The organism is Hyalangium sp. (genome assembly GCF_045802625.1).
Taxonomy (GTDB): Bacteria; Myxococcota; Myxococcia; order Myxococcales; family Myxococcaceae; genus Hyalangium.
Genome location: NZ_JBJMQP010000098.1, coordinates 1 through 42,467, shown reverse-complemented (window position 1 = coordinate 42,467; position 42,467 = coordinate 1). Strand labels below are relative to the sequence as shown.

At 68.7% G+C, this 42,467-nt stretch carries 42 protein-coding genes and 1 pseudogene; 20 read left to right on the top strand and 23 right to left on the bottom strand.

What is annotated here, in order from left to right:
• Positions 1–259: pseudogene (locus tag ACJ8AT_RS18420) on the top strand (hypothetical protein); the annotation flags it as partial.
• The gene (locus tag ACJ8AT_RS18415; protein ID WP_407739066.1) at positions 256–678 is read left to right on the top strand and encodes an SgcJ/EcaC family oxidoreductase; all 423 of its coding nucleotides are present in this window, start codon (positions 256–258) and stop codon (positions 676–678) included. The pseudogene ACJ8AT_RS18420 and the gene ACJ8AT_RS18415, both read left to right, overlap by 4 nt.
• 15 nt (positions 679–693) lie before the next feature.
• Here the strand turns inward: ACJ8AT_RS18415 and ACJ8AT_RS18410 are convergent, their stop codons facing one another.
• The 7 genes from ACJ8AT_RS18410 to ACJ8AT_RS18380 all read right to left on the bottom strand — a co-directional run bounded on the left by ACJ8AT_RS18410 (position 694) and on the right by ACJ8AT_RS18380 (position 6,801).
• Positions 694–1,149 (bottom strand): hypothetical protein, encoded by a 456-nt coding sequence (locus ACJ8AT_RS18410; protein WP_407739065.1) that lies wholly within the window; start codon positions 1,147–1,149, stop codon positions 694–696.
• Between the two features lie 2 nt (positions 1,150–1,151).
• Positions 1,152–1,811 (bottom strand): anti-sigma factor family protein, encoded by a 660-nt coding sequence (locus tag ACJ8AT_RS18405; RefSeq protein WP_407739064.1) that lies wholly within the window; start codon positions 1,809–1,811, stop codon positions 1,152–1,154.
• Positions 1,812–1,879: 68 nt separating this feature from the next.
• The gene (locus tag ACJ8AT_RS18400; RefSeq protein ID WP_407739063.1) at positions 1,880–2,497 is read right to left on the bottom strand and encodes an RNA polymerase sigma factor; all 618 of its coding nucleotides are present in this window, start codon (positions 2,495–2,497) and stop codon (positions 1,880–1,882) included.
• A gap of 73 nt (positions 2,498–2,570) precedes the next feature.
• Entirely contained in the window at positions 2,571–4,241 is a 1,671-nt protein-coding gene (locus tag ACJ8AT_RS18395) for a hypothetical protein (RefSeq protein ID WP_407739062.1), read from the bottom strand.
• A 258-nt stretch (positions 4,242–4,499) separates the two neighbouring features.
• Positions 4,500–5,126, bottom strand: coding sequence for a hypothetical protein (locus ACJ8AT_RS18390; protein WP_407739061.1), 627 nt, complete (start codon positions 5,124–5,126; stop codon positions 4,500–4,502).
• A 6-nt stretch (positions 5,127–5,132) separates the two neighbouring features.
• Entirely contained in the window at positions 5,133–6,047 is a 915-nt protein-coding gene (gene hemF, locus ACJ8AT_RS18385) for an oxygen-dependent coproporphyrinogen oxidase (RefSeq protein ID WP_407739060.1), read from the bottom strand.
• Between the two features lies 1 nt (position 6,048).
• Positions 6,049–6,801 carry a hypothetical protein gene (locus tag ACJ8AT_RS18380; protein WP_407739059.1) on the bottom strand — a complete coding sequence of 251 codons (753 nt, stop codon included), beginning with the start codon at positions 6,799–6,801 and terminating at the stop codon, positions 6,049–6,051.
• Between the two features lie 238 nt (positions 6,802–7,039).
• Between ACJ8AT_RS18380 and ACJ8AT_RS18375 the strand changes: the two genes are divergently transcribed.
• On the top strand, positions 7,040–7,606 hold the full coding sequence (locus ACJ8AT_RS18375) for a hypothetical protein (protein ID WP_407739058.1): 567 nt from the start codon (positions 7,040–7,042) through the stop codon (positions 7,604–7,606).
• Positions 7,607–7,613: 7 nt separating this feature from the next.
• Here ACJ8AT_RS18375 and ACJ8AT_RS18370 read toward each other — a convergent pair whose 3' ends face one another.
• Entirely contained in the window at positions 7,614–8,156 is a 543-nt protein-coding gene (locus ACJ8AT_RS18370) for a DUF2378 family protein (RefSeq protein WP_407739057.1), read from the bottom strand.
• A 155-nt stretch (positions 8,157–8,311) separates the two neighbouring features.
• Between ACJ8AT_RS18370 and ACJ8AT_RS18365 the strand changes: the two genes are divergently transcribed.
• The 4 genes from ACJ8AT_RS18365 to ACJ8AT_RS18350 all read left to right on the top strand — a co-directional run bounded on the left by ACJ8AT_RS18365 (position 8,312) and on the right by ACJ8AT_RS18350 (position 13,619).
• Positions 8,312–9,133 carry an alpha/beta hydrolase gene (locus tag ACJ8AT_RS18365; protein ID WP_407739068.1) on the top strand — a complete coding sequence of 274 codons (822 nt, stop codon included), beginning with the start codon at positions 8,312–8,314 and terminating at the stop codon, positions 9,131–9,133.
• Between the two features lie 61 nt (positions 9,134–9,194).
• Entirely contained in the window at positions 9,195–9,899 is a 705-nt protein-coding gene (locus tag ACJ8AT_RS18360) for an ABC transporter ATP-binding protein (RefSeq protein WP_407739056.1), read from the top strand.
• A complete protein-coding gene (locus ACJ8AT_RS18355) occupies positions 9,896–12,433 on the top strand; it encodes an FtsX-like permease family protein (protein WP_407739055.1) in 2,538 nt (845 codons plus the stop codon). The genes ACJ8AT_RS18360 and ACJ8AT_RS18355 overlap by 4 nt, the downstream gene beginning before the upstream one ends.
• A gap of 4 nt (positions 12,434–12,437) precedes the next feature.
• Positions 12,438–13,619: a lipocalin-like domain-containing protein gene (locus ACJ8AT_RS18350; RefSeq protein ID WP_407739054.1), complete on the top strand. Its 1,182-nt coding sequence runs from the start codon at positions 12,438–12,440 to the stop codon at positions 13,617–13,619.
• 8 nt (positions 13,620–13,627) lie between these two features.
• Here the strand turns inward: ACJ8AT_RS18350 and ACJ8AT_RS18345 are convergent, their stop codons facing one another.
• Genes ACJ8AT_RS18345 through ACJ8AT_RS18335 form a run of 3 tightly spaced genes read right to left on the bottom strand, consistent with a single transcriptional unit; the run spans position 13,628 to position 19,266 of the window.
• Complete coding sequence (locus ACJ8AT_RS18345) at positions 13,628–16,102, bottom strand: serine/threonine protein kinase (RefSeq protein WP_407739053.1); 2,475 nt, start codon at positions 16,100–16,102, stop codon at positions 13,628–13,630.
• Between the two features lie 42 nt (positions 16,103–16,144).
• Entirely contained in the window at positions 16,145–18,706 is a 2,562-nt protein-coding gene (locus ACJ8AT_RS18340; RefSeq protein ID WP_407739052.1) for a protein kinase domain-containing protein, read from the bottom strand.
• Positions 18,707–18,735: 29 nt separating this feature from the next.
• Entirely contained in the window at positions 18,736–19,266 is a 531-nt protein-coding gene (locus ACJ8AT_RS18335; protein WP_407739051.1) for an FHA domain-containing protein, read from the bottom strand.
• Positions 19,267–19,361: 95 nt separating this feature from the next.
• On the opposite strand from ACJ8AT_RS18335, the gene glpK reads away from it, so the two are divergent.
• The 5 genes from glpK to ACJ8AT_RS18310 all read left to right on the top strand — a co-directional run bounded on the left by glpK (position 19,362) and on the right by ACJ8AT_RS18310 (position 25,369).
• On the top strand, positions 19,362–20,846 hold the full coding sequence (glpK, locus tag ACJ8AT_RS18330) for a glycerol kinase GlpK (protein ID WP_407739050.1): 1,485 nt from the start codon (positions 19,362–19,364) through the stop codon (positions 20,844–20,846).
• Positions 20,847–20,911: 65 nt separating this feature from the next.
• Positions 20,912–22,234, top strand: a complete 1,323-nt coding sequence (locus ACJ8AT_RS18325; protein ID WP_407739049.1) for a hypothetical protein — start codon at positions 20,912–20,914, stop codon at positions 22,232–22,234.
• 54 nt (positions 22,235–22,288) lie between these two features.
• Positions 22,289–22,597, top strand: a complete 309-nt coding sequence (locus ACJ8AT_RS18320; RefSeq protein ID WP_407739048.1) for a 4a-hydroxytetrahydrobiopterin dehydratase — start codon at positions 22,289–22,291, stop codon at positions 22,595–22,597.
• Positions 22,598–22,617: 20 nt separating this feature from the next.
• Positions 22,618–23,853 carry a hypothetical protein gene (locus tag ACJ8AT_RS18315; protein WP_407739047.1) on the top strand — a complete coding sequence of 412 codons (1,236 nt, stop codon included), beginning with the start codon at positions 22,618–22,620 and terminating at the stop codon, positions 23,851–23,853.
• 70 nt (positions 23,854–23,923) lie between these two features.
• A complete protein-coding gene (locus ACJ8AT_RS18310; protein WP_407739067.1) occupies positions 23,924–25,369 on the top strand; it encodes a serine/threonine protein kinase in 1,446 nt (481 codons plus the stop codon).
• Positions 25,370–25,579: 210 nt separating this feature from the next.
• Here the strand turns inward: ACJ8AT_RS18310 and ACJ8AT_RS18305 are convergent, their stop codons facing one another.
• Positions 25,580–26,569 carry an Rpn family recombination-promoting nuclease/putative transposase gene (locus ACJ8AT_RS18305; RefSeq protein WP_407739046.1) on the bottom strand — a complete coding sequence of 330 codons (990 nt, stop codon included), beginning with the start codon at positions 26,567–26,569 and terminating at the stop codon, positions 25,580–25,582.
• Between the two features lie 193 nt (positions 26,570–26,762).
• Between ACJ8AT_RS18305 and ACJ8AT_RS18300 the strand changes: the two genes are divergently transcribed.
• A complete protein-coding gene (locus ACJ8AT_RS18300; protein WP_407739045.1) occupies positions 26,763–27,086 on the top strand; it encodes a hypothetical protein in 324 nt (107 codons plus the stop codon).
• 239 nt (positions 27,087–27,325) lie between these two features.
• Here ACJ8AT_RS18300 and ACJ8AT_RS18295 read toward each other — a convergent pair whose 3' ends face one another.
• A complete protein-coding gene (locus ACJ8AT_RS18295; RefSeq protein WP_407739044.1) occupies positions 27,326–27,886 on the bottom strand; it encodes a hypothetical protein in 561 nt (186 codons plus the stop codon).
• A 395-nt stretch (positions 27,887–28,281) separates the two neighbouring features.
• Between ACJ8AT_RS18295 and ACJ8AT_RS18290 the strand changes: the two genes are divergently transcribed.
• Positions 28,282–28,512, top strand: a complete 231-nt coding sequence (locus tag ACJ8AT_RS18290; RefSeq protein ID WP_407739043.1) for a hypothetical protein — start codon at positions 28,282–28,284, stop codon at positions 28,510–28,512.
• Between the two features lie 220 nt (positions 28,513–28,732).
• Here ACJ8AT_RS18290 and ACJ8AT_RS18285 read toward each other — a convergent pair whose 3' ends face one another.
• The gene (locus ACJ8AT_RS18285; RefSeq protein ID WP_407739042.1) at positions 28,733–29,041 is read right to left on the bottom strand and encodes a helix-turn-helix transcriptional regulator; all 309 of its coding nucleotides are present in this window, start codon (positions 29,039–29,041) and stop codon (positions 28,733–28,735) included.
• A 131-nt stretch (positions 29,042–29,172) separates the two neighbouring features.
• On the opposite strand from ACJ8AT_RS18285, the gene ACJ8AT_RS18280 reads away from it, so the two are divergent.
• The gene (locus ACJ8AT_RS18280; protein WP_407739041.1) at positions 29,173–29,700 is read left to right on the top strand and encodes a hypothetical protein; all 528 of its coding nucleotides are present in this window, start codon (positions 29,173–29,175) and stop codon (positions 29,698–29,700) included.
• 78 nt (positions 29,701–29,778) lie between these two features.
• Here ACJ8AT_RS18280 and ACJ8AT_RS18275 read toward each other — a convergent pair whose 3' ends face one another.
• A complete protein-coding gene (locus ACJ8AT_RS18275; RefSeq protein ID WP_407739040.1) occupies positions 29,779–31,395 on the bottom strand; it encodes a recombinase family protein in 1,617 nt (538 codons plus the stop codon).
• An 85-nt stretch (positions 31,396–31,480) separates the two neighbouring features.
• Between ACJ8AT_RS18275 and ACJ8AT_RS18270 the strand changes: the two genes are divergently transcribed.
• Positions 31,481–32,173, top strand: coding sequence for a hypothetical protein (locus ACJ8AT_RS18270; RefSeq protein ID WP_407739039.1), 693 nt, complete (start codon positions 31,481–31,483; stop codon positions 32,171–32,173).
• A 28-nt stretch (positions 32,174–32,201) separates the two neighbouring features.
• Here the strand turns inward: ACJ8AT_RS18270 and dapE are convergent, their stop codons facing one another.
• From dapE to ACJ8AT_RS18235, 7 genes are all read right to left on the bottom strand, one after another.
• Positions 32,202–33,278, bottom strand: coding sequence for a succinyl-diaminopimelate desuccinylase (gene dapE, locus ACJ8AT_RS18265; protein WP_407739038.1), 1,077 nt, complete (start codon positions 33,276–33,278; stop codon positions 32,202–32,204).
• 107 nt (positions 33,279–33,385) lie between these two features.
• A complete protein-coding gene (locus tag ACJ8AT_RS18260) occupies positions 33,386–34,018 on the bottom strand; it encodes a cupin domain-containing protein (protein ID WP_407739037.1) in 633 nt (210 codons plus the stop codon).
• 65 nt (positions 34,019–34,083) lie between these two features.
• Positions 34,084–34,911 carry a 2,3,4,5-tetrahydropyridine-2,6-dicarboxylate N-succinyltransferase gene (locus ACJ8AT_RS18255; protein ID WP_407739036.1) on the bottom strand — a complete coding sequence of 276 codons (828 nt, stop codon included), beginning with the start codon at positions 34,909–34,911 and terminating at the stop codon, positions 34,084–34,086.
• Between the two features lie 50 nt (positions 34,912–34,961).
• Complete coding sequence (locus ACJ8AT_RS18250; protein ID WP_407739035.1) at positions 34,962–35,276, bottom strand: PRC-barrel domain containing protein; 315 nt, start codon at positions 35,274–35,276, stop codon at positions 34,962–34,964.
• An 80-nt stretch (positions 35,277–35,356) separates the two neighbouring features.
• The gene (locus ACJ8AT_RS18245) at positions 35,357–36,103 is read right to left on the bottom strand and encodes a hypothetical protein (protein WP_407739034.1); all 747 of its coding nucleotides are present in this window, start codon (positions 36,101–36,103) and stop codon (positions 35,357–35,359) included.
• A gap of 56 nt (positions 36,104–36,159) precedes the next feature.
• Complete coding sequence (locus ACJ8AT_RS18240; protein ID WP_407739033.1) at positions 36,160–36,396, bottom strand: SelT/SelW/SelH family protein; 237 nt, start codon at positions 36,394–36,396, stop codon at positions 36,160–36,162.
• A gap of 149 nt (positions 36,397–36,545) precedes the next feature.
• The gene (locus ACJ8AT_RS18235) at positions 36,546–36,941 is read right to left on the bottom strand and encodes a hypothetical protein (RefSeq protein WP_407739032.1); all 396 of its coding nucleotides are present in this window, start codon (positions 36,939–36,941) and stop codon (positions 36,546–36,548) included.
• Positions 36,942–37,025: 84 nt separating this feature from the next.
• Between ACJ8AT_RS18235 and ACJ8AT_RS18230 the strand changes: the two genes are divergently transcribed.
• From ACJ8AT_RS18230 to ACJ8AT_RS18215, 4 genes are all read left to right on the top strand, one after another.
• Positions 37,026–38,483: a pyridoxal phosphate-dependent decarboxylase family protein gene (locus ACJ8AT_RS18230; protein ID WP_407739031.1), complete on the top strand. Its 1,458-nt coding sequence runs from the start codon at positions 37,026–37,028 to the stop codon at positions 38,481–38,483.
• Between the two features lie 82 nt (positions 38,484–38,565).
• The gene (locus ACJ8AT_RS18225; protein WP_407739030.1) at positions 38,566–39,285 is read left to right on the top strand and encodes a glycosyltransferase family 2 protein; all 720 of its coding nucleotides are present in this window, start codon (positions 38,566–38,568) and stop codon (positions 39,283–39,285) included.
• A 172-nt stretch (positions 39,286–39,457) separates the two neighbouring features.
• On the top strand, positions 39,458–40,060 hold the full coding sequence (locus ACJ8AT_RS18220) for a putative ABC transporter permease (RefSeq protein ID WP_407739029.1): 603 nt from the start codon (positions 39,458–39,460) through the stop codon (positions 40,058–40,060).
• A 157-nt stretch (positions 40,061–40,217) separates the two neighbouring features.
• Positions 40,218–41,252, top strand: a complete 1,035-nt coding sequence (locus tag ACJ8AT_RS18215) for a rod shape-determining protein (protein WP_044198859.1) — start codon at positions 40,218–40,220, stop codon at positions 41,250–41,252.
• A gap of 6 nt (positions 41,253–41,258) precedes the next feature.
• Here the strand turns inward: ACJ8AT_RS18215 and ACJ8AT_RS18210 are convergent.
• Positions 41,259–42,467 (bottom strand): tetratricopeptide repeat protein (locus ACJ8AT_RS18210; protein WP_407739028.1); only part of this gene is annotated, 1,209 nt, incomplete at its 5' end.

Here is a 42,467-nt window from a genome sequence, read left to right as displayed (position 1 = left end):
CCTCACCATCCCCATGCCGCCGCGGCTCGTGGACGAGGCCATCGCGCTGGTGGATCGGGCGTACGCCGCCTTCGACTCGATGTTCCAAGGCCTGCGAGACGAGCTGGCGCTGCGCCGCGAGAAGACGGAGGGGCCCAAGCGCACGGAGCCGCCCGCCGCGGTGCTGGCCGCGTCTTCTCCCGCGAGCGCGCAGGAGCCGCGGCATGAGAGCCCGCCGGACAAGACGGAGAATCCCTGGGGCGAGGCCGCCCCCCTGTGACGCCGAGCCCGGCGGAGGAAACCGGCGAGCGCCGCGAGCTCGAGGCCTTCCTGGACAGCTTCATCGCCGCGTGGAACCGCCATGACGCGGCGGCCATGGCGGCACACTGGGTGCCGGAAGGGGACCTGCTCAACACCCGGGGGCACCATGCGCGGGGCCGGACCGAGGTGGAGCACCTGCTGGCCAGCGAGCACTCGGGACCGCTGCGAGACACCCACACGAAGATGGTGCTGATGAGCCTGCGCGCGCTGACGCCCGGAATGGTGTTCGCGGACGCGCGGATGACCGTGGAGAGCGTGCGCCTGGCGGATGGCCAGACGCAGCCGGTGCCCATGCAGGTGGCCTTCGTCGCGGTGCGGCGCCCCGAGGGTTGGCGCTACCTGGCGGTGCGGCCCTACGCCTTCATCGGCGGCTTCTGAGGCGCGCGGCCGGGCTCACTTCGGAGGCGGGGAGAGCACGAGGATCAGCTCCCCGCCCACGTGCTTGCCGGCCTTCTGGTAGACGGAGCCCTGGCGGCCCAGCTCCACGTCCACGCCGGACTGCTGGGGGATGTCCACGCGCACCGTGGCGATGCCCTCCTTGAGGCCCAGCAGCTTCAGCGAGGCGTTCACGCCGTTGGGCAGCCGCACCTCGGTGGGCTTGGCCGCGCTCACCTCGAGCGTCTCCAGCTGCAGCCGCTTGAAGGAGGTGAAGCTGAAGTTCTGCTTGCGGAACGTCTCCTTCATCTGCGCCAGCTCGGGCGGATCCACGGTGTCACCCTTGTTGGAGGCCAGCACCACCTCCACCTGGATCTTCACCGTCTGCTCCTGCGCCTGGGCCGCCAGGGGCGAGAGCACCACCCCCACCGAGAGCAGCGCCAGCACCGCCGCCTTGTGCGTCTGCGTCTGCATCCTCACAGCGAGCCTCCGTTCGGAGCCTTCGAGTCCTTCGCGTCCGGAAGCTGCTTCTGGGGCGCCGGGTTGCCCAGGGGGTGCTCGTCCATCTCCAGCTCGTCGCTGTGGGACTCGTCCCCGTTGTGGACCGGCGTGGCCTTGTGCATGTGCGTGTCCTGGTCCACCAGCCAGATGATGGAGCTGCCGTTGTCCGTCTCCATCACCACCGGGGCGACCTTCGCGGGCTCGTAGGTGCGCACCGCCTGCACCGTCATGTGCTCGGCGGCGTAGCCCACCGGCGCCTTGTTGCGCATCAGCAGCGGCACGGCCACCAGCATCAGCACCGCCGCCGTGGCCAGCGAGGAGAACATCGCCGTGCGCTGATAGAGGAACATCTCCGAGAGCGACAGCTTGAGCCGCTCCAGCAGCGGCGGCTTCTCGGGCGTCACCCGCGCCATCACCTTCTGGGCGAAGTCCTTGAAGTCCACCTCGTCCACCGCCATCTCCAGGCCCACGCGCAACAGCCCGGACTCGGCCCGCAGGTCCGCGGTGCGGCCCGTGCACTCCTTGCACGCGGAGAGATGACGCTCGACATTCACGCGCTCGGTAGGAGACAGCTCCCCATCAATGTAGGGAGACAGGAGCGGGATGAACCGCTCGCACGCAGGATTTCCGGCCATGGCTTCACCCTGGTAGTTGGCGACTGCCTCTGTGAGACGGGACGCTCCCTCCGATATTCCAAGCCTGCCTACTCACTGCCCACGCCGCTCTTGGCCTCGTCCAACTCCAGGTATTGACTGAGGATTTTCTGGACCTTGGCGCGGGCGTGGAACAGCCGGCTCATCACCGTGCCCTTGGGAATGTCCAGCGTGCGAGACAGGTCCTCGTAGGACATACCCTCCATCTCCCGGAGCAGGAGGATGGCCCGGTGCTTCTCGGGCAAGGCGGCCAGGGCCTCCTGAATCTTCTCGGCCAGCTCGCGCCGCAGCGCGCTCTTCTGGGGGTTGGTGCCCAGCCGGCTGCCGAGCGCGCCGATGTTGGCCTCGGACACATCCATGGGCATCGTCTCGTCGAACTCCACCGCCTCGCCACCGGCGCCCGCGCGCTTGCGGATGACGTCGATGCAGATGTTGACGGTGATGCGGTAGAGCCAGGTGTAGAACGAGGCGTCACCCTTGAAGTGGTCCAGGTACTTGTAGACCTTGACGAACGCCTCCTGGGAGACGTCCATCGCCTCCTCCTTGTCCTTGAGCATTCCGAGCGCGACGGCATACACCTTGCGCTGGTAGCGCTCGACGAGGAGCTTGAAAGCGCGCTGGTCGCCGTTGCGGACGCGCTTGACGAGGGTGAGATCGTCGGTGGCCAAGGAGGGCGCCACCCTAACACAAGCCCCCGAATTCCCAAGAAGTCCGAGCAGGGACGGTTCACTGCATGGCGGACTAGAGGGCAACCACCAGGATGATCAACAGCATCAAGCCCACGAAGCCGAGGATGGCCGCGAAGACGAGCTGGTTCCACTTCTCCTTTTCAATGGCGCTGTCCTCCGGGCCATTGCGGGAGCGGTGGAGCCAGTTCCAGAGCATGTTGTCGCCCAGCTTCATGCGGAAGCTGAGCTTCTTCATCACCTCGTCGAAGCTGTTGCGGGAGGCATCCTCCTCGTCCTCGCGCCGCAGCTGAGGGTTCTGAGGCTGGAGGAGGAGGGAGCGCTGGAGGTCCGCCTGCTGAGGGTTGACGCGGACGAACTCGGACTGGCCCGGCACCCGCTCCAGGGGGGCCCGCTCGATGCCCACGGTGAAGGCGCTGTCCTTGTCCGCGGACACGGCGTGCGCGTGGCCCTCGGCCTTGCGGGCCTCGCCCAGCTTGGGAGCCTCGCCGGGCTTGTGCGCCATCTCCGGGGGATGCGTGGACTCGGCAGGGCGAGCGCTGTCCTGGAGCTGCGCGGGCTCGCCGTTGCGAGCGGCCTCCTGGGGATGCGCGGACTCGGCCTTGCGCGCCCCTTCGTGGTGCCGGGCGGACTCGGAGAGGAGCACCTCGGGCGGGGGCTCGAACTCGACCTGCTCCGCCCGGTCCAGGACCTCCTCGGGGGAGGCGGACGCGAGCACCCACTGGGCCGCCTTGAGCCCATCCTTGCCGGTGGCCGCGTCGCGGTACTCGCCGAACCCCTGCTCCTTGAGGGCCTTGTCGAAGATCTCCTGCCCCTCGGGAGTGCCCTCCTTGCCGGCGGCGGCCTCGGCGTAGGCGGTGAAGAAGGCCCACAGGCGCACGGCGCGATCCGTGGACGGCAGATCCGACGGCCGGATCTGCTGGTGCAGCAGGGCGCCATCCGAGGCGAAGCGCGTGGCCACGGCCTCCTGGTCGGGCAGCTTGTCGAGCGTGGGCGGGATCAGCTCCTCCACCGGGAGCACCGGCCCCTTCACCTGAGCGTTGCCGAGCGCGGGCCGATTGCCCGTCGACGGCACGGTGCCAAAGCCATCCCGAGCCTTGGGGGCCGGCTCGGGGCTCTTGCCCTGACGCGGCTCAGTGGGGCCCTCTCCCGCCTCAGCGCGGTTCTTCGCGTTCAGCGCTTCGGGCATCCGGACGATGCGCGTGCCTCCGCCGCGGCCGATGGGAGTGTCCATATCGTTGACGCTACGCCCGTCGCGCGTGTCGGGGGAAGAGTCCGGGGTCGCCGTCCTCCCGTCCTTCGTGCCGTCCTTGAAGGCGGGCATCTCGCGGGTCTTGCCGCCCCGCGTCATATTGGGAGACTCGGGAGGGGTCTCCACCTTGGGCATGACCAGGGTCTCGGCGGCGGTGGAGACCTTGCCGTCCTTGGTCTGAACGAGGGCATCCGCGAAGGTGGCGGCGGGAACGGCGGGCCGGGTGCTCGTGCGCGGGGATGACTGGCTGCCGCGATCCGGCAGGGCCGGGCGCTCTCCGGTGCGCGGGGACGACTGGCTGCTGCGATCCGGCATGGCCGGGCGCTCTCCGGTGCGTGGGGTGGAGCCGTCGCCGGTGCGCATGGCCGGGCGCTCTCCGGTGCGGGGCGTGGAGCCGTCGCCGGTGCGCATGGCCGGGCGCTCTCCGGTGCGGGGCGTGGAGCCGTCGCCGGTGCGCAGGCCCCCGCCTCCCATCCGTGGGCCTCCGCCGCCGGTGCGCGGACCCGAGCCAGGGCCTTCCCCGGCCGTTCCCGTTCCCGTTCCCTCGCCGGCGCCTGGAGCACCTTCGCCCGTGGGGCCAGCCTGGTTGCCCTCACCACGGCCTCGCGGAGCCGGGCCGACGCGGGTCCCTTCACCGAACCCGTGCCTGCCGCCTCCTCGGCCAATGTCTCCCACGTGCCCCATCTCTCATATTCTCGCCCACCGAGCGGGCAAGTTGCGAGAGGGGGTCTGCTATTCGCCCTCGCGCTTCACTTTGACGGGGGACGTCATGCCGTTGGCGTCCAACGTCACGCTGTAGACGGAATTCTGGCCGTCGCCGTCCTGATCACCTCGCGCGTAGCAGGTGACCTCGGGCTCTCCGACAGGGTTCTCCTGGATCACCACCTGGTACTGGAAGCGGACGGGGGTGCCGGACACGAAGCCGAGCTTCTTGAAGGCCTCATCCTCCGGGAAGGGGACGGGCTGGCCTCCCTTGGGGACCTCGCGCGGGGTGGGGCCGGCGGCCAGGTACTCGCCGTTCTCGCTGCGGTACATCTGCACAGCGTCACACAGGGCAATCACGTTGATCCGCGCCTCATCCGAGGCCGAGTTGCCCGGACGCGCCTCGGTGCGGAAGGCCGTGTCCGCGCTCTTCTCCAGCTCCTGCATCCGCTTCAGGTAGAAGGCCACGCCCCAGATGCCGAGGACACACGGCAGCGCGAGCACCGTGAGGATCAACGCGGTCCGCCGGCCCCACCCGCGGCGCGGCGGCTCGGGCGTCACCAGCTCGTTGCCACACGAGCAGGTGAAGCGCTCACCGGGCTTGCGGCTGGAGAGCTCATGGGTGGCACCGCAGCGCGGGCAGACGAGAGACGACACGGGCCGCTAGCCTCCGCTGGCCCAGTCGCGCGGGGTGCGGAGCACCTCCACCAGCTTCGCCTCGGGGGTGCCGGGCTCCGGGTGGTACTCGTAGCGCCAGCGCACCTGGGGCGGCAGGGACATGAGGATGGACTCGGTGCGCCCCTTCGTCTCCAGCCCGAAGATGGTGCCCCGGTCGTACACGAGGTTGAACTCCACGTAGCGCCCGCGGCGCACCTCCTGCCAGAAGCGGTGGGCCTCGGTGTAGGGCGTGTCCTTGCGGCGCTCGGCGATGGGCAGGTACGAGGGCAGGAAGGACAGGCCCGCGTCCTTCACGAACTCGAACTCGCGCTCCAGGTCTCCGCCGATGTCCTCGAAGAAGATGCCGCCCACGCCGCGGGCCTCGTCGCGGTGGCGCAGGTGGAAGTACTTGTCACAGGCGGCCTTGAAGCGCGGGTAGTAGGCCGGATCATGCTTGTCGCACGCGGCCTTCTGCGTGCGGTGGAAGTGCGCCGCGTCCTCCTCGAAGAGGTAGTACGGCGTCAGGTCCGTGCCGCCGCCGAACCACGCCTTGCCGCCCTGGTGGATGAAGCGCCAGTTGGCGTGCACGGTGGGCACGAACGGGTTGCGCGGGTGCAGCACCAGCGACAGGCCTCCGGCCCAGAACTGGCGCCCCTCGCCCTGCAGCCGCTTGGCGAAGGCCTCCTCCAGCTCGCCGTACACCACGGAGGTGTTCACGCCGGCCTTCTCCAGCACGGCGCCCTCCTCCAGCACCCGCGAGCGCCCGCCTCCACCGCCCGGCCGCTCCCACTTGTCCTCGTGGAAGCGCCCCGTTCCATCCAGCCGCTCCAGCGCACCGCAGATCTCGTCCTGGAGCTTATGGATGAACTCCGCCATCCGCTGCTTCAGGCCCTCCACCTTCTGCGCATCCACCACTGCCATCTCAGCCTCCAGCCGGCGCCGCGGGCGCCTCGAAATCCAGCGGGGGCACGGCCGGCGCCAGGTTGCCCGCCGAGTCGAACACCTCCACCCGCGCGCGATAGCTCTTGCCGTCCTCGAAGCCGAAGGCCCCGCTGCAGGGCTCGTGGCCCAGCAGGGCCGAGCCATTCACCACCGGAAGCACATAGTGCTGCGCGGCGGCGCCGGACTGCTTGCGCGTCAGCGTCACCACCATATAGGCGGGGCTCTCCTCCCTCATGGACATGGTGATCCGCACGTAGCGAGTGATGCCATCCTCGGTGCGCCGGGCCATGCCCTCGGAGACGGCGGGGCGCTTGATCCACTTGGGAGGCGTGGTGTCAGAGCCCTTGCCGGAGGTCCACTCGGGCAGGGGCGTCCCGGCGCCGTTGAGCAGCGCCACCGAGCCGGGGAGCGCGTCATCCAGGCGCAGCGTGTAGAGCTTGTCCGGCAGCAGCGTCCCCTCGAGCTTGAGGACGACGGTGACGCGGCCCAGCTCGCTGGTCCACCCGCGCTGCGCCCTCACGCGGACCTCGTGGCCGTTGGTCTGCAGCCGCATCGTCTTGCCGGGCAGGTCCGCGACCAGGCTGCGCGCGGTGCCGATGCCTTCCAGCAGCAGCCGGGTGTTGGTGGGGATGGTGGCCCCCGGACGCGGGAAGACCTGCACCCCGTCCCCGACGCAGCGGGCCGAGGCGGCCCGAGCCAGCAGCAGCATGAAGAGGAGCACGAGTCGGTACACGGCGCCGGCAGTCTGCGACGGGCCGCGCTCCGAGGCCAGCACTAGAAGCATTCCCTTCCGAGCACGACCGCCAGGACGCCCGGCGGACGACACATCCCCAGAGCGAAGTGCACGCCTGGCACCCGGATCCGGGCCTGGCCCGGCGGTGCCGATATGCCTCCAGCGCCCGAACGTTCTCGTTCTGGAGGGTGGCTCCTGCCCGCATCCTGCGAAGTGCCGGAGGCCACCGAGGTGAAGCATGAGATGCAGGCTCGCGCTGGCAGTGGGTGCCCTCCTCGTCCTGGGTACTGGATGCTCCACCACCAACGCGGAGCGCCGCGTACTGCTGGCGCGCGTGAGCTCCGAGGTTGCCTACAACCTGCCTCCCCAGCAGGTCATGGATGCGGCGCGGGCCGTCCTGGATGAGCGCGGCTATGAGCCAGACCCCGGAAGCTCCCCCAACGCCGTGAACACCCGGGTGAAGGTCGACGGCGACTACGACACCCTCACCCGTTGGTCCAAGGTCCTCGTCATCGGCCAGCAGCGCTCGGACGGCCGCTTCGTGGTGCGCACGCAACAGGTGACCTGGGTGACCCCGGGCCGAGCGGCTTCACACCCCGGCATGGCCAGCAGCGTCGGCAACCCGGGCAAGCACGGCAGTGACGGAACCACCAACTACGTCGCCGGCGAGGCCATCTCTCCCGCCAAGCCCGTGTTCAGCCGCGCCTTCGATATCGAATGGGACATCCTCCAGCACCTCGAGCCCCGCTTCGCGGCCCAGGTGGAGAAGCAGGTAGACATCTACCTCGCCAGCAACCACCACTGAAGCCCGCTCACCAGCTCATCTCCAGCTCGAACCCCATGGGCTCGCGCACCGTCACCACTACGGTGGGGTCGACGCCCGTCCTGCGCAGGCCCACCTCGAACAGCCCGGCCATGAGGTCCGGCTTGGCGTCCGGATCCCCACGGTAGGAGACGCGGTAGCGCCGCTCGCCCAGCGGCACCACCTCCACCTGATACTCGAAGGTGTCCAGCTTGCTGAGGCTGGGGAGGCGCTGGATGAAGCGCTCCGGCCCCAGCACCGGCAGGCTCACGTCCACCACCTTGCCCACCAGCGTCCGGATGAACCCATACGCCAGCTGCCGGCCCAGCTCGCGGTAGGCCGCTTCCCGGTCCAAGTGGGGGAAACCCTGCTTCCATGCCACCTCGAGCGCCTCGTTCCAGACCTCGATGGGGTAGCTGGACTGCAGGCGCCTCACGTCCACGCCCACCGTGCGCAGTGCGTCAGCGAGGGCGCCTTCCGCTCCCAGCGCGCGCACGAAGAGCCCTTCGAAGAACGTGCCTTGCGTGACGCGGCCGGACAAAGTGGCGCTCATGGCGGGCCTCAATGTCTACGGACCTCCTCTCGAACGTCGAGTTGAATCTGAATCGAGGTGGCGGGAGGCTGGAGAATGTCTGACATCCAGCAGTGGGAATATCGCTCAGGCATTATCGTGACTAGCGTCCCGACGTGAACGCACTGGCCCTCGGCATGGACACCTGGAAGACAGCCTCCTTCGAGCTGGGACAGGGCGATGACGCCTGTCTCCTTCTGCACGGTTTCACCGGCAGCCCGTGGGATGTGCGTCCGCTGGGAGAGGCGCTGGCCACGCGCGGGCTGTACGTGAAGGCGCCGCTGCTGCCCGGGCACGGCACCACGCCGGAGGCCATGCTGGAGGCGGACCATCGCCAGTGGCAGGAGGCGGCGTGGGAGGCGCTGCACTCGCTGCGCGGCTTCCGGCGGGTGTTCGTCGCGGGGCTGTCCATGGGGGCGCTGCTCGGGCTGCGGCTGGCGGCCGGGGCGCCGGAGCGGGTGAAGGGGCTGGTGCTCATCGCTCCGGCCGCTCGCTTCAAGGGCCCCACGATGGCGCTGCTCAAGAGCCTGCGCGGCACGCGGTTGCTGGAGCGGGTGAAGCCGTGGGTGCGCAAGACGGCCACGGACCTGAGCGATCCGGTGGCGCTGGCCGAGGCGCCCATCCTCCCGGCGTTCCCCAGCGCGCGGCTGAATGATTTGTGGACGGTGCAGGAGGCGGCGCTCGCCGAGGCCCGGCTCGTGCGCTGCCCCACCCTGGTGGTGGTGGCCCAGCACGACCACGTGGTGGATCCGGAGGGAGGGAAGTGGCTCGCTGGCCAGCTCGTCCATGCTCCGGAGGTGCGGCTGGTGTCCCTCCAGGAGGGCTACCACATCATCCCTCGAGACAGGGGTGGGCCTCGGCTGGCCTCGGAGGTGAGAGCCTTCCTGGGGCGGCTCCAGGAATGGAGCGGGGACGAGCAGGCGCTGGCCTCGGGCGGCGCGAGCCCCTCCGCGCTCTGAGACGCTCGAGGAACGTGGCCCCTGCTCGGGCATCCGTGTATGAGCCTGTGACTGGCTCGCCATGACCTCCTCCTCGTCCGCTCCCCTCGTCGAGCTGCATGACGTCTCCAAGGCCTACGCCGAGGGCGAAGCCGTCCGCGAGGTGCTCACCGGCGCGCGGCTCTCCCTGCACCGGGGCGAGTTCGTGGTGCTGCTGGGCCGCAGTGGCTCGGGGAAATCCACCCTGCTCAACCTCATCAGCGGGATTGATCTGCCGACGCGCGGCGCGGTGCGCGTGGAGGGACGAGACCTGAGCAGCCTGAGCGAGCGCGAGCGCACCCTGCTGCGCCGCGAGCGAATCGGCTTCGTCTTCCAGGCCTTCAACCTGCTGCCCACGCTGACGGTGGAGGAGAACGTCCGGCTGCCGCTGGAGCTGACGGGGCGCACCGGCGCTCAGGCGGATGGGCGGGTGCGGGAGCTGCTGAATCAGGTAGGGCTCGGAGGCCGGGAGCACAGCTTCCCGGATCGGCTGTCCGGAGGGGAGCAGCAGCGCGTGGCGGTGGCACGCGCCCTGGCCCATGCCCCGCCCCTGCTGCTGGCGGACGAGCCCACCGGCAACCTCGATGAGCAGACCGGGCAGCAGGTGCTGGAGCTGCTGATCGGCCTCATCCGCCGCGACAATGCGTGTGGCCTGGTGGTGACGCACGATCCGGCTCTCGCCGCTCGGGCCGATCGCGTCTTCGTCATGGAGGCGGGCCGCCTGAGCGAGCGGCAGGTGCGGCCATGAGCCGCCGTCTGCTGGCTCGCGCGAGCGCGCGTCACCTGGGCAAGCACCCGTGGCTCACCGCGCTGTCGCTGCTGGGCATCGCGCTGGGGGTGTCGGTGGTGGTGTCCATCGATCTGGCGAGCACCAGCGCACTGCGCTCCTTCGAGCAATCCACGGAGACGGTGACAGGCCGCGCCACGCATCAGCTCGTGGGTGGGCCCACGGGCGTTCCGGACGCGCTGTACCGCGAGCTGCGGCTGCGGCCTGGAGCTCCGCTGGCGGCTCCGGTGGTGGAAGGGTCCGTACGGGCCCTGCGAGGGGACCGGCGTCCGCTCACCGTGCTGGGGGTGGATCCGTTCGCGGAGGCGCCGTTCCGCTCTTATGCGCCGGGCGAGGCGTCCGGCGCGGTAAACCTGCTCCTCACCGAGCCCGGGACGGTGCTGCTGCCGGTGAGCACGGCGCGCCTCCTGGGAGTCGGAGCGGGAGACTCGTTCGAGGTGGGAGTGGGCGGGCTCAAGCGGAAGCTGCGGGTGGTGGCCCTCCTCACGCCTCCGGACGAGCGCACCGCCCGGGCGATGGAGGGGCTGGTGCTCACGGACGTGTCCACGGCGCAGGAGCTGATCGGCCGGCCGGAGCGGCTGTCGCGGATTGATCTGAAGCTCGACACCGAGGCGGAGGTGGCTCGGCTTCGGGCGTGGCTGCCCGCGGGCGTGGAGCTGGTGCGTCCCTCGGCGCGGGGGGGGACCGTGGATCAGATGACCCGGGCCTTCCGCACCAACCTCACCGCGCTGTCCTTCCTGGCGCTCGTGGTGGGGATGTTCCTCATCTACAACACGATGACCTTCTCCGTGGTTCAGCGGCGCGGGTTGCTGGGGCGGCTGCGTGCGCTCGGCATCACCCGAGGCGAGCTGTTCGCGCTGGTGCTGGGCGAGGCCGCGCTGCTCGGCGTGGTGGGCACGGTGGCGGGGCTGCTGCTCGGCGTGATGATGGGGCGGGGGCTGGTGGGGCTCGTCACCCAGACGCTCAATGATCTCTACTTCGTCGTGAGCGTGCGGCGGCTGTCGCTGGAGCCGTGGACGCTCGCCAAGGGCCTGGGGCTGGGCCTGGGAGCGACCCTCGTCGCCGCGCTCATGCCCGCGTGGGAGGCGGCCCGCTCGGCGCCTGTCACCACCATGCGCCGCTCCACGGCGGAGGATGTGACGCGCAACCGGGCGCCGAAGCTCGCGCTGCTGGGGCTGCTCACCCTGGGCCTGGGGGGAGGACTGCTGGCCCTGCCCACGCACGCGCTGCTGCCGGCCTACGCGGGGCTCTTCGCCGTCCTGCTCGGCACGGCGCTGCTGGTGCCGTGGACGACGGAGCGGCTGGCGCTCGCGGCGGCGAGGCCCCTGGGCGCCATGTTCGGAATGCTCGGGCGCATGGCCGCGCGTGGGGTGAGGGCGAGCCTCAGCCGCACCGCCGTGGCGCTCGCGGCGCTGATGGTCGCGGTGGCCACCACGGTGGGCGTGGGGCTCATGGTGACGAGCTTCCGAGGGACCGTGGTGACCTGGCTGGAGGCCTCACTCCAGGCGGACGTGTTCGTCTCTCCGCCCTCGCTCATCGCCCGGCGTGGGTACTCCCCCTTCGTGCCCGGCCTGGTCGAGCAGCTGCGCGCCACTCCCGGCGTGGCCGCGAGCTCCACCATCCGCGTGGTGCAGATGAACGTGGGGGGCGTGCCCACGGACCTGCTCGCGGTGGAGTTCGCCCAAGGCCCCGAGCGTCCCTACCGCTTCAAGGAAGGCACCCCGGACACCGTGTGGCGAGAGCTGGAGGCCCCCGACACGCTGCTCGTCTCCGAGCCCTTCAGCTACCACCGGGGCGTCCACCGAGGCGACACGGTGCAACTGCCCACGGACCATGGCCCCAAGGCGTTCCGAGTGGTGGGCGTGTACTTCGACTATGGCTCGGACACCGGCACCGTGCTCATACCCCGCGCAACCTATGAGCGGCACTTCGATGACCGGGCCGTGAGCGGGCTGGCCCTGTACGCCGCGCCTGGACAGGACGTGGACGCGCTCGTGGCGAAGGTGCTCGCGCGGGCCGGAGACACGCAGATGCTCAATGTCCGTCCCAACCGCGCGCTGCGCGAGGGCTCGATGGAGGTGTTCGACCGGACCTTCACCATCACCCAGGTCCTGCGGCTGCTGGCGATTGGCGTGGCGTTCATCGGCGTGCTGAGCGCGCTGATGGCCTTGCAGCTGGAGCGGGCACGGGAGTTCGCCGTGCTGCGCGCCACGGGGCTGACGCCCGGCCAGCTCTGGGGCCTCGTGTCGCTACAGACGGGGTTTCTGGGGCTGCTCGCGGGACTGTTCGCCGTGCCGCTGGGCGTGGCGCTCGCGGCCATCCTCGTCTACGTCATCAACCAGCGCTCCTTCGGGTGGACGCTGCAGCTGGCGCTGACTCCGGGCATTCTGCTCCAGGCCCTCGTGCTGGCGCTGGTGGCCGCCGCACTCGCGGGCCTGTATCCGGCGTGGAAGATGGCGCGCGCCAACCCGGCCCTGGCGCTACGGGAGGAGTGAAGGCATGAGCGGCGGCAAGGGCCTGGTTCTCGGCGTGGCGCTCGTGTTGGCGGGGCTCGCCGTCGGCGTCTGGTTCGTCACCCGCGAGGCCGCAGCTCCCCCGGCGGAGAAGGCGCGGCTCACGGTGGCCGAGGCGCTCGGAGGCACAGGCGGCACCGAGGGCTACGCCCGTGCGCTCGGCCCACGCGAGTTCCACTTCCCCGAGGACCATGGCCCCCACCCGGAGTTCCGCACCGAGTGGTGGTACTGGACGGGCAACCTGGAGACGGCGGATGGCCGCGCCTTCGGCTATCAGCTCACGCTGTTCCGCAGTGCGCTGGCGCCGCAGGACGCGGTGCGCGCCTCCGAGTGGGGCTCGCGCCAGGTCTACATGGGACACTTCACGGTCTCGGATATCAGCGCCGGGCGCTTCCACGCCTTCGAGCGCTTCAGCCGCGCGGCCGTGGGGCTCGCGGGCGCACGCGCCCAACCCTTCCAGGTGTGGCTGGAGGACTGGAAGGCGCAGGGCGGTGAGAGCGGCGTGTTCCCCATCCGGCTCTCGGCGGAGTCCAACGGCGTGGCGCTGTCCCTCTCGCTGGAAGAGGGCAAGCCGCCCGTGCTCCAAGGAGACCATGGGCTCAGCCAGAAGACGGCCGCCGCGGGGAACGCCTCCTATTACTACTCACTGACGCGAATGCCCTCGCGCGGCACGGTGACGGTGGACGGGCACACCCATGAGGTGACGGGCTCGAGCTGGATGGATCGCGAGTGGAGCACGAGCTCGCTCGGAGAGGGCGAGGTGGGCTGGGACTGGTTCGCGCTCCAGCTCTCCGATGGCAGCGAGTTCATGCACTACAACCTCCGCCGCCGGGATGGTTCGTCGGACCCGCTCAGTGCGGGCTCGGACATTCCTCCGCAGGGAGAGAAGGTGCGCCTGTCGCGCGACGAAGTCCGCATCGAGGTGCTGGACACGTGGAAGAGCCCGCACAGTGGCGCCACCTACCCGGCCCGCTGGAGGATCTCCGTCCCCTCGCGGCAGCTCGTGCTCGACATCACTCCCGCGCAGGCGGACCAGGAGCTTCCAGTGAGCGTGCACTACTGGGAGGGCGCCGTGCGCATTCAAGGCACGCGAGCGGGCCAGCCGCTCACGGGGCGCGGCTACGTGGAGCTGACCGGATACGTCGATGCCCCCCGGCAGACCCGCTGAGCCCGCGCCTATTGCACTGCTCCCTCGTCACCTTCCACGGTCCCCTCCCCCTCTTCCACCTCGCCGGGCGAGACCTCCTGCACGGGCGGCTCGGGAGGCGGCGGAGAAGTCTTCTCGAGGGACACCTCCATCTGCGCCTCTCCATCCTGCTCGGAGCGCGGCAGCGCGAACCAGAGCTCCCGGGCGCCTTGCAGGACGTAGTGGCCCGGAGCGAGCGCATACCGGACCTCGCCCGCGGCCTGCCCCGACATCTGCACCCGTCCCGCCGTCTTGGGCACCACCAGCACCGCCACGGTGCTCGGGGGAGCGCCCTCGTGCGGGTGGATGTCCAGCGCGTACCAGTCCTCGGGATTCAGCTTCCGGACCGAGAAGCGATTCTCCAGCGCCATCTGGTGCGCGAAGCGCCTCGCCTCCACGTGGAGGCTGACCACCTTCTTGGAGACGTTGTCCCGCACGTGCAGCGTCAGGTTCTTGTCCGTGTTGCGCTCGGAGGTAATGCCCACGAGCACGAAGGCATGCAGCATCTGAGCCTTCGCGAACGTGTGGGGCTTGGAAGAGGCCATGAACAGCCGCTCCCCGCTGGGCACGCCCGCTCCCTCCAGGAACACGTAGACCTGCCCCGAGCGCGTGGAGGCCGGGCTCAAGCCCTGTCGCAGATCCTGCTCGGAGATCGGCACATCGCCCGTATAGGTGCCCGACGTCCACACCGTGTAGCCGCGCTTCACGTCGAGCGACTCCTGGAGCGAGCGCGCCGTCGTGCTGAAGGAGTGCCACTTCTCCTGCAAGGTGAAGTGCGTGGGCAGCTCCTCCGTGCCCAGGCGCGAGGCAAAGGACTCCTCGGCGACCGGGTCCGGCCGCGGCGCCTCCTTCGAGGGGGACGGAGCGGGCGGCGGCACCGGCTCCAGGGCGACCTCGAGCCGCGTGGCCAGCGTCCCCGGCTCGAAGGCATGGCTCCACGTCCGCATGCCGCGCAGGTTCATCTCCACCGTGTGCGGCGCACCGCGGGCAATGCCTCCCAGCTTCAGCGGCGTCACCCCCACGGCGGCCCCATCCATGATGACCTGGGCCCCCGGCGGCTCGGAGCTCACCTCCAGCGGCGGCGTGCGCAGCAACCACGCCGCGGCCAGCCCGGCGAGCACCACCACCGCGATTCCTCCCACGAGCCAGAAGGTCCGCCTCCTCCCTCGCGGCAGCAGGGCCCGTCTGTCCACCACGGTCGCCGTCACCTGGGTGTTCGTCGTGGGCACGGGCTCGGCATCCTGGGCCGTCACGACGGAGGGCGCTGTGCCCGGAGACGTCTCGACAGCGGGCTCTGTGCCCGGAGACGTCTCGACAGCAGGCTCGGCGTCCTGGGCCGTCACGACGGAGGGCTCGGCGTCCTCGGCCGTCACGACGGAGGGGGGCGCTGGGTTCCCCAGCGGAGCCTCGAGCGTCGGCCTTCGGCCCACCGGCATTCGCTCCTGCTGGCTCCCGCGCACGGAGGCGCCCCACCGCGCCATCTGCTCCCGGAAGCGGGCCGAGACCTGGGGCGCGCGTCCGAGCGCCTTCAGCTCCTTCTCATAGAGCAGGCCCATCATGTGCTTCACGGTGTGGCTCGCGAAGAGCGATGCCCGGGTGATCAGCCAGTGCGCCAGCTTCTGCTGTAGCACCTCGGCGCTCGGCACGCGGTCCTGCCGCCGGTTCGCCAGCGCCTCGTCGAGGATCTCCAGCAGATCCGAGTCCAGCTCCGGGTTGAGCTGGAGCGCTGGCGTGAGCTTCCCCTGGACGATGCGCTGCATCACCGCGACCTCGGGGCCCTCCACCGGCAGCCGGCCGCAGAGCATGCGGAAGAGCACCACCCCCACCGCGTACACATCCGAGCGCGCATCCAGCGCCTCGCCCCGCGCCTGCTCCGGCGAGAAGTAGAGGTACTTGCCCTTCACCATCCCCGCCTCGGTCTCCGGCCGCCCGGCCAGCTGCGCCTTGGCCACGCCGAAGTCGGAGATCTTCACCTCGCCCTCGTAGCTGATGAGGACGTTGTCCGGAGACACATCCCGGTGCACCAGCCCCAGCGGCCGTCCCTTCTCGTCGGTGCGCGTGTGCGCGTGGTGCAGGCCCTTGCACATCTCGATGGCGATGCTCACCGCCAGCGGGGCCGGCAGCTTCGCCAGCCCCGCGGCCTGGGCCCGCTTGAGCACCTTCGAGAGCGGCTGCCCCTCGACGAGCTCCATGGCCAGGAAGTACTCGCCGTTCACCTGCCCGAAGTCGAAGACCTGGACGATGTTGCCGTGGTTGAGCCCCACGCAGATGCGCGCCTCCTGGATGAACTGCTCCACGAAGGCCGAGTCCTCGGCGTAGACGTCCAGCACCTTCTTGATGACCACGGGCTTGGTGATGCCCGGCACGGCCGTGTAGCGCGCACGGTAGACGATGGCCATTCCCCCCATACCGAGGCGCTCGAGAAGCTCGTACTTCCCGAAAGGAATGACTGTTTCGCCACTCAAGATGGGGCCACTCTACTCCGTGGGTGGCGCCGCGACGACAGTCTACGGATTCGGAGCAGGCGAGGCCCCCGGGGTGGCCACCTCCGGCGCGAGCGACACCTCCATCTGCGCCTCCCCATCCCGGTCCGAGCGAGGCAGCGCGAACCACAACTCCCGAGCGCCCTGGACGGTGTAGCGGCCCGGCTCGAGCACGTAGCGGAGCTCTCCCGAGGGCTGCCCGGAGAGCTGCACCTTCCCCCCGAACCGAGGCACCGCGAGCACGGCCAGGGCGCTCGGGGCGGCGCCCTCGTGGGTCTGGATGTCCAGCGTGTAGGAGGCCTCCGGATCCAACTGCCGCACCGAGTAGCGGTTCTCCAGGGCCACCTGATGCGCGAACCGCTTCGTCTCCAGCTTGCGCTTCACCACCTGCTTGGAGCCGTTGTCGCGCACGAACAGAGTCAGGTCCTTGTCCACGTTGTGCTCGGAGCTCTCGCCCACGAGGACGAACACGTGCAGCGCCTGGGCCTCGGGCAGGGCGCGCGGCTTGGACGAGAGCATGAACAACCGCTCCACCGGATCCACGGACCCGCCTTCCAGGAAGGCATACACCTGCGTGGAGCGGACCGAGTCCGGGCTCAGCCCCTGGCGCAGATCCTGCTCGGAGATGGGTGCATCGCCGACGTAGGAGCCGGAGAGCCACACCGTATAGCTCCGCCTCGGATCGAGCGGCTGCCGGAGCGAGCGCGCCGTGGGGCTGAAGGAGTGCCACTTCTCCTGGAGGGTGAAGCGCGCGGGCGTCTTCTCCGTCCCGAAGCGGGTGGCGAAGCTCTCCTGAGCGGCGGGAGGAGGCGAGGCGGCCGGCTTCTGCGGGGCCGCCGGCGGAGGGGGCGGCGCGGCGGCGGGCAGGGGCTCCAGGGTGACGCGGAGCTTGTCCTCCAGGGAGCCCGGGTCGAAGCGCTGGCTCCACGGCCTCATCCCCGGCAGGGCCACCTCCACCGTGTGGGGTTCCTTCCGGGCGACTCCCTGCACCGTCAGCGGCGTGACGCCCTGGACCTGGCCATCCACGCGCACCAGCGCGCCGGGCGGCTGTGAGTAGACCTCCAAGGGAGGCACGCGCATCAGGAAGGACAGGGTCAGCTTGATGCCCAGCGCCGTGAGGAACACCGCACCGGCGACCCAGAGCCAGAAGTGCTGGGTCCTCACCACCCCGGGGAGCTCCGCCGCATCCGTGGCGTCCTCCGGCTCCGGGCGATCGCGAGGCTCCGAGCGCGCCCAGCTGGAGGCCCGCACGCGCGTGGTGGTGTCTCCCACGGCGCTCATCTTCTCGGTCCGTGCCGGCAGCTCCGCCGTTTGATCCGCCGTGTACGCGGGCAGCTGGTCCGTCTGGAGCGCCGACTCCTCCGGCACCTGGCCCCCCGGATCGCTCGGAGGCGCCGCCCGTGTCTGGGTCCCCCCCCCGTCCGAGAGTGGCCGTGCCTGCGTCGACAGCGGCGCCGCCATGGTGTGTTGCGGGCCCGTCTGGGTCCTCTTCGGCTCCTTGCGCCCGGGAGCCGGCGCATCCGGAGCTGGCGGCGGCGGCCGGGCCTGACTGCTCACCGGCGGCACCACCCGCTGCTGGGAGCTGCTCCACAGCTCCACCTGCTCCCGGAACTTGGGCGGGAACTGGGGCGGCCGGCCCATCGCCGTGAGCTCCGTCTCGTAGAGCAGGCCCAGCAGGTTCTTCAGGGTGTGCACCGGGAAGAGCGGCGCACGCGTGGCCAGCCAGTGCGAGAGCTTCTGGTGCAGGGCCTCCGCGCTCGCCGTGCGCACATCCCGGTCGGTGGCCAGCGCGTCCTGGAGGATCTGCACCAGCCCCGGATCCAGATCCGGGTTGAGCTGGAGCGGCGGGGTGAGCTGCCCGTGGATGACCTTCTGCAACACCGACAGCTCGTTGCCCTCGGCCGGCAGCCGTCCGCAGAGCATGAGGTAGAGCACCACCCCCACCGCGTACACATCCGAGCGAGCGTCCAGGTCATCCTGCCCGCGCGCCTGCTCCGGCGAGAGGTAGGGGTACTTGCCCTTCACCATCCCCGCCTCGGTCACCGGCCGCCCGACCAGCTGCGCCTTGGCGATGCCGAAGTCGGCGATCTTCACCTCGCCCTCGTAGCTGACGAGGACGTTGTCCGGAGAGATGTCCCGGTGCACCAGCCCCAGCGGCCGCCCCTTCTCATCGGTGCGCGTGTGGGCGTGGTGCAGGCCCTTGCACATCTCAATGGCGATGCTCACCGCGAGCGGCGGCGGAAGCTGCGCCAGCCCGATGTTCTGGGCCCGCTTGAGCACCCGGGACAGGGGCTGGCCGTCCACCAGCTCCATGGCCAGGAAGTACTCGCCTTCCACCTGCCCGAAGTCGAAGACCTGGACGATGTTGCCGTGGTTGAGCCCCACCGAGATGCGGGCCTCCTGGACGAACATCTCCACGAAGGCCGAGTCCTCGGCGTAGTGGCCCAGCACCCGTTTGATGACCACGGGCTTGATGATGCCCGGCGCGGCCGTGTAGCGCGCGCGGTAGACAATGGCCATGCCACCGGCGCCCAGGCGCTCGAGCAGCTCATACTTTCCAAAGGGAGTCGCCGCGGTCTCGTTCAAGCCGGAGACACTCTATCAGCCCTGGAGCCCTACACGGGATCCTGGATGAGCCGCAGGTGCGAGTGCAGCGTCTCGGTGCGCAGATAGAGGAACTGCGCGTCTCCGAAGGACAGCCCATCCCCGTCATGGAGCTGGAACTCCTGGCGCGAGTTGAGCGGCACGGTGTTGACGAAGGTGCCGTTCATCGAGCCCATGTCCCGCACCAGGTGCGCGCCCGCCTGCTCACTCCAGCGCAGCCGCGCGTGCAGCTTGGACACGGACGGGTCCTTCAGCACCAGCATGCAGGTGTCCATGCGCCCCACGGTGAACTCCTCCCCGTCCACGCGGGGCTGGAGCAGGTGCACCTCCAGGTGCTGGAACCCCTGGAGCATGAACAACAGCCGCTCGGCGAGGTTCGACTGGCGCGTCATCGCCCCCGCGCGCACCTGCTCCAGCCGCTTCGCCACCTGTTGGAACACAGGCTCGGGCGGCTGCTGGATGAGCGCCACCGGGCCGGAGGCGGCACGGAAGGACTCGAGAGGGGCCTCGGCAAAGGGGCGGAGCTGCTGCACGGACGGCATACTGTCCACAGGTTAACCCGATGGAAGTCCCGTGCCCACCCCCATGGGTCGGGTAAGGTGGGCCTATCCGGCACCACCCGCCGGGGGAGGGATACATGGCGAAGGCCAAGCACGTCCTGGCGATCGACCAGGGCACCACCGGGACACACGTCACCATCCTGGATGCCAGGCTTCAGGTGGCTGGCCGCTCCTACCGCGAGTTCACCCAGCACTTCCCCAAGCCTTCCTGGGTCGAGCACGACTTGGAGGAGATCTGGGCCTCCAGCGAGTTCTGCATCGCCCGGGCGCTCAAGGACGCGGGGCTCAAGGGCCAGGACATCGCCGCGGTGGGCATCACCAACCAGCGCGAGACGACGGGCCTGTGGATGCGAGGCACGGGCAAGCCGCTGGGGCGCGCCATCGTCTGGCAGGACCGGCGCACGGCGGACATCTGCCAGCAGCTCAAGGCCAAGGGCCTGGAGCCCCGCGTGCGCGAGGTGACGGGCCTGGTGCTGGACCCCTACTTCTCCGGGACCAAGCTCACCTGGATGTTCGAGCACCTCAAGGGCGCGCTCGCCCGGGCCGAGAAGGGCGACGTGTGCTTCGGCACCATCGACACCTGGCTCGTGTACAAGCTCACCGGCGGCCAGGCCCACGTCACCGACGTGTCCAACGCCAGCCGCACGCTGCTGATGGACCTGCGCTCGCTCGCCTGGGATGACGAGCTGCGCTCACTGCTGGGCGTGCCAGCCGCCTGCCTGCCGGAGATCCGCAGCTCGGCGGAGGTGTACGGCACCACGCGCGGCATGAAGAGCCTGCCGGACGGCATCCCCATCTCCGGCATGGCGGGAGACCAGCAGGCGGCGCTCTTCGGGCAGGCCTGCTTCGAGCCCGGCGAGTCCAAGTGCACCTACGGCACCGGCGCCTTCCTGCTGATGAACACCGGAGACACGCCGGTGCGCTCCACCGCGGGGCTGCTGACCACGGTGGCGTGGCGGCTGGGCGATCGCACCTCGTACGCGCTGGAGGGCAGCTCCTTCATCGCCGGCGCCGCCGTGCAGTGGCTGCGTGACGGGCTCAAGGTCATCAAGCGCGCCCCGGATATTGAAGCGCTCGCCGAGAGCGTGAAGGACTCGGGAGAGGTGGTGTTCGTGCCGGCGCTGGCGGGGCTGGGCGCACCGCATTGGCGGCCCGAGGCGCGCGGCCTGTTCGCCGGAATCGATCGCTCCAGCACGGTGGCCCACCTGGCGCGGGCGGTGCTGGAGGGCATCGCCCTGCAGATTCGGGATCTCGCGGACGCGATGCGCCACGACAGCGGGCGGGACATCCCCGCCTTCAAGGTGGACGGAGGCGCGGCGGCCAACAACCTGCTGATGCAATACCAGGCGGACGTGCTGAACACGCCGGTGGTGCGCCCCCGCAACCTGGAGACCACGAGCCTGGGCGCGGCCTTCCTCGGCGGACTGGGCGCGGGCGTGTGGAGCAGCCCGGACGCCATCCGCCGCGCGTGGAAGGCCGAGCGCACCTTCAAGCCGAAGATGAAGGCGGAGGTGCGCGAGCGGCATCTGGCCAAGTGGAAGCGGGCCGTGGAGCGCGCGTAAGGTACGCCATCTCCCTCGGGAGACCGCCGCCCAGTACAGGCCGGATGGGCGGCCGTGGAGCTCTCATGCTGAAGACCTGTCGATTCCTCTGCCTGCTCGGGGCCCTGCTCGGGCTGTCTGGGTGCCCAAGCCCCGGCTGCGCGGTCCCGGTGTCCTCCTCTTCCTTCCAGGAGGCGAGCGTGATCATCGTGGGCGAGCAGGTGCGCCTGCAGGTCTCGCCCCAGACCCCGGCGACCTGTGAAGCCACCGAGGAGGTCCCCACGCCCGAGTCCATCTCGGTGGAGATCTCCGGCCCGGACAACCTGCCCGTGGACAGCCAGGCCACGCTGGGCTCGCCCACGACCGACGACGCCACCGTCCGCTTCACTCCGACGAAGCAGGGCCGCTACCACGTGTTCGCCGCGTTTGATCCGGTGGGCGGCATCCAGCAGTTCGATCTCTACTCCGCCCGCGACCGCTCCGCCGAGGCTCCTCTCCAGACGCTGCCTCAGAGCTGCAACGCGCTGGAGCGCACCCGGCGCGGCGGGTGGCTGTGCGACACGGACTTCCTGCGCGATGGCGCCTTCGTGCAGCGGTTCACCAACGCGCGGCTGGCCGCGGACGGGGATGTCGTGTGGGTGGTCAGCCCGACGCAGATCCTGCGCATGGTGGACACGGGCACGGCGCTCCAGCTCTCCGCGAGCAGGACCAACACCGTGGGCCAGGCGACCTTCCTGCTCGCCTCCGCCGGCGAGCTGGTGATCCTGTATGGCTCCGCCATCGAGCGCATCACCTTCGACGGCACGCAGCTGAACTCCACGGGGCTGACCTCCTGGGTCCCCAGCAACATGCCCATCAACCAGCAGTCGCTCCAGGGGGTGCTGCTGCGCGCGGGAGATCAACTGGCCACCGTGACCGGTGGGGGGTCGGTCAACTTCGGCGTCCCCGTCATCCAGGTCTGTCCCTACCAGCTTCAGAGCGGGCGCTTCGTGCGCACGAGCGCCAACTGCCAGCTCATCGCCACCGAGGTGGTGGGCTTCGAGCCGAACGCCTTGTGGACGGGGACCCGGGTCAGCGTCCTGGACACCTTCAATGAAGTGCACCGGATGGAGTGGACGGGCACGGCGCTGGTGGATCAAGCCTCGCTGCCCCTGGGCGAGAGCTTCAAGCTGATCCTCCACAAGCCCGAGGTCCGCAACACGGTCATCCCCGTCATCACCCCGTCCTTTCCCAGCATCAGCACGCGCAGCCGGGCGACGGTGCCCGTCTATGTCCCCGACCGAGGCATCCTCCTGGAGCAGCTGGACACGGAGCTCCCCGAGCCCACCGCCTCCACCACCCTGCTGTGGGGGAACACCTCCTCCACCAGCGCGAACCTGCGCGTCCGCACCCGCCCATCCACTCCCTGACGGAGTTGGGGATTCCCGGCTCCCTTCCGCTCCCCACGCAGGTAAGAAGGCGTCATGGCCTACGATCGCACGCAGCTCACCCCCGAGGCGCTCCAGTCCTTCCTCTCCGAGCACCCCGGCTGGAAGCACGAGGGGGGGATGATCCGCCGCACCTATGAAGCCCCGGCCTTCCTCACGGGCATCGCCTTCGTGGAGAAGGTGGCCCAGGCCGCCGAGGCCGCCAACCACCACCCGGACATCGACATCCGCTGGCGCAAGGTGACGCTGGCGCTCGTCACGCATGACGCGGGTGGGCTGACGTGGCGGGACACGAAGCTGGCCGCCGAGGCGGACCGCCTCTTCACGGAGGTGGCGGGCCGGTAGCAGGCACTGGGCCCTTGCGCATGCGCACCCTCGCCCTGCTGTCATTCGCCGCGGTGCTCGCGCTGGCCTCTCGCGCGCAGGCGCAGGACGTGCCAGCGCCCGAGCCCCGTCCGGAGCGGCTGTACGTCAGCTCGGGGGTGCTGCTGGGCTCCACGCGCATGGTGGCCATGGGCGGGGCCTACGTGGGCATCGCCGAGGGCACGGCGGGCTTCGCCAGCAACCTGTCCGCGCTGGCGCACCGCAGCCCGCAGCTCGACCGGGACTGGGACGTGGGCTTCACCCTGTCCTTGTTGGACGTGGCGCTGACCGAGCGGCGCCGCAGAGACCTGGACAACGACGGGCTGCCGGACGAGGCGCCGACGAGCCGCCAGTACCTGGTGGGGCTGCTGCTCCAGTACAAGACCTTCGGGCTGGGGACGTTCCTGCGCACTCGGACGGTGAGCTACTGCGCCACGCCCGAGTGCCTACCGGGGGACTACATCCAGGTGTCCGTGACCCAGTCGGCGCTGGCGGGAGCGATGGCCTTCGGGCAGGACGAGTTCATCGTCGCGCTGGGCCTCTACGCGGCGCAGGCCTCGCTGACCTACAAGGGCGAGGAGTGGCGCTACGGCGGGACGGGGCTCTCGCTGGACTTGTTGTTCCGGCCGCAGGGGCGGCCCTACCGGGTGGGCATCTCGGTGCGGCCGCAGGTGGTGGGCAACTGGCAGAAGCAGGACGACCAGTCGGCGGTGCTGGCGGGGCGGCCCATCTACTCGGGGCTGGTGGCACCGGCGGTGCTGTCGTTGGGCGTCAGCTACCGCTTCGGAGAGGGGGCCGAGCGCTACAACCGCCTCTCTCCGGCGGCGCGCCGGCAGTTGTTGGCCGAGGGGGCCACGAACGTGCCGCCGGAGGAGCCGCCGGACGCGCCGGTGGGCACGTTCCTGGTGTCGGGGCAGGTGGACTTCATCTCCGCGGTGGAGAACGCGGTGGCGCTGCGCTCGGTGGCGACGTTCGGAGATCCGGATCCGGTGGGGAAGACGGTGCTCATCCAGCCGCACCTGGGCGCCGAGCACGACACATGGCCGGGCCGGGTGCGCACGCGGCTGGGAGTCTTCGTGGAGCCCTCTTCGTTCGAGGGGCAGGTGCCAAGGCCGCACCTGACGGGGGGCCTCGAGGTGTTCCTGTTCCGGTACTGGGAGGACTGGTCCTTCAGCGGCTCGTTCGACTTGGCGCGGCGTTACTCGAACGTGGGCATCTCGCTGGGCTTCTGGCGGTAGGAGGTGCGTCATCGCTCCGGAGTCCACGCTCCACCGTTTGCATCCCGCGCACCTGCCTCCGGGCACGGAGGTGGGCGCGTGGCGAGTGCGCTCCAGGCAAAGCCTGGGTGCGTACGGAGCTGTGTATCTCGCGACTCTTGGGGAGCAACCGGACGGTGCGCCTGTCGCCCTCAAGGTAGCGATCCACGCCAACGATCCGCGCTTCCTGCGAGAGGCGGAGCTGCTGCGCCGAGTCCGCCATCCCCACGTTCCCTGCTTGCATGATCACGGGCTGTGGGCGCACCCGGCGGGCCCGTTCCCATTCTTGGTGATGGATTGGGTGGAAGGCGTGTCGCTGTACGCGTGGGCTCACGAACGAGCCTTCAGCTCGCGAGAGGTGATGCGGCTGCTGGCTCCAATGGCGAGCGCGCTCGCAGCGACCCACGCGGCGGGCTGTGTCCACCGCGACATAAAGGGAGACAACATCCTCGTATCTCAGGACGGCTCACGGCCGATGCTCCTGGACTTTGGTGCGGGAGACTTCCTCGGAGCGCCCACGCTCACGCGCGAGGTGCTGCCCCCCGGCACGCCCTACTACCGCAGCCCGGAAGCCCTGCGCTTCCACTGGCGCTACCGGCACCAGCCCGGAGCCCACTACGAGCCAGAGCCAGCGGATGACGTGTACGCGCTGGGCGTCACCGCCTACTGCCTCGTCACAGGTTCCTACCCACCGCCCGTGCTACCACCGGAGTTGCTAGAGACCGAGCCGTCCTTGCGCGCGGAGGAGTGGGAGCCGCCCGAGGCACGGATGACGGCATGCCCGGAGCTGTCAGGGCTCATCCGCCAGATGCTCTCGCTGAAGCCTTTGGCTCGTGGCACTGCAGCGGATGTGGCCGAAGCGCTTGAGCATGCGGCGAGAACCGCTGGACCGGAGGCGGATCAGCCCATCCTCCGCCAACACTCGGGCCAGAGCGGCACGGCTCCACGAACAGAGGTGCATCAGCGAGTAGAGTGGGGCGCTCAGCTCCAAGTGAATCCGCCCACTTCGCAGAACTCCATCACGGAGTCCGTCGCACGAAAGAACCGAACGGGCCTACCAAGCTCTGCCCGGGTGCTGCGCCTATGGCTCGCCATGGCAGCCGGAGTCCTCGCCATTATCGCCCTTCAGAAGGGATGGCCTCCGCAGCGCCAACCAGCGAAGCCGCCAGGGCAAGACATGTCCCGCCCCAAGCAGAGCAGCGATCGAGAGGATGCTGGAACCTCGGGGCTCGGCGATGACGCGGTCGCGATTCGGATTGAGAAAGAAGAGCCAAGGCCCGCAGGGGACGGGCTCAACCATGAGTTGCCGCAAACTCCCCTCCCCGGGCAGGCCCAACCCCCGTGTAAGGGGCGCGAGATCAAGATCAACGGAGCCTGCTGGGCACGCATGGGAGCACCACCATGCGGCGAGCGAGAGTACGAGTGGCAAGGCCTCTGCTATTCCCCTGTCCTAGCACTGTCTCCACCAGCAACTTCGAAGCAGCAGCAGGAACGGTAAGGCTGATCCTGTCGCGCGAATGATGCTCGTGGGGTCCGAGACCTCGGAACGTGCGGAACGCCACCGGGAGCCCATTGGGGCCTTTCTCTTCCTCCCAGCGGCTGCCCTCCCACGCGCCCGCGTCCACCTTCTTCGCGGCCTGATACTCCAGCGTGATGGCCGTCAGGATCACCACATGGGCTTGGCGCATGTGCTCCCCGCTCGTGTGGGCTACCCGTTCCTCTCGAGGTCCTCCAGGTCCGCGAGGCTCGTGGCCTGGAGGGCTCTGTCGAACCACCGGTCCAGGATCGCCGGGTCCTTGCACTCCAGGATCCTCTGGCGCGTCCCCTCATCCACGGAGATACCTCGCGAGGCCAGGATCCGCAGCACGCCCTGCGCAAACCCTTCGTTTACCCCTCGAACACGCGCCTCCTCAAGGATCGGTACCGTGAAGGGTGCCATCACCTGCTCCTCTCTCTGCCTTCTGCCTACCCAATCTAACACGCGCCACAAGCCCTCAATCGCCCCCTCGGACCCCACATTGTGTAGGTAGTGCGCGACTGCGCGCAGATCTTCCGGCCCTTCCGGGGAAGCCATCACCTCGGCCAGCACGGGGCTCCACGCTTCCAGCAATACGTCCAGGTGTTCGGACCGTCCCGAGCGCAGCAGCAGCAATGTCAGCACCACCATCGGGGAGCCCGCTCGAGCTTGCAGGGCCTCCTCTCGCTCGGCCGTCAGGTCGTCCAGCCGGTACTCGAAGCGCGGCACCAGCTCTCGCCAGATCTCCACGGCCTCGGCAGGCAGATGAAACAGCTCTTCCATCCGCCGCGCCGCTGTCCACCGTCCCTCTGGCCCGTGGTACATCACCACTGGCAGGACAACCGGGAGTTTCTCGCTCTCCGGGTGCTGCTGACGCCAGCGCTCCAGCTGCCGCATCACGTAACGCAACATCCGGAACGCCATCCACTTGTCGACCGACGACTGGTGTTCCAGCAGCAGGTACAGCAGCAGCGGCTCTCCCCCACACAGCCGCGCCGAGAACAGCAGATCGCTCTGGCGCTCCCTCAGCTCCGCGTCCACGACACTCCCTGACTCGCGGCGCAGACTGCTCCAGTCCACCTGCGCCGCCACCTCCGGGGGCAACACGGCGCGCAGCTCGGCCGCGGCCCGCTCGGGGTGGTCGAAGGTGTAGCGCACGAACAAGTCATGAGGGCCCGGCATGCCAGGCGCTGCTCAGCACGCCCTGTGCCAACGCCGCAGCGCCGTGAAAACCCCTTCCGCTCCGAGCACGCAGGACGGAGTTCCTGTCCCATCGTCGCTGCCGGGAGTCTCATCGGTGGACGGTGAGTCCAACACGGTGGACGGTGGCAGGAGACCTGTCAGGTCAGACGTCCCCCGTAGGATGTACCGCATCATGGCATCCATGCAGCACGAGGGGCTCCTGCTCCTGTTCCGCAACCGTCCCACCCTGGCGCCCGAGCTACTGAGCGACGCGCTCGGATTCACGCTACCGGCCTGGTCCGAGGCCCGGGTGGAGTCCGCCGAGCTCACCGAGGTCGTCCCTACCGAGTACCGCGCGGACTTGGTGGTGCTCCTGTTGGAGGACAAGCCTGTCTTCGCCATCGTGGTAGAGGTGCAGCTGGCGAGGGCTGAGGACAAGCGGAAGACCTGGCCGCTGTACCTCACCAGCCTGCGCTCGCGAGTCGGTTGCCCTACCGCCTTCATGGACAGGCCGTAGAGACCCAAGTACCAAAAAAAGAGGTCCCCGCAAAGGACCCTTGGTGCTTTCTGCTCTGCGGGGAGTGAATCCGGCTGCTCCGCCTCTCGGGCAGTCCCCGCTCGCTACTCAGATGACACCCCATGCCAGGGCCTTGAACATGAGGTGCAGACCCGAGGGGTACAGGGGGAAACTTCGAGCCCCCGAAAGTCACGATAGGCCCCGAGAAAATCGCCACCAAAACCTGCTGGAAATCCGAGTTAGCTAGCGCTCAAAGAAGCTAGCATAAAGCCTTGGATCTCGGTGATGCGACCGCGCCACAGCGGGGTAGGAGGTTTATTAGACTCAATTGGGCGCTCACCCGGTACAAAGAACTTGACGTTCATCAGATGGGCGTAGTGGGCGCTATAAGGCTCCTTCTTTTCACCCTCATCTGCGCTCTCGCCCTCGCCCGTATTCTCTTCCTTGCCCTTGGTTTCGCCGATCTGCTTCATCACACTCTCGCGGAACTTCTCAGTTCCTATGGCAATAGTCCCTCCCGGGGGAGGCATCTTGCTGAGTTGTTCCGTGAGTTGCTCAAAGTACCATTGGGTGCTGATCAGCGTTCCCGAGACGAGCATTCCTCCCGTGCTAAAAGTGATGCCTAGACCCCACTTGGCCTCTGGGTACGTACGGTCAAGAAAGCCACATAGCATCTGAAGGAACTTGTCCTCGCTGGGGGCACGCCCCAGTTCTCGTTTCTGTGGCTGTGCCGCCTTGGGTGGCTTGCCCTCTTGAGACGTGGGCTGGCTCTCCTGCTCGGTTGTAGTCTTGTCGGCCATTGGTTTTCTCTCTCTCTCTCTCTGAACGGGGAAGCAGGTTCTATACAGGCGTAGCGGCGCGCAATCTAGCTTCCCCAAACAGGCATCGCTTCAAACAGCCGTGCTAGGGCCTTCAGGAGCCCCACAGGGCCATGATGCCGACCATCCCGCTTAGGGGGACCCGGCGCGTCTTCCGTGGCTCCTAGGGCCTGCCAGGGCCTTCCCTGAGAAGAGGCAGGGGGAAGGGACTGCTTTGGGGGCTGTCCCTGGGGCCATGTCCAGAAGTGAAGAGGGCCAAGACGTGCAGCAGCCCTTCGTGGGACCTTGGGGAGCACCGTTGGCTTCCAACACATCCATCACTGACCATCTTGGGACCACCGTCGCGGCGGCAGTAAGATTTCCCATAGGAGAGCGTGATGGGAACTACCGATCTCAATGAGTTTTATGGGGTGACAGTCAGGCCAGCGGAGAAGCAGGGAAGAGAATATGTAGCGAAGGGTGAGATATTTAGACGTGATGATTTCAGGACTGTGGAAATAGTCAGTGGGACCGGTGCCGCTCGAAGTTCTGCGGAGAGGAGAGCAGTACAGGAGGCACGAATGTGGGTGGCAGGGAGTGGAGAACCCGAAGATTGGAAGAAGGGATAGATCTTCGGGGGAACTTGGAGAGCACCGTTGGTCTCCCTCTGTGTATCTAAGATCTCTCTAGGGGATCTTCTTCCGCATGGAGATACCTAGAAGAAGAAACTTCCCCGGTCCTCTTCTTCGGTCGCCCCAAGGGCTCAGCCGGGCTCTCTAAAGAACTTATAGATATACCTGCCGGGGACAACTGGTACGTGCATTCTTGTGGGATGGCTCCTCACCCCCATCACTTGCCGGTATCTTCCTCGTCGGTCTCCGGGAACAGGTCTCGGAGTGGAACCTTGAAGGCCACTGCCGCAGCTACGAGGGTGGCAACAGTGAGGTTCGCGCCTCCCTGTTCCATCTTGATCATGTGCTTCGGGTGAACACCGATTGCCTCTGCGGCCTGTTCTTGAGTGAGGCCCCGCTCTAGCCTCAGTTGCCGGAGTCGCTTCCCGAGGAGCCGCAGTTCCCGCTTGATGGCACGGGCTGTTGGACCCCGCGTCCAGACTTCCGAACGACCCCGCTTTGTCGGTGTTTTCCCTGCTGTTGGCACGGGGCGGACTTACCCAGGGTCGCTCTTGAGCTACACAGTTCATGAACTACGTTACCTAGGTAGTTCTTGAGCTACGTAGTTTATGAGCTACCATGGAGGTAGGCCCTATACCCGACGAAAGGACGGCCTACATGACCGAAGAGAGCGGATTCAGCATCACCCCAAGACCCCTGGTGGTCAGCCTGGACCTGGAACTAGCTGCCTTGTCCGGAGCGACTCTGGGGGCTCAACTGCTCGCGGATCTCCACGCGAGGAAGGAACTAGACGAGGAACAGGAGCGGAATGCCCCTGTGGGCGTCTACTCCGTTCTCGTTCTGGTGCGCGAGCGGATCAGTCAACTGAGACGGGTCGTCCGTGACGAGGAGGACCCGGCCACACTGTGGGCCTCTCACAACGCCGTTGAAGACCCTGCGATCTCCGGAGACTTCTCTGGGGACATCGTTCTGTTCTCTCGTGCATCCGGCCGGGTGCCCCTGGTCTTGTGGCGGTTCCGTGCTGAGGACTGGGAGACACGGAAGGGGACCAAGAAGCCCAAGAAGCCCGCGTCCAAGAAGCCCAAGAAGCCCGTGTCAAAGAAGCCCACACCCAAGAAGCCCGCGCCCAAGAAGCCCACTCCCAAGGCGCCTACCCCAAAGGAAGCGGCCCCCCAAGTCCACTAGGGAAGAGGGAAGCCACCGATGGGGCGGGAGAACGCTGCTGATTCCCACCCCATCGGTCACCCTTCCGGCTGCTGTAGGTCAGGCCGCTCTGGCCGTTTCCGGGTTCTCCTCCGTATCCGTCACTCTGGACTCGGCGGTGTTCTTGGGGAACCCGAAGGCCACCCACTGACTTGTGCCGCCCAGTTTCCAGGTGAAGTAGGCCCCACAGGTGTCCGGGTCCACCGTGAACCCCTCGAAGACCATCCGCATCAGGGTGTTGACCTTGCGGCGGTCCATGGACTCGGTCTTGAGGGCTTCCCCAAGTTCCTGGAGACGCTTCATGGCCAGAGGGCACGCTACAGCGCCCGCCTTTCGCGCCAGTTCATCCCGTTGCTCCTGGAGTGCATCCCGCTCGGTAGTGATGGTCTGCATTTCCTTGAGGAGTGCGTCCAACCGTGTCCGCGCGTACGCATCCGCGAGGGCCTCCAGGTGGTCACTGCTGCCCAACAGAGCGGCATCTATCCGCTCAATCTCGGTGAGCAGGGCGCTGTCTTCTTGCCCCGTGGGAACAGAGTCCAGGAGGACAGGAGCATCACGCAGGAATGCCTCTTCGAGCAAAGCGTAGGGGACAGCGGTGTACTTGCATCCCGCTCCCACTCGCGCATAGGAGCAGACCAGATACGCGTAACGTCGGCCCTTGCGCACCCCCTTGTCCATGTAGATCATCGACGCCCCACACCGGGAACACTTGGCCAACCCGCCAAAGAGGTTCCGTGTCTCCTCCCTGGTGGCGTTCTTGCCACGCCAGGGACAGGGCGTCCCCAACCGGAGGGCTTGTGCCCGCTGGAAGGTGTCTTCGTCGATGATGGCAGGGAAGTAGCCAGGAACCGGCTGCCCCTCTGCCTTCCTCACCTTCTTCCTGTCCTTGAACTGGGTGCTGTGGGGGATGTACGTGCCAATGACGGCAGGATTCTCCAGGAGGCGCCGCACGGTGTTCCTGTGCCAGTAGGCGGCCTTCCGTGACCCCTTCCGCGTGTCTCGAAGGAACACTGGGACTCCTTCCCGGTTCAAGCTGGACATGATCACCGTCGGTCCACGGCCCGAGAGGTACTCCTGGAAGATGCGGCGCACGATGACGGCGCACTCTGGGATGACGTGCCACTGTCCAGTGGCCTTGTTGAGCCGTAGCCAAAAGGGACCGTTGGCGGTCAGCGGCTTCTGAGTCACCCTGGCCCGTTTCCCGGACCACACGGCCTTGATCCGCATGGACTTGTGGGCGCTCTCGTCGTTGGCCCGCATGAACCCGATGAGCGCGTACATGAGATCCATCGGCTGAGCTGTCATGGACTCCTGGGAGTAGACCTTCCCATCATGGAGGGTAACGAGGGTGATCCCTTGAGCGAGGATGCTGGTCAGAGTGCCGAGTGCGAGCAGTGCCGCTTGACGGCTGATGCGGTCCAGGCTCTCAACCAACAGGTATGAACCCGGCTCCACCTTCCCGGCATGTACGGCGGCCAGGAAGACTCCAAGCTGTCCCTCTTCCGCGTTCTTGCCTCGGAAGGCACTCACTCCCAGGTCCTGGAACGTCAGGGTGTCGTCCAAGTCCAGGCCGTGTGTGGACGCATACTCTTGAGCCTTTGTGCTCTGTCTCCGGAACGAATCCCCCTTCAGTTGCTCGGGGGTGCTGAATCGCAAGTAGCTGTACGCCTTGGGCATGGCCGTCCTCCTGTAAGGGGTGAGAGGACCCGGGGTGAAGCTGGGTCTAACTAAGACCCCTTTGGGTCCTCACGGCCCGCCCGCATTGCTGATAGTGGCCCCGAACGCGGCAGTGGCCCGCTGGTGCGCTCAGCCCATCGATCTGGGACACCCCGGCTTCGTACTCCAGCCCCTGGTGGCAGGGCCGAGCGCCATCCCCGTGCTCACGGACGAGCAGGCGGCTCGCAAGGATCCGGAGCTGGCGGTGTTGTCCGCCATGGCGCACGGGCAAGAGGAAGTGGGACAGGCCATCGCTCAGACGGTGATGGCTGCCGTGGCGGGGCTTGAAGCCGAACGCGTCCGCCTTTACGTTGACCTGACCCTGTCCTCGCTGGGCGAGGCGGCCCGCAGAGCCTTGGAGGCACTGATGAAGATTGGCAACTACGAGCCCCAGTTCCCGTTGTTCCGTGAGTGGCTCGCCCAGGGACGCCAGGAAGGACGCCAGGAAGGACGCCAGGAGGGGCGCGAGGAGGGGCTCCGGGAAGGCCGTCACGAGGGCGAGCGGGCAGCCTTGCTTGAGGTGCTCGACGCGCGGGGGCTCCAGGTGGATGAGGCCTCCCGCCAGCAGATCCTGGCCTGCACGGACCTGGAGCAGCTCAAGGTCTGGCTGCGCAAGGCGGTCACGGCGGAGTCCATGCACGAGCTCTTCGGGCGTGAGCCCGCCTCCAAGCCCGCAGCCCGCAAGGCCGCAAAGCAGGGCCGGAGCACGAAGGCTCCCAGGTCCCGCTCCAAGCAGTGACGGCCCTCGAGGCCGAGCCTTCTCGCCCTTACCGGCTGCTGCCCAGGAACGCGGCGAGCTTCTCGTACGCCACCGCGAGCGCGGGGATGGGCGCGCTCTCGTTGGCCTGGTGCGCCTGCGCCGTCTCTCCGGGCCCGTAGTTCACCGCGTCCACGCCCCACTCTCCGAAGCGCGCCACGTCCGTCCACGCCTGCTTCGATGCCGCCGGCAGCCCCGTCACCTCCAGCAGCTTGCGGTACAGCGCGTTGTCCGCGCACACCCGCCCGCTCGGAGACAGATCCGTGAAGGACACCTCCGCCCGCCCCGCCACCAGCGCTCGCACATCCGCCTGGGCCTGCTCCAGCGACTTGCCCGGCGCGAAGCGGTAGTTGAGGTTCAGCTCCAGCGAGTCCGGCACCACGTTGCGCGCCCGGCCCCCATGCGCCAGCGTCACGCTCATCACCTCGAAGAAGGAGAAGCCCGCGTGCACCACCTCCACGCGCTGGCGCGCCAGCAGCTCGGACAGCAGCGGGCCCGCCTTGTGGATGGCGTTCTCTCCCTGCCAGGGCCGCGCCGAGTGCGCGCTGCGCCCCGTGAACTTCAGCGTCGCGTGCAGCGTCCCCACGCACCCCACCTGTACCACCCCGTCCGTGGGCTCCATGGCGATGCCGAAGCTCACCCGCTTCAGCTCCGGCCGCTTGTCGAAGAGGGGCCCCAGCCCGCTCTCCACGTACGGCCCCTCCTCGCGCTCGTAGAGGATGATCACCAGGTTCACGGGCAGCTTGCTCAGCGGCAGGTCCTCCGCCAGCGCCATCATCACCGCCAGCCCGCCCTTCATGTCCGAGGAGCCCAGCCCGAACACGCGCTCGCCTTCGAGGCGCGCCGGGCCGTCATTCGGGTGCGCGGGCACGGTGTCCAGGTGCCCCACGAGCGCCACCGTGGGCCGCGGATCCTCCAGCCGTCCCACCACCAGCGAGTGCCCGACCCGGCACACCTCTTCGCGAGGGAACCGCTCCAACGCCCACCGCTCCACATGATCGGCCAGGGGCCCTTCCTGCCCGATGGGGCTGGCGATACGGCACAGAGCAAGCGTGGACTGAGCGAGGCGTGCAGTGAGCTGGGACATGGACGGCGCGAACCATAGACGCTCGGCGGTCCATCCGCTCCCTCTTTGACGAAGGCCTGGCTGGCCCGCGAGCAGGGCCAGCCCTTCCGAGAACCGTCAGGCGCCGCTCACGCGGAGGGGGGCTCCTCCTCGAAGCTCGTCACCCCATCGAGGAGCGAGGCGGCGATGCACGCGGGGCCTTCGAGCGCCGAGAAGTCGTGCGCGCTGCCCTCGTCCATCTCCAGCACCTCGCCTGGCCAGGTCTCCCGCCCCGAGCCCTCGCGCAGCCCGCCCTCGAGCACCAGGTTCCACTCATGCCCGTGGTGGGTGTGGTGCGGGAAGCGCACTCCCGGCGGCAGCCGCACGAACGCCGCGAGCATCTCCTGCTTCGCCGGCCCCGTCTCCACCGGCAGCAACTGGATGCCCTCCGCCGGCCCCGGCAGCCACCCCTCCGGATGGCTCAGCGACTCCAGCAGCGCCAGCGCCCGCTCCCGCGTCAGGTCGAACAGCGCCGCCACCTTCTCGGCGAAGCGGGCGAAGCGGCCAGGCCCCTCCATCTCGCCCACCACCCGAGCGAGCACTCCCGGCGGCGGCTGCTCGGGGATTACCAAGCTCGCGAGCCCCTCCAGGGCGGGCGACAGCCGAGCCGCCTCGCTCCGGCAGCGCTCGCACGTGGCCAGGTGCTGCTCGGCCGCCTGCCGGGTGGGCAGCTCCAGGGTGCCGAGCAGCAGCTCCGGCAGGATGTCGTCCAGGTGGCTCATGTCACGTCACGGACCCGCGGGGTCAACTGCTTCTACGGACGCCACGACCCAGCGGATTTCCACCTCTATACAGGGACCGCGAAGTCGCGCAGGGCGGCATTGAGGCTCGTCTTCTGGTCGGTGCTCTTTGTCCGCTGGCCGATGATCAACGCGCAGGGGACGCCATACTTCCCCGCGGGGAACTGCTTCTCGCGCATTCCCGGAATCACCACGCTGCGGGCGGGGACCCGGCCCTTGTAGATGCGCTCCTCGGGCCCGGTGACGTCGATGATCTGCGTGGACGAGGTGAGCACCACGTTGGCGCCCAGCACCGCCTCCTCCTCCACCACCACGCCCTCGACGACGATGCTGCGGCTGCCAATGAAGGCGCCGTCCTCGATGATGACGGGCGAGGCGGTGGGCGGCTCGAGCACCCCGCCCAGGCCCACGCCCCCGGACAGGTGGACATTGCGGCCCACCTGCGCGCAGCTGCCCACGGTGGCCCACGTGTCCACCATGGTCCCCGAGCCCACACGGGCGCCGATATTCACGTACCCCGGCATCACCACCGCGCCCTGCTCCACGAAGGCCCCGTAGCGCACCACGCCCGGAGGCACCACGCGCACGCCCGCGGCCTTCAGCCCCTTCTTCAGCGGCACCTTGTCGTGGAACTCGAAGGGAGCCACCTCCATCACCTGCATCTCCGACACGGCGAAGAACAGGAGGATGGCCTCCTTCACCCAGGCGTTGACGCGCCAGCCTTCGGGGCCCTTCTCGGCCACTCGTAGCTCGCCCGAGTCCAGCCGCGCCAGCGTCTCGCGCACGGCGGCCACGTACTCGGCTTCCTTCAACTTCGTCCGGTCGGCGAACGCCGCGGACACCTTCTGGGACAGCGCTTCAAGTGAAGAGGACATGGCCCTCTTTGAACCACAAATCCGCGCCGCTCGCCGCATTCCGGTGCAACTCAGGCTCCGGCCTGTCCGGTGGCGGCAGCTTCGGCCAGCGGGTGGACCTGCGTGGGGATGTCATGGAGCAGCCGGTCTCCCACGGGCTCGCGCAGCTCGGAGGGTGCGCCCGTCACGTGGACGGCGCCACCCGTCACCCGGGTGACTCGTGACAGCGGCACCGCGAACTCCCGGCGCGAGAAGCGCCACGGCCGCACGTACAGCACATCCCGGCCGATGAGCAGCACCCGCCCCAGCCGAGTCCCTTCCCGGGTCTGCACTCGCATGCCGGCTTGGATGGAGCGCCGCTCCATCGCCGAGTCCCACCAGGCCATGTGTCACCTCCGACACTCTCAAGGTGGGTCAGAGAAGAGCTTCGGACGAGTTCACACCGGCCATGCGAGCACCCGGCTGCCTACTGGGGGGATCTCTTGTCGGCGGAGGGCATCGGCTTCTGCTGCTCCCTGAGCGCTCGAATGAATGCATCGAGGCGCTCCAAGGCGACCTGCTCTCCCATCACGAGCAGCACGTCTCCCACCACGTTCGCGGAGCCACGCTCGGTCGCCAGCAGCTTGCAGTACGCGGCCGCCACGTCCTCCGCGGGCAGCCCGGTCATGGGGATGAACCGAACGAGGAGCTCGGGCGATTCGTAGTGGCGATGGAGGAGTTCCCTCCTGTCCTCGAGCACGATCACCGGCTTCTTCTCCATCTCTGAAGCCACCGCGTAGTGCCGATCCAGGAGCCCGAAGAGCTCCTCGGCGCTCGAATCCGGCAGTGCCAGGGAGACCCTCAGGTCCACCAGTTGTGGAGCTACCACGATGCCAAGGCCCAGCTCCCGAGAGAGCGCGGACGCGAGCGTCCCGAGAGGTACTGCCTCCGCCACCACGCGCAGCCACACCGGGGGGAAGCGCGGCCTGCTCCTGGAAACCGGCTCCTGCTCCTGCTCGGACTCCGGCTCGCGCTCAGGCGGCGGGGCCTGAGGGACCGTGGACAGCTTCTGCACCTCCAGCCGGCCCATGGGCACGTCGGCGCGGTAGTGGGGCTCGGGCACGTAGCCCGGCACTTCACACGAGAACGACGGACCCGTGGGCCGCAGCGCCGCCGACGGGGTGGAACAACCCAGCAGTCCCAGGAGGCAGGCGGCCATGAGCACACGCTTCATGGCCGCAGCTTGGAGGAAGAGCCTCCGTGACTCCAGGGGCTCTCCTCACCGCTCGCTCAGCGCCCGATCTCGCGGGACACCGCGTCCACGATTTCCTTCTCCGTGGGGAACGAGAGCGTCTGCTTCCTCACCACCGTCTTGCCGTTCACCGAGACCTCGAAGCTCCCAGAGGGGCCATGCTTCAGCTCGGTGTCCAGCTCCAGCTCATCCTTCAGTGCAGCCGCCGCACGGACGGCTCGAGGCCTGTAGCCTCAGGCATTACAGTACGTGATGGTGATCTTCGTATCGGCCATGGCGGGGCCTCCTTCGAGAAGCGGGCACGCTCAGGGTGCGCCCGTGTCCTAGAGATAAGCCCGCGCCGCCTCGTCCGCCAATCAACCCACGCCCCAAGGCCGCTCACCCACCTTCGGCATCGGGCTCCAGATCCACCCCGGGCGACTCTTCAGGTCGGGTCTCTGTTCCCGACTGTTCGTCCGTGAGTGGCATCGTGCCTCGCAGGGCTCAGGCCCAGCTCGCTGGCCAGCGCGGCCCCCAGCGAGCCCAGCGGCACTGCCTCCGCGATGACCCGGAACCGGGTCGCTGGCAACCTCGCCCCTCCACCACCAGCCGCGTCGGACGAGGCGCCGCTCGGAGGGGCAGGAGGAGGCTCGGCCTCGGCGGACAGCCGCTTCAGCTCCAGCCGTCCCACGGGCGCATCCGCCCGGTTGATGGAACTCCGAGGCGGCGGTGGGCGCCCCCGGCAGGTGAACGCCGTCTGTCGCGCAGGGCGGTGCTCCCGTCCGATCGCGCCGCATCCCGTCAGCACGAGGATCCAACCCATCCAGAAGACATGTCTCATGCACCACCAGTATGGCTCGAAGGAGGCCACGTCTCACAGTCCATCCGTTTCCCCTGAGCACTCCCCGGTCTACGGTGCGCCGCCATGCAGACCTTCCGAGACCGCGCCGCCGCCGCCTACGACGCCGAGCGCTTCCGCCGCCAGGGACACGAGCTGGTGGATCAGCTCGCTGACTACCTCGCTCGCGCTACCCGAGGAGAGAACCTGCCCGTGCTCCCGTGGGCTCCCCCCGCCGAGAACGCCACGCGCTTCCCCGCAACCTTCCCCGAGGAGCCCGCCGGCGAGCTGGCCCCCTTCATGGAGCGCGTCCTCGCCGCCTCCCACCACCTGCACCACCCGCGCTACGTGGGACATCAGGTGTCGGCCCCACTGCCGCTGGGCGCGCTGTGTGACTTCGTCTCCGCGCTGCTGAACAACGGCATGGCCGTGTACGAGATGGGCCCCGCCTCCACTGCCATGGAGCACAACGTGGTGCGCTGGATGGCCGGGCAGCTCGGCCTGCCCGAGGGCGCGGGCGGCGTGCTCACCTCGGGCGGCTCCGCGGGCAACCTCACCGCGCTGCTCGCCGCGCGCCAGGCCAAGGCCGGGTATGACGCGTGGACCGGCGGCGCCTCGGCGGGCCCGCCGCTCACGGTGCTCGTCGCCGAGACGGCTCACTACTGCATCGCCCGCTCCACGAAGGTGATGGGCTGGGGCTCGGCGGGCGTCACCCCCGTCCCCGTGGACGCGCACTTCCGGCTCCGGCCGGAGGCCCTGGAGGACGCGCTCGCCGCCGCCACCCGGGCCGGCCGCAAGCCCATCGCCGTGGTGGCCAGCGCGGGCTCCACCGCCACCGGGGCGTTTGATCCGCTGGACGCGGTGGCCGACTTCTGCGAGCGCCACGGCCTCTGGTTCCACGTGGACGGGGCCCACGGCGCCTCCGCCACGCTGAGCCCCCGCTTCCGCCACCTGGTGAAGGGCATCGAGCGCGCGGACTCCGTGGTCTGGGACGCGCACAAGATGATGATGGTCCCCTCGCTCATCACCGCCGTGCTCTTCCGCGACGGGGCGCGCTCCTTCGAGGCCTTCGCCCAGGAGGCCAGCTACCTCTTCCACGGCCAGGACACCCGGCGCTGGAGCGACATCGGCCTGCGCACGCTCGAGTGCACCAAGGAGATGATGGCCCTCAAGCTCTACACCTGCCTGAGCCTGCTGGGCACCCGCCTCTTCGCGGACTACGTGACGGCCACCTTCGAGCTGGCGCGCCGCTTCGCCGGCCGCCTCCAGGCCTCGGGAGACTTCGAGGTGGCCGTGCCGCCCGACTGCAACATCGTCTGCTTCCGCCACACCCCGGCGGGCCTCCCCGCCTCGGAGCTGGACGCGCTCCAGGGCCGCCTGCGCGAGCGGCTCATCACCCGCGGCGACTTCTATCTGGTGCAGACCACCCTGCCGAAAGGTGTCTATCTGCGTACCACGCTCATCAACCCGCTCACCGCGGACGCGGACCTGGACGCCTTGATGGACGCGCTAAGAGCGGAGGTATCCGCGAAACGGGGGGCATGATGTGGCGCAGCTCACGGGTGAGGTTCATCCCCCCGGGAAAAGTCGCCCCGGGCGGCGAAATCAGGTAGAGGCCGGGCCCGCAATGCTCGTCTCGCTCGTCATCCCCGTCTACAACGAGAGCTCCACGCTGGCGGAGCTGCTGCGCCGCTGCATCGCCGTGGACTTCCCCAAGGAGCTGGTCATCGTCGATGACTGCTCCAGGGATGGCAGCCGCGAGTTCCTCCAGGAGCTGGCCGAGAAGGGGCTGGGCGTGCTCAACGGCGCCCCGAAGAACCGCAACGAGCTGCGCGTGCTCTTCCAGGAGCAGAACCAGGGCAAGGGCGCGGCGCTGCGGCGCGGCTTCTCCGAGGCCACCGGCCAAATCATCCTCGTCCAGGACGCGGACCTCGAGTACGACCCGCGCGACATCCCCCGCGTCATCCAGCCCATCCTCGATGGCGAGGCGGACGTCGTCTACGGCAGCCGCTTCACCGGCACGCCGCGGCGGGTGCTCTACTTCTGGCACACGGTGATGAACAACCTGCTCACCACGCTCTCCAACATGACCAGCGGGCTGAACCTCACGGACATGGAGACCTGCTACAAGGCCTTCCGCGCCGAGGTGCTGCGCTCGGTCACCGTGGATGAGGACCGGTTCGGCTTCGAGCCCGAGATCACCGCCAAGGTCGCCCGGGGCAACTGGCGCGTCTACGAGGTGCCCATCAGCTACCACGGGCGCACCTACGAGGAGGGCAAGAAGATCGGCTGGAAGGACGGCGTGCGCGCCCTCTACGTCATCGCCAAGTACACGCTGAAGCGCTAGGAGCGCTCCGGCGGCCCGCCTCCTGTTGAGCACCGGACAGAGCCCGGCAGCCTGTCCGAAGGCGGACACCGCAAGCCCCCGAGGCGGACCCCAATCGAGCAGCCTGGAACACCTGGCCATTGGACCCAAGGGGAGGCGTGCCCTCGGTGCCGATGATTCTTAGGTTCTGAGCGTGCTACCGAGATTCCTCCTCTATGGGTGTGCGGGCTGGGTGCTCGAGGTGTGCTTCACCGGGACGAGCGCGGCCATCTTTCAGAAGGACGCCCACGGGACGGCGAAGACGTACCTGTGGATGCACCCCATCTATGGAGCCACCGCGCTGGGCCTGGAGTTCCTCCATGACCGGCTGCGCTTCCTGCCACGGCCCTTGCGGGCGCTTGCCTACACGGCCGTCATCTTCGGGGCCGAGTTCACCACCGGCTGGCTGCTGCGCCGGGCGCTCGGCCGCTGTCCGTGGGACTACACTCGGCGAGGCTGGAACGTGAAGGGGCTGGTGCGCCTGGACTACTTCCCCTTCTGGTACGGGGCGGCCCTGCTCTTCGAGCCGGCCCGCGAGGTGCTCCTGCGAGTCACCAGCGAGGCCCTGCGCCAGACGCCCGAGTACCGCAACGCCGTGGCGGATGGCCAGGTCCTCCCCTCTCCTCGGGGGGGGGCCGTGGAGGTGGAGGCTGGGGCCGCGGGGACGACTTTCCAGGGGGCCATGGCCGCCGAGCAGGCAGAGCAGGGCTCGGAGGTACCCCTGGGGGCGGACGCCCTGCCGTCACCGGTAGGCTGAAAGGCTCTTCCCCGGCCGAGTGCTCTCCAGCCCACGTCTCGTGTCAAAGAGTGGCTTTTCTTTCAGCACCGCTCGCCGCGTAGTAGTACCTTCAGTTTGTCGCGGCTTTGGTTCACTGGGGAAATTCCGCAGGACTCCCGAAAGTTTCCGCCCCCGTATGTTCGACTGGCTCCACACCCTTTTCTCGCGTGACCTCGCAATCGACCTGGGCACGGCGAACACGCTTATCTACATCCGCGGCCAGGGCATCGTGTCCAACGAGCCCTCCGTGGTGGCCGTCCAGCAGGATGCGCGTGGTGGCAAGAAGGTGCTCGCGGTGGGGAAGGAGGCCAAGGAGATGCTCGGGAGAACCCCGGGCAACATCGTGGCCATCCGCCCCATGAAGGACGGCGTCATCGCCGACTTCGAGATCACCGCCGCGATGCTGCGCTACTTCATCCAGAGCGCCCACAATCGCCGCACGCTCGTCAACCCGCGCATCATCATCGGCATCCCCTCGGGGATTACGGAGGTGGAGCGCCGGGCGGTGCGCGAGGCCGCGGCCAACGCCGGCGCCCGCGAGGTCTACCTGATCGAGCAGCCCATGGCCGCGGCGATTGGGGCGGGCCTGCCCGTCACCGAGCCCAGCGGCAACATGATCGTCGACATCGGCGGTGGCACCTCCGACGTGGCGGTGATCAGCCTGGCCGGCATCGTGTTCGCCAAGAGCGTGCGCATCGGCGGCGACAAGCTGGACGAGGCGATCATCCAGTACGTCAAGCGCAAGTACAACCTGCTCATCGGCGAGCGCACGGCCGAGGCCATCAAGATGGGCATCGGCACGGCGTACCCGACCGACGAGGTGATGACCATGGAGATCAAGGGGCGAGATCTCGTGGCGGGTGTGCCGCGCACGCTGACGGTGAGCAGCGACGAGGTGCGTGACGCGCTGGCCGAGCCGGTGAACGGCATCGTCGAGGCGGTGAAGCTGACGCTGGAGCGCACGCCGCCGGAGCTGGCCGGTGACATCGCCGACCGCGGGATTGTGCTGGCCGGTGGCGGCGCGCTGCTGAAGAACCTGGACACGCTGCTGCGCGAGGAGACGGGCCTGCCGGTGTTCCTGGCGGAGGATCCGCTCTCGGCGGTGGTGATTGGCGCGGGCAAGGCGCTGGAGTCCCTGGACATCCTGCGCCAGGTCACCCAGCCGGGCTGAGCGCCCTCACGGAGCGGCCCACGGCCGGGGAGCACGCTCCTCGGGCGGCGGGGACGGCGGTGGGGGCGGCACCTGCTCGGGGTGGTCGCGCCGGATGATCTGGATGATGTCGATGTGGTGCGAGTGCAGGTGCGGCCAGTACCGGCTCGGCGTCACACGGACCGGCTGGGGTATCTCGTAGCTTGCATCGAGCGCGCGGCGGGCCATGCCATCCAAGCTGTCCGTCGAGCGCGCATAGCCCTGCTCCGTGGAGCGGCCCTCCGTCACGGCGCTGGCGCGCACCAGGTACGCGGCGGCCTGCAGGCCCGGCGGCAGCAAGGGGAAGTCCTTCTTCACCACGCCCTGACGCACGTAGGCCTCGAGCGGCTCGCGGGCCGCCATGAGCGAGAGGCTGGAGCCGAAGGCGCGGTCCGCGGCCTCCTCCTGTCCCCGGCGTGAGAGCTCCAGCGCGAGCAGCGCGGCGGACTCCGTGTCCAGGCGGCTCAGCACGAAGTCCGGGGCCTCGCTGGCCAGCCGCACGGCCTTGTCCCAATCCTGGAGGACGGCCCGGGTGAGCTCGAGGGCCTCGCGAGCCGTGGGGTCCACGATGGCCTTCAGCTCCTTGTCCGTGACGGTGCTCTCCCCGGTGAGGAGGGCCAAGGCCGCCAGGCGCTCCGGGGAGCTGGTGAACGCCGGAGGGATCAGCTCATGCGTGACGTACTGCGTGCGCGTGGGCCCGACGATCTGGGCCACACGGCCGCCGAGGACCGCGAGCTCCCAGGAGACATGCTTCGGATCCGCCGCGAACTGGTGCACCGCTCCGGAGGCCTCCCGCCACTGCTGCAGGGACATCATGACGCGCACGCGCAGCTCCAGGTCCTCGAAGGTCTCGGGGCCCTTGGCCAGCGCCGCGTCGAGCAACTCCAGCGCCTCCTTGGGGAACCCATCCACGTAGCGGAGACGGGCCACCGCGCGCTTGACCTCGGGGGACGCGGGGAAGCGCTCCCGTAGCTGGGCGTAGAGGGCTCGCTGCTCGTTCAGCGGAGCGACCCGGGCCGCCCAGAGGGCTCTCTGGACGGAGCCTGGATCCTTCTGGGCCCAGGCGTTGTACTGCGCGAAAGCCTCCTCGCGCTTGTCCAGGGCGATGAAGAGCTCCTGTGCGAGCCGGTTGAGGGCGGGATCCTCCGGGAACCTCCGCTGGAGATCCGCGGCGAACCCGAGCGCCTCGCGCGGTTG

Coding starts and splice junctions, on each gene's coding strand:
- ACJ8AT_RS18375 (WP_407739058.1), top strand. CDS start 7,040: ATGAGATGCAGGCTCGCGCTGGCAGTGGGTGCCCTCCTCGTCCTGGGT.
- hemF (WP_407739060.1), bottom strand. CDS start 6,047: ATGGCAGTGGTGGATGCGCAGAAGGTGGAGGGCCTGAAGCAGCGGATG.
- ACJ8AT_RS18315 (WP_407739047.1), top strand. CDS start 22,618: ATGCGCACCCTCGCCCTGCTGTCATTCGCCGCGGTGCTCGCGCTGGCC.
- ACJ8AT_RS18250 (WP_407739035.1), bottom strand. CDS start 35,276: ATGGCCTGGTGGGACTCGGCGATGGAGCGGCGCTCCATCCAAGCCGGC.
- ACJ8AT_RS18350 (WP_407739054.1), top strand. CDS start 12,438: ATGAGCGGCGGCAAGGGCCTGGTTCTCGGCGTGGCGCTCGTGTTGGCG.
- ACJ8AT_RS18360 (WP_407739056.1), top strand. CDS start 9,195: ATGACCTCCTCCTCGTCCGCTCCCCTCGTCGAGCTGCATGACGTCTCC.
- ACJ8AT_RS18275 (WP_407739040.1), bottom strand. CDS start 31,395: ATGCCCAAGGCGTACAGCTACTTGCGATTCAGCACCCCCGAGCAACTG.
- ACJ8AT_RS18295 (WP_407739044.1), bottom strand. CDS start 27,886: ATGGCCGACAAGACTACAACCGAGCAGGAGAGCCAGCCCACGTCTCAA.
- ACJ8AT_RS18260 (WP_407739037.1), bottom strand. CDS start 34,018: ATGAGCCACCTGGACGACATCCTGCCGGAGCTGCTGCTCGGCACCCTG.
- ACJ8AT_RS18395 (WP_407739062.1), bottom strand. CDS start 4,241: ATGGGAGGCGGGGGCCTGCGCACCGGCGACGGCTCCACGCCCCGCACC.
- ACJ8AT_RS18305 (WP_407739046.1), bottom strand. CDS start 26,569: ATGCCGGGCCCTCATGACTTGTTCGTGCGCTACACCTTCGACCACCCC.
- ACJ8AT_RS18325 (WP_407739049.1), top strand. CDS start 20,912: ATGCTGAAGACCTGTCGATTCCTCTGCCTGCTCGGGGCCCTGCTCGGG.
- dapE (WP_407739038.1), bottom strand. CDS start 33,278: ATGTCCCAGCTCACTGCACGCCTCGCTCAGTCCACGCTTGCTCTGTGC.
- ACJ8AT_RS18365 (WP_407739068.1), top strand. CDS start 8,312: ATGGACACCTGGAAGACAGCCTCCTTCGAGCTGGGACAGGGCGATGAC.
- ACJ8AT_RS18245 (WP_407739034.1), bottom strand. CDS start 36,103: ATGAAGCGTGTGCTCATGGCCGCCTGCCTCCTGGGACTGCTGGGTTGT.
- ACJ8AT_RS18235 (WP_407739032.1), bottom strand. CDS start 36,941: ATGAGACATGTCTTCTGGATGGGTTGGATCCTCGTGCTGACGGGATGC.
- ACJ8AT_RS18280 (WP_407739041.1), top strand. CDS start 29,173: ATGACCGAAGAGAGCGGATTCAGCATCACCCCAAGACCCCTGGTGGTC.
- glpK (WP_407739050.1), top strand. CDS start 19,362: ATGGCGAAGGCCAAGCACGTCCTGGCGATCGACCAGGGCACCACCGGG.
- ACJ8AT_RS18370 (WP_407739057.1), bottom strand. CDS start 8,156: ATGAGCGCCACTTTGTCCGGCCGCGTCACGCAAGGCACGTTCTTCGAA.
- ACJ8AT_RS18215 (WP_044198859.1), top strand. CDS start 40,218: ATGTTCGACTGGCTCCACACCCTTTTCTCGCGTGACCTCGCAATCGAC.
- ACJ8AT_RS18335 (WP_407739051.1), bottom strand. CDS start 19,266: ATGCCGTCCGTGCAGCAGCTCCGCCCCTTTGCCGAGGCCCCTCTCGAG.
- ACJ8AT_RS18230 (WP_407739031.1), top strand. CDS start 37,026: ATGCAGACCTTCCGAGACCGCGCCGCCGCCGCCTACGACGCCGAGCGC.
- ACJ8AT_RS18290 (WP_407739043.1), top strand. CDS start 28,282: ATGGGAACTACCGATCTCAATGAGTTTTATGGGGTGACAGTCAGGCCA.
- ACJ8AT_RS18405 (WP_407739064.1), bottom strand. CDS start 1,811: ATGGCCGGAAATCCTGCGTGCGAGCGGTTCATCCCGCTCCTGTCTCCC.
- ACJ8AT_RS18225 (WP_407739030.1), top strand. CDS start 38,566: ATGCTCGTCTCGCTCGTCATCCCCGTCTACAACGAGAGCTCCACGCTG.
- ACJ8AT_RS18300 (WP_407739045.1), top strand. CDS start 26,763: ATGGCATCCATGCAGCACGAGGGGCTCCTGCTCCTGTTCCGCAACCGT.
- ACJ8AT_RS18255 (WP_407739036.1), bottom strand. CDS start 34,911: ATGTCCTCTTCACTTGAAGCGCTGTCCCAGAAGGTGTCCGCGGCGTTC.
- ACJ8AT_RS18320 (WP_407739048.1), top strand. CDS start 22,289: ATGGCCTACGATCGCACGCAGCTCACCCCCGAGGCGCTCCAGTCCTTC.
- ACJ8AT_RS18355 (WP_407739055.1), top strand. CDS start 9,896: ATGAGCCGCCGTCTGCTGGCTCGCGCGAGCGCGCGTCACCTGGGCAAG.
- ACJ8AT_RS18410 (WP_407739065.1), bottom strand. CDS start 1,149: ATGCAGACGCAGACGCACAAGGCGGCGGTGCTGGCGCTGCTCTCGGTG.